Consider the following 44727-nt stretch of genomic DNA (forward strand, 5'->3'; position numbering starts at 1 on the left):
ATGTCTTCCGTTTCAAACTGTCAAAATCATGCCGGATTTTCTACTTTTCAGTGGTACTGTTTTCTGGGGTAGGGTCAATGACGGCTTGTCCCTTCGTCACGATGGTGCCCGACGCGTTGTTCAGCGCCTGCGGTCCGGCGGCGACCCCCAGGCCAAGCGAGGCGTCGTAGCCAAACGGACGCCGCGCGGCCAGCGACGCGTAGTACGGATATGGGTCGGGGTGCGTGACGGCATCGAGCGGTCCGGATGGGAATTCGAGAGTCGGATTTGAGAAAGCGATGGGCATCACGAAAACTCTGCTGTAGAAAAAATCGCGGTGACGATATGTCGCCATCTTCGCTCAATGCCACCGGTCATGATTCACCGTGACGTGAAATGTCATGGCACGGCGAAGTCCCCCGGCAGTTGCGAGTCGTCCGCGCCTATAATCACACTCGATCAGCCGTCGGCAAATGTGCCGGTATCCAAAATAAACGGACATCTCTGAGACGCCATCGTGTTGCACAAGAATCCCGCCTCCGTTGTCGAAAACGCCCTGAACGACCCGTCACGCATCTGCCCGGTGTTCGCTGCTCCGGCATTGATTTCCGGTCAGCGACTCAGCGTGCAATGGCGCGGCGAGTCGATTACCGTTCGGGCACCTCGTCCTATGCTGAAGAAGCTCTTCGAGTGGTGTCAGGGGCATAGAAGTCTCACCGAACTCGGAAACCTGTCCGTGCAGACATGGGGCGATGACCGCATGTCCCGCTTCGTCGCTGACCTGCTCGATGCTGGAGTCATGGTGGATGCCGCATTGCAACTCCCTGCGATAGCTGAAGCCACAGTGGATCCGCTGGCTCGTTTCGGACTGCCTGCACACGCAGGCGTGTGGTCTGCAGTGAGCGCGCTTGCTTCGTGTACTGCGGAACCTGAGACTCAGGTGCATGTGATGCCGCAAACGTCCTCAAGTCTGGACGGTCTTTGGCGAGATCGGCGGTCCGCCAGAGAATTCGGCGGGCAAGGAATATCCAAGGCGTCGTTGGCGGGCGTGTTGCGCGCGGCGTATGGCGCAGTCGTCGATAGCGACCATACACGGCGTACGGTGCCGTCAGCCGGGGCACTTCACACGCTTCGGCTCGGCGTGGTGCTGCTTGATCCGATTGATGACTTGCCCAGTGGCGCCTACCTTGTGAAGTTCGACAGTTCTCGTAGTTCTGAGATGCAATCGGACGTTGCGCTGTCGCGTATTGATTCGTCTCCCACAGATATCTTTCGCGCGTCCAACGCACCTCGCGATTTGACGAACGTGCGCGTTGTCCTGGTCGCTTGGGCCGATCTCTCACTCACGGCGTTGAAGTATCGCAATCGCGCATACCCATTTCTCATGTTGGAGGCGGGGGCAGCGTTGCAGAACGTGGCGCTGTATTGTGCTGACGCGAAGCTGGCGTGGAGCCCCTACGGGAACTACTCGCCCTCCCGCATGGCTGCGTTATTCGAGGTGCCAACGCGTGCAACGATACTTGCGACGGGGTTGTTAGGCAGTCTGAATCTCGCGGCATTGGAGACCAGACATCCAGACGCTTTGCCACTGACATTAACCTGGTCCGAAGAACTTCCGTCCCTGCCCTTTCATGCGGCGACGGCCAAGATCGATGTCGAGTCCAACACGGAGGGGCTGGCGTGGGGGCGCGCCGCAGATCCGGTACTCGCACTGGACAAAGCGATTGCGGAAGCCGTCGAGCGCTATGCATATCGCACTCCGAGGTGCTTGCGGTGGGGAACACTTCTGGAGTTGCCCAACGCCGTTCATCCAGAGAGAATTATTGCTTTCTCGCCAGCCCAGTATCGACGCAAAGATTTCCCGTTTACCCGCCTTCGCGACAATGAGCGCACGCTGTGGACAGAAGCGGTCAGCGCGCGGGACGGACATGATGTTTTGGTTCACGCTGACTGTGTTTTTCATGCCAAGGGCCTTGAAGCGTTAAGGGATGGGCCGATTCGATGCTGGGCGACATCCTCAGGATGCGCTTCGCATCTCGACATTGTGGCGGCGCAGAATGCTGCGTTATGGGAATTGGTGGAACGGGACGCATTTATGCGTCACTGGGCGGCTCAGACACCTGGCACTCGGATAGACGAAGTGTCGCTGCCCGCCGGATTTCGGTTTCGTATCGACTGGTTGAAGGCCAATGGGTGCACGGTAGCGCTTTTCGTATTGGACCGTGGTGTGCTCCCGGCGGTGATGGTGGCAATTAGAAACGATGAGAAGCATTTCACGTGTTTCGGCGCTGGGGCAGGCGCCGATCTCGCAGGCGCGCTGGAAACTGCATTGGGCGAAGCGGAGATTGGGGCGCATGCACGCCTCGCGGCACTGGCCGCGGTGGTCGTGACGCCTTCCCAGGTACGATTTCCGGCCCATCATGTCGATCTTTTTGCGACGCGCCGATATTACAAGAGAGCCGATGCCCTATTGGCCGGTGCCCGATCGCGGACTTTTCAAACGCTGGCGAACGCCCACCGCGCGGCTTGTGGCGACGTTCTCGCGTCCCTCCTAAGCAAAGGGCTTGACCCGATATTCGTCGATTTGACAGTTCCCGATGCTCCACGAACCACGCGCGGCGCGCGGCTGCATACGGTACGTGCACTCGTCCCCGGTTTGCTGCCGATGACGTTCGGTGCGGGCAGAATGCCGATGGGAATGTTGAAGACTTGCGCTAAAGCGGCGCTCTTCCCTCATCCTTTTGCCTGACGATTCTTGTTGCGCTAGTTGACACAGCGCTGACCCTTCTTCGCTTCTATTGAGGTTTATCGTGATTCATATGTTCGACCTGAACGCTCATCTCACGGCCGTGCGCCGATGGGTGAAAGCGGCTGGAGGAACACTCGCGCTCGACGTGAATACCTACCGGGCCACAGTGTCTATCGGCTCGAAGTCCACGACGTTGATTCCAAAATTCTCGTTTCGCGCGTCTCATGGGTTGGCTTACACGAACTCGCTGACTGAAGAGACTGCCATGGGCTTCGTCGGCTGGCTGCCTTACACGGTGAAGCGATGGCCTATTTCATCCGATAAGGTCGTATTCAAGAGGTATTGCGAGGACCAAGGCCTTCGTGTAACGCCTTCGTGGCGACCTCCTGAAATGCCGCAATCAAAAAATTTCATCGTCAAACGCAGAAACGGATCGTTCGGACAGAACTTGTTCGGGCCGTTTCGTCATGATCAAACGGAAGCCGTGCCGACGTTACTCGATACCGATTATTGTGAAGCTTTTGTATTAGGGAAGACGTGCAAGATATGGTTTTGGAATGATCGCCCCGTGGCCATGGAGGCACTCGAATTTCCTTGTCTGATCGGCGATGGGCATCGTTCGCTCAACGCATTGGCTAAAGAACGTCGGGGAAACTACGATAAGTCGCATTCGTTGGAGCAAAGCGAGGCGATGCTGGCATGGCAAGGCGTGAGCCAGGAAACCATCGTCCCGGAAGGCACGCGTGTCTATCTGGATTTCCGGTTTGTTACGCCGTTTGATCCACTCGTTTGGGGAGACCGGGATAGCCTTGCCAAGCAATCGGAGGCTTTGCAGGAACACTTGCGCAATATCGGCCGCGTCTTGTGGTTTGGCATTCCTGAGGACACAAGGCATAACACCGTGTTTACGCTGGATGCGATTCTGGACGAGGAAGACCGATTGTGGCTGTTGGAAATGAATAGCAATCCGATGGTGCACCAAAACACATATGGCGCAATGCTGGACTCCATATTTGAACGTCGCAATACCCCCCTGAGTCCGGGTTCCCGAAGTACTACAACATAACGTTTTTGCTCGTCAATGGGCCTATGAAACGTATTGGAGTACGCAACATTGAGACCACACGATAAGCGGGTCTTGTGACATTCATGAAAGTAAATGCAATAATGCGCGGCCAAATGTGAGAAGTAAATAAATACGAAATACGCGCACATCGATGGTGCGTTGGGGTGTATCCCGGGGGAGTAGCATGTATTCCGATTTTGCGTTACGCCTGATGGCGGAGTTGCTGTGGACGGGATTGCAGGTTTGTTTTCCCGTTCTTGCGCTTACGATGGCCGTCGGGCTGACAATCAGTGTGTTTCAGGTCGTCACGCAAATTCAGGAAATGTCGCTGACCTTCGTGCCGAAGCTCATCACAGCGGGCCTGAGTCTGATTTTCTTCGGCCCGTGGATGTTGCAGAAGATCACGGCATTTGCCACCAAGCTCTGGGTGGCAATTCCAGGCATGTTCTGAGGAGCACATATGACATTGCTCCATCAACTCGATCCACAGTGGCTATTAGCAGTGCTATTGGTCGCGGTGCGTATCTCGGCCCTTCTTCTTGTTACGCCTGTTCTGACGATGAGCGGCGTTCCGCCGATGGTCAGATTCCTGCTCGTCGCGGGGTTTGCCGTCGCGCTGGTCGGCGGCGCACCGGATTGGCGAAGCACGCTCCCGGGCGATTTCGGGTCGGTCGTCGGCGCCATGGTATCCGAAGCGATGCTCGGCGCTACGCTGGCGCTGGGAGTGCTCGCATCGTTTGCGTGCTTCTCTGTGGCAGGGCGTCTGCTGGATGTGCAGATCGGCTTCGGCATCGGGCAGGTGTTCGATCCGGTCAGTCTGCGTCAGGCGCCGGTGCTCACCGGGCTGTTCAATCAACTTGCCATTTTTCTTTTCTTTCTGGCAGGCGGTCATTACACGCTCTTGCGCGGGTTGGCTTACAGCTTTCGGATGGTCACGCCCGGTGCTGCCTGGCAAAACCCGGACTCCGTGACCATGGTGATCAAACACGCCGGCAGCATGTGGACGCTCGGGTTCGCGCTCATCTCGCCGGTCGTGCTTTGCCTGCTGCTCGTGGAGTTCTGTCTCGGCGCGCTCGCTCGCAACATGCCGCAAATGAACATGTTCGCGTTCGGCATTCCGCTCAAGATCGTGATCGGTGTGGCCGCACTCGCGTTGTGGTTGCCGCTTATGCATGGCCCGATGGATCGCGCCTACGCGCTGACGTTCTCGTTCTGGGAGGCCGTGTTACCCAATGGCTGATCAGGATCTTGACCGCAACGAACAGGCGACGCCGCACAAGCTCAGGAAGGCGCGTGAGAAGGGCAGTGTCGGCAAGAGCGCTGACGTGCCCGCCGCCGTCGTCTTCACCGTCGCGGTGGCGTACGCCCATGCCAACGCATGGGAGGTGATTAATCGTTTCCTTGCCATCGAACAGCGGCTGTTTGCCGCCATACGTATAGCGAGCGAGCAGGGCAGTATTTTCTCCGTGGCGCTGTGGAAATCGGTGATCGGCGAACTGAGCGGCTTGGTCTTTCCTCTGCTGTTCTTCGTTTGTATTGCCGGCGTGCTGGCGAATGTGGTTCAGACCGGCCCCGTCTTTGCACCGAAGGCATTGACCATCGACATGATGCGACTCAACCCGATGACCGGGTTGAAGAAGCTGTTTTCCATGCGCTCGCTCTTCGATACGGCACGCGCCCTCGTCAAGTTCAGCGCCCTGGCGATCGTCACCTATCTGGCGCTTGAGCATGTTGCACCGAGTCTGGTGAGCCTTGCCGCTTTGCCGCCGCAGGGCGCGTTGCGTCTATTTCTCGGTGACCTGACGTCCATCGGTCTGGCGACGGCGGCGGCGCTGGCATGCCTTGCCGTGCTGGATTTTGCGTACTCGCGTCGCGAGTTCGGCAAGCAAATGCGCATGAGCAAACGTGAAGTCAAGGACGAATCGAAGCAACGTGAAGGCGACGCCTCGATTCGCGCGCGGCTCAAGGCGATGCGCCGCGAAATGCTGGCAAAAATGAATAGCGTCGCGGACACGCGAGATGCCGACGTCGTCATCACGAACCCGACGCACTTTGCCGTTGCGTTGCGCTATGAACACGGCGTGATGACGTCTCCGCAGATTCTCTCGAAGGGAACGGGGCAAATGGCATGGATGATTCGCACGATTGCCATGCGCCGCGCCATCCCCATCGTGCAAAACCCGCCGCTGGCTCGCGAACTCTATTTCCGGGCGCACATCGGGCAACACGTGCCCACGCATACCTACGCCCAGGTGGCCCGCATCATGGTCTGGGTGTTGTCGATGCGTGACGCGCAGCGGCGTGCTGCTGTCGGCCGCGACATGGCAAGCGGAGGTGTGTGATGAACGCCTTGCGCAATGTGCTGGGCAAGCACACTGACATCGCGCTCGTTGCCCTGGTGCTGGGCGTGCTACTGGTGCTCTTCGCACCGATTCCCAGCGCGATGCTCGACTTTCTCATCATGGCGAACGTCAGCTTCGCCTGTCTGATTCTGTTGCTGACGTTCTACATGGCGCGACCCGTCGAGTTCTCGACGTTCCCTTCGCTGCTGCTGATCGCGACGCTGTTCCGGCTGTCGCTCAATGTGGCTGCGACGCGTCTGATCCTATCGGACGGGGATGCGGGCAAGGTGATCGGCGCCATCGGCAGCTACGTCGTGGGCGGGAACTACGTGATCGGCATCATCGTGTTTCTGATTCTGATCGTGGTGCAGTACGTCGTGGTGACCAACGGCGCGCAACGTGTCTCCGAAGTCGCGGCGCGGTTCACGCTCGACAGCATGCCGGGGCAGCAAATGAGCATCGACGCCGACCTGAACATGGGGTTCATCGATCAGGCAGAAGCGCAACGCCGACGTAAAAATCTCGAGAAGGAAGCGGCCTTCTACGGCGCGATGGACGGCGCGAGCAAGTTCGTCAAGGGTGACGCCATTGCCGGCATCATCATCCTGCTTGTCGACAGCATCGGTGGTCTGGTCATAGGTGTGATCCAGCACGGCATGCCGTGGAGCGAGGCGCTTCAGACTTACACCCTATTGACCATCGGAGATGGCATCGTCACGCAGGTGCCCGCGTTGGTGATCGCAGTGGGCACCGGGATCATCGTGACGCGCTCCGCGTCGGATACGAATCTGAGCGTGGAGGTCTTCCGGCAGATCACTTCATTTCCGAAAACGCTGCTGATCGCGGGGACTGCGCTTGCAGGTCTCGTCGCGCTGCCGGGAGTGCCGTTGTTGCCGGCCATTCCGTTGTTTGCCGTGCTTTTCGGTGCGGCGTGGTTTGCCTATCGCGCGCAGCGCGAAACGCCGGATTCGGCCGACGCGCAAGAGACCGGTGACGACGGCGCGATGTCGAGCGAGAATGCCGACGACCCCTATCGCCAGCTCGATATCGAGCCGATCGAAGTCTGGGTGGGGCAGCGCTGGGCGGGCGTGGTCACCGACGGCACATTGATGTCCGATCGCCTAGCGCTCTTCCGTAATCAGTTCGCGCAAGAGTTCGGCGTGGTGTTGCCCAAAGTTCGCTTCCGCACACAGGAGCGCTTCGGGCCACATCAGTATGAAATTCAGATCGACGGCGTGCCCGCGGCGCGCGGCGAATCCAGGCTCGATCAGGTGCTGGCGATTCACCCGTCGGGAGACACGAAGCATCTAAAGGGCGAGCCGACGAAGGAGCCGACTTACGGGCTGCCTGCCATCTGGATCGACGAATCGCAGCGCGCTTCGGCGGTGGCGGCGAAATTCACGTTGGTCGATGCGCAAACCGTGCTGATGACGCACTTGACCGAAGTGCTGCGACGCGAGGCGGCGACGCTACTTTCGCGGGCCGAGGTCGAGCGAATGCTGGCCCGCGTGCGACAGAGCCAGCCGACATTGGTCGAGGAGATCGTTCCGACGGTGCTGGCCGTCAGCGACATCCAGCGGGTGCTGCAGAACCTGCTCAGAGAAAAGGTAAGCGTTCGGAATCTGGCGGCGATTCTTGAGGCGGCGCTGGAGGCCGGTCGAGTCACCAAAGACATCGCCTATCTGACAGAGCGGGTGCGCCAGCGCCTCGGGCGAGCGATCTGTCAGGGACTGGCCGGAGACGCGGCAGGACTGCATGTGCTGACCATCGACGCGGGGTTGGAAAGCCAGTTCCTGCACAGCGTGCGCGGCGCGGATCCTGCACAGCCGTTCGTCGTGGATCCCGGATTGGCGGAACAGTTCATTTCTCGTCTTGCGCACCAAACGGAGCGCATGATGAAGAGCAACCTGTTGCCCGTGCTGCTGTGCTCGCCAGAGCTTCGCCGTCATGTCCGGGCATTGTCGGAGCGTGCCGTGCCGCACCTGCGCGTGTTGTCGATGGCGGAAATTCCCCAGTCGTTTGAATTGAAGTCGTTCGGCGTGGTGGCGACACAGCCCGCCGCCGCGTGATGGCATTGCCTTATTGCCCTGAGGAGCCGATTGCACCATGACAGACATTCTTGCCGTTGCGCTTTACGCCATGCAGGACGACATGGCTCGACTAAACGGGGTGGCGACTAACCTCGCAAATCTCTCGACGCCGGGCTACAAGCGTCAGGTGCCGGTCAGCGCTGGCTTCGGTGCCATGGTCGCGGGCCTGTCGGGCGCCGCATCCGGTATGTCGGGGGAGATAGCTGGCGGTATCGCGCAAGCCGGCACGGCAGCAAGCGTGCAACGCATCGATCCCCGTCCCGGCACGCTCAAACGCACAGGCGCGCCGCTCGATTTCGCGATCAATAGCGAGGGCTTCTTCGAAATCGCGACACAGAGCGGCCCGGCCTATACACGCAAGGGCAACTTTCACGTGGATGCGCGAGGGCGTCTGGTGACGGAGCAGGGCGATCCTGTCATGGGGAAGGGGGGGGAGATTGTGCTGACCGGAAGCCATCCGGTGGTCGATGCTGCGGGCAACGTGACCGAGAGCGGTCAGCCAGTCGCACAACTGCGCGTCGTCGGCTTCGAGCGCGCCGATAGACTCTCGCCGCTGGGATACGGCATGTACGCAGCGAACGGCCCAGGCAACGCCATGCAGGACGTCGATCTTCAGGTGAGGCAAGGCTATCTGGAGAACGCCAACGTCACGAACATGCAGGAGATGGTGCAGTTGATGCAAACGATGCGCCACTTCGAATCGATGCAGAAAGTCGCGCAGGGGTACGACGACATGCTGGGCAACGCCATCCGAAAGTTGTCGGATTGACCCTCGGAAAAATTCGATAGCAACGACGCTGCAAGCAAGACAGCGAAACGAAATAAGCAGTAATACACACGGCGAGGCCGGTCGGCGACAAGCGACCGCATCGCGAAATCGAAGCGAAGTATCGGGGAACGGGATGATCGACGCACTCTACATCGGCGCGACGGGGATGCAAGCACAGCAACTCAACGTCGACACGATTGCACAGAACTTGGCCAACGTCGGCACGACGGGCTACAAACGGAACTCGGTGAGCTTCACCGACCTGATCGCGCGCGAAGCGACGCCGCTCGCGCGTTCTTCGGACGCCGCGATTGCGGGGCCGCTGGCGGCACTGCCGCATCTGGGCAGCGGCGTCGCAGTGGGCCACATGGCCAAAGTGTTCGAGGGCGGTGACATGAAGAAGACCGGCTCGCCGCTCGACATCGCCATTCAGGGGGAAGGGTTTCTCAGCGTCACACTGCCTGACGGCAGCGAAGCCTTCGCGCGCGGCGGCACGCTCAAGGTCAACAGCGACGGTCAACTGGCGACGTCCAGCGGTTATGCCCTGCGCCCCGGCATCACGATTCCGGACAACGTCCAGGCGATCGCGATTGCCGCTGACGGCACCGTCAATCTCACCGTGCCCGGACAGTCGACCCCTATCGAAGCGGGACACCTCGAATTCGTGCGCTTCACGGATGCCGGATCGCTGACGGCGCTCGGCGAGAACACCTACCGTGCAAACGACGCTTCCGGCGCGGCGATTCAGGTCACACCCGGACAGAACGGCGTGGGCACGCTACAGCAGGGCTTTCTGGAGGGCTCGAACGTCAAGCTGGTCGACGAAACGGTGGGCCTGATGGTGGCGCAGCGTGCCTATGAGGCGAGCGTCAAGGTTGTCCAGGCGGCTGACGAAATGCTGGGAATGGTTAACAACCTTCGTCGCTGATGCGGGGTGCTTCGTCCATGGGGCGCGGCGGGGTCATGTCGAACGCACTTCCCCTGTTCGTAGTCACGCTTTCTATCGCTGCGACGGTAACGGCGCGTAGTGCGCATGCCGACGGCGTGTCGATCGAACTGCCGGTTAGGGTAAGTGTTGTCGGGGCCACCGTGAAGCTGGGTGACATCGCAAAGGTCGAGGGTGACGCAGACGAGGTAGCACGTGTTCAGACCATCGATCTCGGTCCGGCGCCGCCAGTGGGGGCGCCGATTCGACTGACGCGCGCGGCGCTCGCTCGCTGGGTGGCGTCGCGCACGGGTCAGAGTAGCGGAAGTGGTGAACGAGCGGCGCAGGTGCAGTGGCGCGGTGCCGAAGTGGTGCAGATCGAATTGAAGGCGCAGACGCTGACATGGTCGCGTATCGACGCTGCAGCCCGCGAGCGATTGACGAACTGGCTCGATGCGCGTGTCGACCAGCTGAAGCTGACGCCGCTCGATCGCGGGAGCGATCTGTTGGTCGCGCCGGGCGACGTGCGGCTCAGGCCCAGGGCAATGGCACCCGACGCGTTGGCCCAGCCCGTCATGACGCTGTGGGTCGATGTGCTGATCGACGGCGTTGTGAGCAAAACTGTGCCGGTGCGATTTCGTGTGGACGGCACGCAGCGCGTCTGGGTTTCTAGAAGCGATCAGCCGCCGGGCATTGCGCTGGTAGCTGAGGCATTCGAATTGCGCGATACCCCGTTGTCGTCGATTCGTCAGCGCGCATTGACGGTGACAGATTTGCGTGGGATGAGCGGTAGTGTGGTCGGTGCACGATTGCGCCGCTCGGTGCGCGCCGGACAGATGCTGGCTACTGATGACATCGAATCTGCGCCGGATGTGGCGCGTGGCAAGACGGCCACGCTCACAGTGAGTTGGGGCGCAGTGGTAGTGGAGAGCCCGGTCGAGGTGATGCAGGACGGGCGACAGGGGGAGTGGGTGCGCGTGCGTCCGAAAACATCGAGCGAAGCCGTACTCGCTCGCGTGGCAGGTCCGGGGAAATTGGAGATTTCGCGATGAAAGCAGTCGTGTGGCGCGCGCTAGCCGTGCTCGCACTCATGTCGTTGTGGCAAGTGGCCGGCGCAGAGAGCCTCTATCGCGAGGATACCTATCGCCCCATCACGGCGGACAACAAAGCGTTTCGCGTCGACGACGTGCTCACGGTACAGGTGTTCGAGAACGCCAGCGCGACGAGCAATTCGGATACGACCACGCGGCGCACCAACGACATTGCGGCCGACGTGAACCTCACGCGAAACCCGTCCATTGCCGCGAGTCTCGGCGTCAAGGGCGACTTCGACGGTGGCGGAAGAACGCAGCGCGCCGGCCGGTTGCTCGCGCAGATCACTGTGGCAGTCAGGGAAGTCATGCCCAACGGCGATCTGAAGATCTCCGGCGAGCAAATGCTCACGATCAACGACGAGCAACAGAAAATCCAGCTCGAAGGGCGGGTACGTCCGCAGGATATCTCGGATGGCAACGTCGTGCTCTCGACACGCATCAGCGACGCGCGCATCAACTATGTCGGCTATGGCGATCTCGCCGAGCGCGGACGTCGCGCGTGGTGGCGAAAAGCGCTGGACTTTATCGGATTCTGACGAACGCCATGACGCAAGTACATTTCACGACTTCTCATAGCGCCCGCGTCGGCCGGCTCCGACGCTTTGCGCGTATTGCGAGTCGCGCATTGCTGGGGCTGTGCATGACGCTGGTGCTGCCTGTGATGGCAGCGACTGACGACAGCGACCGGGTGCGCATCAAGGACCTTGGGCATCTGAAAGGCTGGCGTGAGAACTCTCTGGTCGGTTACGGCATCGTCACGGGTCTCGCGGGCACGGGAGATTCGCCGACCAACCGCACCACGCGCCAGGCGCTGGCCAATGCGTTCTCGCAGTTCAATCTGACGGTCGCGCCTGAACAGATTCAAAGCCGAAACGTGGCCGTGGTGATGGTGACGGCATCGTTGCCGACGTTTGCTCGCGAGGGTGACACGCTCGACGTCACCGTGACGTCGGCTGGCGACGCGCGCAGTCTCGTCGGCGGTTCGTTGCTGATCACGTCGCTCAAGGCGCCAAACGGCCGGGTCTATGCGCTGGCTCAGGGATCGGTCACCGTCGGCGGCTACCGGTACGACGCGAACGGCAACGTGGTGCAGAAAAACCACCCGACGGTCGGTGAGGTGCCGGGCGGTGCCACGGTGGAAGTCGGTACGAGCGCAGAGATGGTCAGCGCCCGTCAGACACTGACGTTCGTGCTGACCGATCCGGACTACACGACGGCATCGCGCATCGCCGCGGCGATCAATCGTCAGGTATCGCCGGGGCTGGCCAACGCACGCGACGCTGCCGGCATCGAAGTGCGTGTGCCCGGCTCGGACACACAGTTGGTGGATTTCATTGCCGCGCTTGAAAACGTGACGGTGGCACCGGATCGGCGTGCGCGGGTGGTGATTAACGAGCGTACCGGCGTGGTGGTTTCGGGAGGCGATGTCCGTATCGCGAAGGTCGCCATTTCGCATGGCGACCTCAAGATTTCCATCGTGACGGAGAACGTGGCTTCTCAACCGATGTTCGTCAGCCGGACCGGCCCCGGGGTGCGGACTGCCATTGTGACCAACTCGCGCATCGACGTGGACGAGCAGAACGGTCCGGGTTTCGTCGCCGCGCAACACAACACCGTAGCGGATCTGGTGCAGAGCCTGGCCCGCATGAAGACCAACACGCGCGACATCATCTCGATTCTGCGCGCCTGCAAGGCCGCGGGTGCACTGCGCGCCGAGCTTATCGTTCAGTAAGGAGACCGTGGATGTCGTCGATTTTTGATACCGCAACCGTGGCGCAAGTCGCTGCCGCCCTCGATCGTGCGGTGTTGCGTCAGCAAGTCGGCTCGGCAAATATTGCGAACGCCAACGTAGGTGGGTACGTCGCGCAGCAGGTCGACTTCGACGCACAGATGGCGGCGTTCGGCGGGCGCACGGAATCATCGCAGGCGTTGCCGGCAGGTGTGAGCGTTCGCGCGCGTCTGGACAACGACGGTTTGCCGCAACCGGTCCAGTTGGACCAGGAAGTGGCGGAGTTGTCGCAGAACACGCTGCGCTTTCAGGCGTTGACCAAGGCGCTCGGCAAGCAGTTCGCGATGCTGGCGGTCGCCGTGGCCGACGGCAAGCGCTAACGCTCGCGAAAACGGGGAGACACAAAGCATGGACTTCAGTCAGACATTCGCCATCAGCGCGGCAGGTATGCAGATCGAGCGCCTGCGCGTGGATGTGGCCGCCATGAACCTGGCCTACGCCAACACGATGCAAACGCCTGAGGGTGGCTATCAGCCGATGCGTGTCGTCGCACAGGTGACCGGCCGAGCGTCGTCGTCGTTCGGCGACACCGTGTCGCGCTGGCTCGGCAACACCGAGCTTGCCGTCGCATCTACGGGGGCGCAGCCGCGCAATGTCTACGAACCGGGCAACCCGTTTGCAGACACTCGGGGCTACGTGCACTACCCGAACGTGGATTCGGCCACGGAAATGATGAACATGATGAGCGCAACGCGTGCTTACGAAGCCAACATTGCTGCCATGAACATGGCGAAGACCATGGCCCTGAAGGCGCTCGATATTGGGGGCGCCGCATGAGTGCAGACGCAATTGCCGCTATTGAAGTGTTGCAGGCCGGTGGCGCTGCTGCGCCGGCTGCACTGGCAGAGGCCGGACAGGCGCAGGCCGGTAATGCTTTTGGTACCGCTGTCTCGCAAGGGCTGGCGCAAGTCAACGGGCAGTTGCTTGCGTCGAGCGAGCAGGTGCATGCGCTGGCGACGGGAAACGTCGAGAACTTGCATCAGGTCATGATGCGTCTCGAGGCGGCGGGCCTGACGTTCCAGTTGTTCATGCAAGTGCGCAATCGCGTACTCGAAGCGTATCAGGAAGTGATGCGCATGCAGGTGTAAGCCTGCGGAAGACGCAGTGAATCACAACATAAAGCACACAGTGAATCGGGGAGAGTGAGCGGTGAACGGATTTTGGCAAGGACTTGAGCGGCGCGCACGCGTCGGCCTTGTAGCTGGTGTGGTGGCGATCTGCGTGGGTCTGGGTATCGGCACGTGGTGGATGATGCGAAGCGAGTATCAGACGTTGTTCTCGAATTTGAGCAGCGAGGATATGGGCGTCATGGTCGCGGAACTCGACCGCATGAAGGTCCCGTATCGCATCGCAGACGACGGGCACACGTTGCTCGTCGACAAGGACGCGGTGCTCAGGACGCGCATCAAGCTGATGGCCAAGCCGTTGGCGCTTCATGGCGCAGTCGGCTTCGAGTTGTTCAACAACGCGGACTTCGGCATGACCGAGTTCGCTCAGAAGGTGAATTTCCAGCGCGCTTTGCAGGGAGAGATCACCCGCACGATCATGTCACTCGACGAAATCGAGAGTGCTCGCGTGCATCTGGCGACACCGGAAGAAGGGCTGTTCAAACGTCCCGATGCGCACGGCAAGGCGTCGGTGACGCTGAGCCTGCGTCAGGGCCGTGCGCTGAGTCCTGAGCAGGTCACCGGCATCCAGCGACTGGTTGCAGCGGCCGTACCGGGCGTGTCGGCGCAGGATGTGACGATCATTGACCAGCACGGCATTGCGCTCACTCGGGCGGGACGTGCTGGTGCGGCTTCGGCCGGTGGCAGCGATGCGCTCGATATGAAGCGCGATATGGAAACATACCTGACGCGCAAGGTCGATGGCGTCATCCGGCAAGCGCTGGGCGAGGGCGAAGCGCTTGCGAGCGTCGACGTCACGCTCGACATGCAGGACTCACAGGTCACGACCGAAGACGTGACGAGCGCACCGGGCAAACCTGGGGACGCACCGTCCGGTGTCCTCGTGCGCGAGCGCGAAGTCATTCAGGAAGGCAGCACGCCGCTGGCGAGCCGACTGAACGACAACGCCACTGGCGCGAGTTCGCAGCGCGAATCGGAATATCAGGTGGGCAAACGCGTCGAGCGCCGCAGTCAGTCGGCGGGCACGTTGCGCAAGGTCGATGTGGTGGTGGTGTCTCGCAAGCCGTTGGATGTCGATGCATCGGCGCGCCTGCGTGAGGCGGTCGCCGCGGCCGTCGGCGCGGTGCCGTCGCGTGGCGACACCATTGTCGTGCAAACGTTTGCCAGAACACCTGCGACGGCGTCGGACACGACCGTTGCACCCACGTCGACGGCAGTGCCACCGTCGCAGGTGGCCGCAGCTTCTGCCAGTCCATCGCGTGTTGCCGGATGGCTGGGCATGTTGCTCGCCGTGGTGGCGCTGGCGTTGCTGGTCTGGCTGGCCGCGTTCGCGAGCCGCCGCAAGGCGGTCGTGCAGCCCGCCCGTTTGACCAGTTCTCAACGTGACGCTGCATTGCTGAAGATTCGCGCCTGGATGCAGGAAACGCCTCCGGCACGCCAGGCCGGGGCGGGCGGGGACGGCGTATGAGCGAAGGCCTGCGTCAGGCGGCGCTTGCGCTGCATGCCATGCACCCCGAAGACCGGCGCTGGGCGATGCATTCGCTTGAGGCCGATCAGCGGGACGCCATATCGGCGCTGCTTGAAGAACTTGGCGAGTTGGGTATTCCGCGCGATGCATCGCTGTTGCAGTCATTGGGTGAGGGTGACAAAACGGCACGCGTGTTGCTGACGGACCAGGACGCCCAGGTACTCGACGCCATGCCGGATGCCGTCGCGATTGCCATGCTGCGGAACGAACCCGCGCGTTTTGTCGAGTTGCTGCTCAACCTTCACCCCTGGGTGTGGCGCGATGCCTGGTATGCGGCGCAGCCGTCGGCAGCGCTGTCGGGCACGACCATGGGCACCGGCGGTCGTTCGTCCGCGACATCTGTATCGCCGGAACTACGAGCATCGATGCTGAAGCACGCGCGCGAGGCGTGTGAGGTACTGCAGGCAGACGGAAGGGGCATGAGTGTCCGAGGGCATGGCGAGACGCGCACCGCTTCGCCATCGATCCTTCACGGTCTGTTCGGTCGATGGAAGCGCTGGCGCGGAGGTCTCGCATGACGTTGTCACGCCGTCCCGGCACCGGGCACCCGGATGTGTTGCGCGACGTGGCGCTGAATGCGGCACCGCGCGTGCTCACGCGTCGTCCTACGGGCTCGGCAGCGCCAGCGCAGACGGTCTCCGAAGCGCCACAGCAACAGGGGTACGTTGATGAGACGCCGAACGCCGAGTTTGCCGACGGCTACGAAGCAGGATTCACGCAAGGTCTGACGGCTGGCGCGGCGGAAGGGCGGCAGCAGGGCGTCGTGCAGGGTACGGCGCAGGGTTTCGAGGAAGGGTTTGCGAAAGGTCATGCAGACGGCCATGCTGCTGGCGAGAGAGAGGGCCGCGATGCGGGATTCGCAGCCGGCATGCAGGAAGCCAGGGCGCAGGTCGATGCACAGCAGGCGCAGTGGCAGGAACATGCTTCGGCGCTGGTGGCGCAATTGCAAGGTGAGCGCGCGGCCATGCGCGAGGCGGCCGAGAGCGACATCGTCGAACTGGTCATGACGGCGATTTGCCGGATTGCGGGAGAAGGCGCCATCAACCGCGACGGCGCGCGCGCCATGATCCGCAACGCCATGCAGCAGGCGTCGCCTGCGCGCGTCATGCGGGTGCGTGTGAACCCGGACGACTTTGGTTGGCTCAACGCGGGGGCAGTCCCAGGCGATCCGGTGTGGCTCGCCGACAGCGCTGTCGGGCTGGGCGGCTGTATTGTCGAAACCGATGCCGGCACGCTTGACGCGCGATTGGAGACGCAACTCGAAGCCGTGAAGAACGCATTACGAGACGTCCGTGCTGCACGGGCGGCAGGTGCGGCGGCGGGCGGGCGCGCAACGCAGGGGCCATCCCATGCTTGACGCGTACCTCGGCGGACTCTCTCGCGCGACCCTGATCCCGAAAACCGGGCGGGTCACGCGCGTGAACGGACTCGCCGTCGAAGCGAGCGGTACCGGCGCCGGTATTGGCGACGTCTGCGACGTGCTGGTTGAGGGCGGGGTGCGACGGCCGGCAGAGGTCGTGGGTGCGAGCGGGGCAAGCGTCACCTTGATGCCGTACGGGATCATGACCGGTCTTAAGGTTGGCGATAGCGTGCGTCCCGGCGGTGCACTGAGTCAGGTCGGCTTCGGTCCGGCATTGCTTGGTCGCGTCGTCGATGCGTTTTGCCGGCCGCTCGACGACAAGGGCGACATTCCGGGACTCACGCCACGCGCTTTGCTCGGCGCACCGATCAATCCGATGGCGCGCCCGCGCATTCAGACCGTGTTCGAGACCGGTGTGCGTGCCATCGATGCGTTGCTGACGCTCGGGCAAGGGCAACGAGTCGGTATCTTTGCCGGCAGCGGCGTGGGCAAGAGCAGTTTGCTGGGCATGATGGCGCGAAGCGTGAAGAGCGACGTCAACGTGGTGGCGCTCATAGGCGAGCGTGGACGTGAGGTGCGCGAGTTCGTCGAGAAGCATCTTGGCGACGAAGGCTTGTCGCGCACCGTTGTCGTGGTGGCGACCTCGGATCAGCCGGCGCTGATGCGCTTGCGCGCTGCGCGTGCGGCCATCGCCATCGCCGAGGGATTTCGGGAGCAGGGTTTGCAGGTATTTCTCACGATGGACTCGGTGACACGCTACGCCATGGCGCGTCGCGAAGTCGGTCTGGCAGCCGGAGAGCCGCCGACGGCACGTGGTTACACGCCGTCGGTCTTTACCGAGATCCCCGAATTGTGCGAGCGATGCGGCACTGCGCCGGGTGGTGGCGCTATTACTGCGGTTTTCACCGTGCTGGTCGATGGCGACGATTTCAACGAACCTGTGGCGGACTGTTTGCGCGCGACACTCGACGGTCACATTGTGCTCTCGCGTCTACTGGCGCATCAGGGGCATTTCCCGGCCATCGACGTGCTGCGCAGTGCGAGCCGTGTGATGCCCGACGTCGTGGACGACGTCGATAGCGCGCTCGCGAGACAGTGCGTCGAAATCATGGCGACGTTGGACCAGCATCGCACGATGATCGACATCGGTGCCTATGTGGCTGGCAACAATCCCACCATCGATGCCGCGATGGCGCGGGACATTCCAATCCGGGACTTCTTGCGTCAGGCCCACGGTGGCGTCGCTCGTACTGAAGCGATTGCCGCGTTGAAGGGGCTGATCGGAGGGGCTGCATGAGCGTCGATCGCCGCGGATATCGCTTTTCGCTGTCGCCACTGCTGGCACAGGCCCGCTGGCAACTGGATGCCGCGCGCGACGCATTGGGCGTGGCGACTCGTCAGATGAATGAAGCGCGCGACCGATTGGCGCAGGCGCAGGCGCATTTGCGAACGGAATCCGCGAGGGTGGACGGCGCGTCGCAGGTCGACATCGGACGTCGAATGGCATCGATGGCGTTTCTCGCCACTTTGCACGAAAGGCTTGAGACCGCGAAGGCGGAAGTGCAGACAAGCGAGGCGATGCACGTCGACGCTCGCGAAGCCTGTATTCAGGCGCAGCGGCACGTCGAGCGGTTCGAAAAGGTCGAGGCTCACCAATGGGAGGCGTTCGTGCAAGACAAGGAAGCAGCGCAGGCGCGCGAGTCGGATGCCGATTGGCTCGCGCGAACCGCGCATCTGCAAGGTGTTTCGCATCCATCGCACGCAGGAGACTCGCATGATTGACGCAACCGCAGGACGTGAAGACGTGATGTCTTCTACCACGTCCGGCCGCAAGCCCGGAGACGGCGCGGTCGATCCGGCATGGCGCGGCGTGTGGCAGTCGGCGATGGAGCGCACGCAGGCACAGTCCTGGTTTCATGCTGCGCCTGACGCGGGGCCTTCGCAGCAGGATGGCGGTGAAGTGTCGCCGAGGGGCGACGATGACGCACGTTCGCTGACACACGAAGCTACGTCCGCCATGTCGACGGAACACGTATCGCGCAGCCCGGCCGCCAAGCCGCAGGCCGTGTCGATGCTGCCCACGTCTGCCTATCTCGACGTTCGCAGTGCGATGGTGCCCGAGAAGGCGAGCTTCAGCGACACGGCATATGCCGTGCAGTCGTCGTCACAGACCTCGCTGCCGACGGCAGGCGGCGCACGCGAGGGCGTGACGTCATCGCCCGACGCGCAAGCCTATCCGGCCACCGCCGTGCAGGCCATCGTGCGCGAGGCGTTCGACTCGCGCGATGTACCGGTGAGATGGCACGTGTCGTTCTCCGACGGCGGGGTGAACGTCTGGCTCGGGGTGGCGGCGACGCACGCCGATGTCGCGCAGGCGCTCGTGCCGGCACTGCGAGACGCGATGCGACGCGAAGGTATTTCGGTACGCACGATGACCCTCAATGGCGTTGTCGTTCAGGCGCAGGACGACGTTTCGCAAGTTGCTGCGGCCTCGCGCAATGCGCCGAGCCGCTAATTTCAGCATTTCGACAGGGAGCACACCATGGCCGTAGGTTCGACGACACCGATCGACAGCACGACGCTACAGTCGTCGTCGCTCGGCATGCAGGACTTCCTCAAGATACTGCTAACACAACTGACATATCAAGACCCGCTCAAACCCATGGACAACCAACAGTTCATGGCGCAGATGGCGCAGTTCACTACGCTTGAGCAAACCCAGCAACTCAACGACAAGATCGGTCAGTTGATTTCCACACAGGCAACGCTTCAGTCGGTTGGCTTGATCGGCAAGACGGTCGATGCCACGACGGCGAGCGGCACGGTCACGGGCACCGTCACAGCGCTTACCCTGGATCAGAACACACCTCAGTTGAGTATCAAGACGACCAACGGTGCGGCGCTCACAGGCATCTCGCTGTCGCAACTGACGGCGGTCCGCTAAAGGAGACAAGGGAAATGCTCGATTCCATCTACATCGGCATGACAGGATTGTTGGGGTACTCGAACGCGCTGCGCGTGATCTCCAACAACACGGCCAACATGAATACGCCGGGCTTCAAGGGTTCTGCGTTGCAGTTCACCGACCTGTTCTACGACAACTCCGAGGCCGGACGCGGCAACGGTCCCAATTACGGGCAACTCGGCTACGGCATGACCAGCAACGGGGTCACCGTCAACTATTCGTCTGGCGAAATTCGTTCGACAGGCCGCCCGCTCGATGCCGGCATCGACGGTCTGGGCTGGTTTGTGCTGCGTCAACCGGATGGCAGCTACACCTATACGCGTGCCGGCCAGTTCGATCTGGACGCAGACGGATGGCTCATCAATCGCAACGATCAAAGCCGCGTAATGACGCTGAACAACGGCCAGCTCACCGACGTGAGCATCGCCGGTGCGCGCACGACGCCGGGCAAAGCGACTAGCACGGTCACGTTCAACGGCAACCTGTCGAGTACCGCCACCGACCAGACCGTCGGCAATATTACGGTCTACGACGCTACGGGGACAGCCCATACGTTGAGCATGTCCCTCACCAACGCGGGCAGTTCGCTCTCGGGAACCTGGCTGACGAGCATTTCCGAGGGCGGCAAGACACTCGCGACCGGTCAGCTTGTTTTCGTCAACGGCTCACCGACGCTCGCGACCTCGCGTTTCTCGTTTGCGTACGCGCCGACCGGCGGCACGCTCACATTCGATTTCTCGAAGGATGTTACGTCGTACTCGGGCGGCAACTTTTCGACGATTGCCGCTGGCGGTCAGGACGGCTTCGGGCCGGGCAGTCAGACATCGGCAACCTTCGACGACACGGGGAATCTGGTGCTCGGCTATTCCAACGGTCAGTCGCTGAAGCTGGCGCAGCTCGCGCTGGCCAACTTTCGCTCGACCGACGACCTCCTGGCACTCGGCGGCAATCAGTTCAAGAGCACGAATTCGCAGGGCGTGACTTACGGGAAGGCGGGGAGCGACGCCTTCGGCAAACTCAAGACGACCGCCGTCGAGAATTCGAACGTCGATCTGTCGCAGGAATTTAGCGATCTCGTCATCATGCAGCGCGGTTATCAGGCGTCGTCTCAGGTGATCACTACGGCTAACGACATGCTGCAACAGCTGTTCTCGCTCAAGGGCGGACGATGAATCAAATGGCTTCCAACGGTGTTGAGTGGCGAGCGCTACAGGCCTGGTCGGACGCACAGCGCGAACGCCTGGCTGGCCATTGGCGCACGCAACTCGCAGAGTTCGTCGCAACGTGGTCGACGCGGCCCGTGGGGGCGGTAGACGACTTCGGTGTGCAGGTTGTGCCGCTGACATCGGCTTTCGATAACGCCCCGCAAGACGTGCTCGCTTTGCATTCGGCGCAGTCCGTCGATGCCGGTGCGTGGCTGACGGGGCGGACCACAGCCGGTGCGCGCAGGCCGGTTCATGCTATGGCGGCGGCGCTGTTCGGTCAAAGTCCCGTCACCGCGGGCACAGCGTCGATCGGTGTCGCGTGCGATGCACTCGACGCGTTAGTTCGCCGCCTTGGTTTCGATCGTTTCGTTGCGCAAAGCGACTGGCCTGCAGGCACGCTGCGCGCGCCGTGGTCTGGCGCGCTGGGGTTGAGGTTCTCTCTCGGACCCAGCGAGTGGACCGTGATTGCACTCGCGTCTACCGTGCAACGCTGGATTGCCAGCGAGGCCAGTGCTTCAGCGCTGGATATTGCAGCCGAGGCTTTCGATAGCCGCGCGCGGGGTGGTCTGACGAAGTTGAGCGCCGCACTCGCACACACTCAGGTGAGTTTGCGCGTTCGGCTTGACGGCCCGCTGCTTGCGCTGGGAGTGCTGACAGACCTTCGCGAAGGCGACATCGTTGCCCTCCCGCATGCGCTGTCCATGCCGTTGCACGTGGAAACCCCGACAGGCGAACCCGTTTGTCGAGCCTATCTCGGGCGTCAGAAGGACAGGCTCGCCATTGAGCTTTCCGATGCCCACGAGTCGTCTTCATTGCAGGAGTCAGTATGAACACCCGTCCCTTGCGTGCGCACGATGTGCACGGCACCCCCGCCGCTGCCTCGGACACGGACCCTCTGCGCACCGCCAGCCCCTTGCAGTTCGAAGCGCTGACGCCACGCCCCCAGTCGCAGGATGCTGGCACTGTCACGTCGTTCAATCCGCTTCGCAATGTGAAGGCGCGAGTGCAAGTGATCGTGGGCGGCGCAGAAATCTCCGTGGGTGAATTGCTCGATGCGAAGGAATCCCACGTCGTCACGCTCGACCGCGTTCTGACGGAACCCGTCGATCTGGTGGTCGAGGGCCAGGTGATTGCCCGTGGGCAACTGGTGGCGGTCGACGACAAATTCGCGGTCCGCATTACCGAACTGCCTACGTCGCTGGCGCTGTAACCATGACCTGGCTGACAATCGACACCCGGCAAGGGCGGTGGATGCGTTATCCGACGCTGATCGTCGCGTCGGCATTGGTATTGTCTGCGAACGCCTTTGCGGCAGCTTCGTCGCCTTATGCTGCGATGCCGCTGCTGCGTGACGAACCGACTGCCGACATGCCGGTGGCCGCACGCGTCGTCATCGTGCTGTTGGCATTGCTTGCACCGTTGGCATGGTGGCTGCGCCGCCGCCGTGGCGGGTCGCCTGTGCGCTTGCGGCTCGGTGCGGCATTGAATCCGCGCGCCAGTGGGACGTCCGCGCCTGTGGTGCGCTGCGTGACCCGGTTGAACGGCGCAACCAGTCTCTATGTGGTCGAGTGGGAGTCGCAATCGCTGTTGATTGCATGCGCCGGGGAGCAGGTGAATGTGCTGGAGCGCTCGCCACTGAATGTCGACGAGTCTGCGCGATCCAACGACAAGGATTCGCAATGACACGATTTCGGAACGCGATTGCCGGCGTATGCCTGGCAATGGGTTTGGTGACGGGGATGGTGTCGCCGACCTGGGCGCAGGCCGACGACGGCGTGATCGCCGTGCAGGCGGGAGACGATACGTCCGGTCTGGCCGACATCGCGCGCGATGCCAGTGTCATGCAGGCTGCGCCGCTGAGCCAGGCGACCCGCGATGCCAAAGCGCAGGTCGCACCGAAGCCGCACGTGCCGCGTCTGACGAATCGCCCGGTCGCGAAGTCGGAGCGCGCGCCGATGTTCGCCGGCACCGATACCGAGCGCACCTCGCTGGCATTGCGCATCGCGCTGGGGCTGACGCTTCTTGCTGTCGTGCCGGGCTTACTGGTGTGCGTCACGGCGTTTCTGCGCATTATTATCGTGTTGTCGATGCTGCGGCACGCCATTGGCATGCAGGAGACACCGCCGAATACTGCGCTCATCGGTATCGCCATCTTTCTCACGATGTTTACGATGGCGCCGGTCCTGCAAACCGTCAACACGACTTCACTGCAACCGTTTCTCGCCGGCAAGACGACCCCCGAACAAGCCTATGAGCGCGGCATCGTCCCGTTGCGCGAATTCATGGTGCGCCAGACCCGCGAGCAGGATCTGGCGTTGATGATCGAGTTGTCGAAAGCGCCGCAACCACGCGATATCAACGACATTAGCAACGTTCAGTTGATCCCTGCGTACATGCTGTCCGAGCTTCGTGCGGCGTTTCAGATCGGCTTCATGGTGTTCCTGCCGTTTGTGCTCATCGACCTGATCGTTTCGAGTTTGCTCATGACGCTGGGCATGATGATGATGCCGCCCGCGACGATTGCGCTGCCGCTGAAGATCCTGATGTTCATTCTGGTGGACGGGTGGGGCTTGCTGTTGCGCGCGCTCGTCGGATCGTTCCACTGATCAGGGACGCCCATGACAGCGCCGCCGCTCGACGACCTGCCCGAAGATCTGCCAGATGCTCCCGCCTTGTTGGCGGAGCAGGACGATGCCGACCTCGCCGACACTTCGGACGCTGCCGGCGACGCCGAGGAAGCGGCGTTGTGGCTTGCGTTGCGCGTTCAGGCGGATCAGGGTGCTCGGGCGACGTTGATCGAACGTCACATGCCGCTGGCAAAGATCATCGCGGCCAAACTCTACGGTGGCCGGTATCACGACGACGTCGAATTCGACGACTATTACCAGATGGCGACGATTGGGCTGATCGAGGCGGTCGATCGGTATGATCCGGCGCTTGGCGCAAAATTTCGGACGTTTGCCTCTTTGCGGGTTCGCGGCGCAGTGCTCAACGGACTGGACCGCATGTCCGAGCGGCATCAGCAAATTTCCGCGCGTCAGCGGCTGCGTGCGGAGCGCGCCGCGTCGCTGGCCCCTGAGGAGACGCCGGGCGGCTCGGAGCAATTGCTGCACGTGCTGGCCGAGGCGGGCATCGGGCTGGCGCTCGGCATGTTGCTCGAAGGCTCTTCGCTGATGAGCGACGAAAGTGCCATTGCGCCAACGCCGGCACCGTACGCAGCCGTCGAACTCGATCAGTTGCGCAAGCGGGTGCGTGCGTTGGTCGATTTGTTGCCTGAGCGCGAGCAACGCATTATCAAATCACATTATTTGCAGCATATTCCGTTCGAACAGATTGCGACGATGCTCGGCGTCACGCGAGGCCGCGTGGCGCAACTGCACAAGCAAGCCCTCAATCGAATGCGCGATGCCGCCAGGCACGTGCCGTCGTGCGATGTCGCCTGGTAGCGCGACAAACGTACGTCAAACATGGAGAAACGACATGACTGAGACGCCGACGTCGCACACGGCCGGTGCGCACGACGAGGCAAGGCTTGAGCGCCTTCTGGGGTATCTCGCGAGCGATCCGGGCAACGACGCGCTACGTGCCGACGCCTTCGATACGGCGCTCGGCGCGGGCGACCGTGCGCAGGCGCAAGCCTTGTTCGACGGAGCACTTCCGGAGCAGCAACTTGCGCCGATGTGGCGTTTCCGGCTTGGCAACCTCGCGCTCGCGGCACACGACTGGGCACGTGCGAAGACCTTGTTCGACGACTTGCGTGCGGAGTTTGGTGACAACCCGGGGCTGGCGCATAACCTTGCCTACATTGCATTTCAGTCCGGCGACTTCGCACGTGTCGACGCGCTGCTCTCGCCATGGATCGATCTTGTCGACGTCGACGACACCACGCGCGCGCTATGGTTGCGCGCGGCGCATCACGCATCGATGTTCCGCGACGCGCTGGCGCGCGCGCGCCAGTGGCAAGCAAGCAACCTGCTGGGGCCGCAGGCGGCGGGTGTTGCATCGCTGATGGCGGTCGACGCTGCCGCCTTTGCCGACGTTGCGCCGTGGGCGCAATTCGCGCTCCAGCACCTGCCCGAGCAACACGAGGCGCTGGTCGCGCTGGGGTCGATGGCGCTGGGCAACCAGCAATCGGATCAGGCGAAGCAGTGCTTCACCGCTGCGCTTCGGACGCATCCGGAGGACGGTCGCGCATGGTCGGGAATGGGCTTCGCACTCCTTGCGCTGCTCGACAGCGAAGGGGCGCGCTCGGCATTTGCCCGTGCCGTCAAGCACATGCCGTCGCACATCGGCACTTGGCACGGAAAGGGCTGGGCGGCGTTGACGACGAACGACGTCGCGCAGGCGCGTGCTGACTTCGAGCACGCGCTGTCGCTCGATCGCAATTTCGCCGATTCGCATGGTGCGATGGCGGTCGTCAACTATTTCGAGCGTCGGGAAGATGAGGCCCGCGCCGCGGTCGCCCGAGCGTTCGGGCTTGATCGAGGTTGCCTGACCGCGAAGTTCGCGCAGGCGATGCTCGACGGAGAACTGAGCGATGTCGAGGCAGTGAAGCGTATGTCGGGCATGGTACTGGCGCGTCAGGCCAGAGTGTTGCGAGGCGAGTCAGACGCTTTGGGTACGACCGAGCAATAACGCGCCTGCCTGACCGACGAGCGGGCCCAGCTTCGGGTCCGCTTCCATCTGCTGGTGGACGTCTTCGATCAGTTGGTAGAAGCCGGGATCGTTGGCAAGGTGTTCGCCCAGCTCGGCGAGCACGACCGACTCCAGGAAGATATGAAATGCGCGCCGCTCGGGGTTGGGCGTCTCGTTGTCGATTTCCTGAATGCGGCGAGCAACGACCGAAGCCAGGTCCTCCGGGGCGCTTTGCGTAGCGTCGTGCTGGACTTCGCTGCGTTCATGACGCCCCGCTGGCGACTTCTTGCGCAGCGAGCCAACCTGTGTGCGAATCAGCCCGGCGATCTGCTGGGCGAGTTGAGCGGAAACGTTGTTGACCGGGGTTGTCATGGATAGGTGTCGGTGCCGTCATGCGTGCGACGCTGATGCAACGTCAGTGCAACGGCTGGTCAGGTGAGCGGTAAGCGCCGAGCAGGAAGTGCTCGTCGGTCTGCGCCTCGGAATCGGTTTCGTTGCCGGCACGTGTGGCGTCCTCGACAGGCATCAGCGGCCGTAATCCCTCGACGATCTTCCCCATATCCGCGTTCAACGGCGGATTCCCCGTATTGGCAGTCATGCCGTCTTCAAGTCGGCCGATGGCACCCGGAATGTCTCCGTCGGCAACGGCCAGCAATCCCTCGACGAACAGGCGTAGCGGCGCACCCTCGGGGAGCGACAGCAGCGGTCGCCAGATGGATGCAGCAGTCTCCATCGTCTGCTGACCATATTGCATCAGCCCCCATTGAAAGCGGGCGACGTCAAGCGCGGGATCCCGGATCAGGGCTTCGCGGAAGGCGTCGTTGGCGGCGTCGAATTGACCGGATTGCGCCCAGGTCGCGGCCGCGAGATGGAAGGGGCGGGGATCGGCCGGGGCAAGCTCCGCGGCCTTTGCAAAGCAGTCGAGCGCAACCGCAGCGTTTCCTCGTTCGTTTGCGGTCATCCCTGCGGAAAGGAGAGCTTCGAAGGAAGTGGACTCGGTTAGCTCGAAAGCGTCGGACATGGGGAACTCGCTAGGGATGTGGCTGAAAGCGTAGCCAGGAATCTGTCAAATCGTCACGACACGACTGTGGCGAATGTATCACACGAGACATTTGCCACAGCGGCCGACACGGCGCTTCCCGTAGCGGGCATCAATCGCGAACGATCGTAATGGGCGTCTTCACGCTGTCTTGATAACGAGTGATGGTCGCTACCGGGGAGCGAAGGTCTCCGTGCTCATCGAAGCTGATCTGGCCAGAGACACCGGCAAAGGAGATTCGATGCAGCGCGTCGACAATGCGCGCAGCGTCCACGGACTGGGCGTCAAGTACGGCACGATAGATGGCCATCGTCGTGTCGTATGCATACGGCGCATAGAGTTTCACCGGCTCGCCGAAGCGGGATTGGAACCGTTTCGCGAATGTCACTCCCCCTGGCATGGCGTTCAGCGACAAGCCTGCATCGGCGCACACGACGTTATCGATGAAGGACGAACCGGCCAATTGCGGAAGCGTTCCGGTACAAATGCCGTCGCCACCGGCGAACGGCGTGTCGATCGACAACTGCTTGAGCTGTTTGAGCACCATGCCCGCTTGTGCATCCATGCCACCAAAGAAAACGGCGTCCGGCTGTGATCGTTTGATTCGAGTGAGTTGCGGTTTGAAGTCGACCGCCTTGTCATTCGTGTATTCGCGAGACACGATGGTCGCCCCCGAGTTACGAACGCTATCGGCGAAGACGTCCGCGATTCCCTGCCCGTACGCCGACCGATCGTCAAGCACCGCGATGCGGCGAGCCTTCAACGTGGTGGTCGTGTACGTTGCGATGGCCTTGCCCAGGAAGTTGTCGTTCGGCACCATGCGGAACGCCGTGCGATAGCCTAGCCGCGTGAATTCGGGATTGGTCGCCGACGGCGTGATTTCGGCGATGCCTGCTGCCGCGTATAAGCGGGCAGTGGCAATGGACGCGCTGGAGCTTTCGTGGCCAATCACTGCAATCACGCCATTGTCGATGAAGCGTTGTGCAACGGTCGTAGCCAGCCGCGGGTCGGCGGCGTCGTCCTGAGCATCGAGCCGGAACTCGATGGTTTCACCTCGAATCTTCGGATGCTGTGCGTTGATTTCCTCTAGTGCGAGGCGGATACCCTGTTCGATTTCCTTCCCGAGATGCGCCTGACTGCCGGTGAGTGACCCGGCGAAGCCGATGGTGACGACCTTGGCAGCGTGCGCCGGGATGCTGGCGAGAAGGATGAGCGCGGAGGCGGCGAGTGTTTTCTGGAGCATGAGGAGGCACTGAGAGGTAGTCGATGACGGCTGGCCGCAAATTCTAAGTGGCTTTTTCCGCGCTCGCAGTGCTGATGTTGCGCTGCAAACACGAATTCGGACTCACGCAAAAAAATATCCATCAACCCCTAAACCAGACTGAAAACCCATGGATATATGGATTGCAGGAGCATCGAATCGCTGCGTCAGGGTCGTCGGCGCCGGTTCCCGCGTGTATCAAATCATGGAGAAATGAATGAAGACGCAAAATGGGGTAGTGGCGCAGCAAGCGCAGCAGGGCAACCACGACGAAGTCAGCATGGTTCAATACCGCAAGCCGGTAGATGGCGACGGTGGCTGGGGAATCCATAAGGCTCCGTTGCGCCGCAATGTCGCTGGCACGGTCATTGTCAACCTGGGTTGCAGCGGCGGCGGCGGCGTGTGCTGCGTGATGGCCGGTACCCAGGTTCTTCTGGCCGATGGCACCACCAAGGCCGTAGAGAGCTTCGTGGGTGGCGAGAGGGTGCGCACGCTGATGGGCGAGGCGACGGTCAAGGAACTCGAAATCACGAGCCTCGGCGCCAACCGCCGGATCATTGAGCTGGATGCCGGTGACGGCGATCCGCTGTACGTTAGCGATGAACACTCGCTGTGGTCGCGCAGCGGCGACGGCGTGCAATGGTGGGGAACGTATAACTTTCACCAATATTGGTACGAAACCCAAGTCGGTACCGGTTCGGTGCTGGAGAATCCCCCGACCATGATGCGTTGGGACATTCCGAACGAACACGCGCACGTCGACGGCTGGAAGCGCATTCGCCCGACGTTCTGCTACCTGGCGCCGGAAACCCCGCTGTATCACCTTGCCGTGGATCAGGGCGGCAGCTACATCGCCAATGGTTTCGTGGTGATCTCCCATTGCACTGACGAGCTCGTCGAGGGCGCGAACTGGGAAGGTATCGAACTGCCGGAGCAGCAATTGCCCGAGTTCAAGCTCCCTGTGGGTGTTTAAGGCGCTGGCTGACGAATCGCCGCTTCGCGAGAAATCGGTAGGTAGTCAATAAGCGACAAATCGAAAAAGGCAGGCGGCCCGTATCCCGGGTCGTCTGCCTTTTTGCGTATGTCGATTTCGAATCGATCATTGCTTCGATGTGATTGAGCGCACCATTGGGGAGATTTTTATTACGAAGAACACCTAAACATTTCAGAAAATTGCCTGATAACTTGCTATCAGGGCAAGTCGCGCGCCAATCGCATCCGGCGTGTGTCGCCCGTCCAACAAATATCGATAACAGGCGACGGACTATGGTAGCGATTGTCAGCGGCAACAATCTGGGATTGGCGCTCAGCTCGCTCGTAACGCTCGGCAAGTGGGGAAACTACGGGGCGGCTGCATCGGGGCAAAGCGGGGAGAAGGCTTACGTCAACGTTTCCAACGGCAATCTGGTCCTGAGCGACCTTGACGACCGTCTGGCTGGCGTCGGTCTGAACGTCGCGACCCTTCGCACCTATAACAGTCAGGGCACAGTGGCTGGCGGATGGCGTGTCGGTCCGGCGCAGCAGCTCTCGCTGACCGGCAGCTTGCTGATGTATGGCAGCAGCGTCACCCGAACCGGTGCAGACGGCTCGCGCTCGACGTACATGTACGACTCGACGCAGCGGCTTTACATCAGCACGGACGGCGACGGTGCTTACAACACGATTACGTACGACTACGTCAACGGTCAGTTTGTATGGACCGACGGCACGACCGGCTTGAAGGAGCGTTATGACGGCACTGGCAACGGTAATCTGCTGAGCACCTCCGACCCGTCGGGTAACCAGGTCTCGTATTTCTATAACGCCGACAACTCCATCGCGAGCGTGGTTTCGTCGAGTGGCGAAACGACCTACTTCGATTACACGAACGGCGATCTGACCGGCATTCGCTCTGTTACGACGGCAGCCAACGGTACCCGCAATACGACTGCGGTGCGTTATCAGTACGATGCAAGCCACCGGCTCATGACGGTAATCGTCGATCTGTCGCCGGACGACAACGACATTACCGATGGCAACGTCTATCGCACCGACTACACCTACGACGGCGACAGCACACGTGTTGCGAGCGTCAAGCAAAGCGACGGCACTTCGCTCACGCTGACCTACGTTCAGATCGGCAGCGATTTTCGCGTGGCGAGCGTGACGGACGGTCTTGGCAACAAGACGCAGTACGGCTACGACACCGCCAATCGCAAGACAACCGTGATCGACCCGATGGGGCAGGCGAGTGTCTTTGCGTACGACGCGCAGAGCCAATTGTTGTCCGTCACCGGACCGGCGGTGGGCGGTGTCACGGCTGTGCGCCGCTTCGAGTACGACAATGCGGGCGATGTCGTCCGTGTGACCGACGAGAACGGCAACGCGATCAAGTTTGACTATGACGCCTACGGCAACATCTGGCGTCAGACGGACGCGCTGGGCAACGTCATCACCCGGACGTACGACGCCAACAACAAACTGCTGACCGAGACGACGGCGCTGGGCTTCGATCCGGCGACGGGCTGGGCGACGTTCACGGCAACGGTGCGCTACGTCTACGACAGCACGGGCAAAAACCAGCAGCGCTTCGTCATCAGCCCGGAAGGGCGCGTGACCGAGTATGTCTACAACGCGCTGGGACAACGTGTCGGCGCGATTCAGTACCTCGGCGCGACATATCCGGTCGCCAGTCTCGCGACGGACCACGCGCCAAGCGAAGCCGAGATGGTGCAGTGGGCCGCCGGGCAGAACAAGCCGGCGATCCTGCGCACGGATATGACGTACGACATGCGTGGGCAACTGGCCACGCGAACGACTTTCCAGCGCACCGATGCGAATGGCGCGGGGATTGCGGACGGTTCGCAGTCGGTCGATACGTTCGTCTACGACCAGCACGGACAACTGCTCAAGACCGTCAACGCCAATAGCGGCGCGACGCTCTATGTGTTCGACGGACTCGGACGTCTGGTGGCGACCACGGACGCCGCCGGGAACACTATCACAACGCGCTACGACGACGCCAACCAGCGCACCATCGTAACGGCGGCGAACGGCGTTGCGACCCTCTCGACGTACGACCGTGCCGGTCATGTGACGAGCGTGACGCAGACGGCCGCGAGCGGCACGGTGCTGGGCCAGACGACTTACGCTTACGACGCTGACGGACGCCTGCTGATGACGCAGGATGCCACCGGTCAGCGCCACTGGTACACATACGACGCGTTGGGCCGAAAGTCCGCAGATATCGATGCGAACGGCAGCGTAACGGAGTACCGGTACGACGCGGCGGGTAATCTGGTCCGCACACTCGGTTATGCGACGGCGGTCAATGTCTCGGTGCTGTCCGATGCGTCGGGCAAGCCGACCGGGGCGTCGCTCGACAGCCTGCGTCCTGCAGTTACGGCGTCCGATACGTCGAGCTGGCGCGTCTACGACGCCGATGGCCGTCTGGTGAAGACGATCAGCGCGACGGGCGCAGTCATGGAGATGCGGTACGACGGCGCGTCGCGCCTCGTCGCCACCGTTCAGTATGCGAAGCGCGTCGATGTGACGACGCTGGGCGACAATCCGGTGGCGTCCGCCGTAGCGCCCGCCGCGTCGTCGGACGATCGCCTGACGCGCAACTTCTACACGAACGACGGCAAGCTCGAAGCGACGATCGACGCCGACGGCTACATGACGCAGTACACGTACGATGCGGCAGGGCGTCAGCGCGAACGCATTCGTTTCAGTACGGTGACAAACCCGTCGATCCGGGCGACTGGCACGATTTACCAACTGATCCCAGCGTCGAAGCCTGCCGACCTGTACTCGGCCACGGTGTACGACGCATCGGGCCGCATCGTCGGTGAGATCTCGGGTGGCTACCTGACCGAACGCGTGTATGACGCGCGGGGCAACGTCACGAAGGTGATCCGCTACGCCAATCCGGTCACGGTGTGGATGGAATTCGGGACGACGATCGACCAGTTGCGCCCGACGGCCAGTGCGAACGATCAGGTGATCACGACCACTTACGACACGCTCGACCGGATCGTCTCGCAGATCGACCCGGAAGGCACGGTCACGACTAACAAGTATGACGCGTTGGGCAACCTGATCGAGCGCACGCGCGCCGTAGGCACGCCTGATGCTTCGACATCGCTTGCCCGCTATGACGTGCTGGGCCGTCTTGTGGCGGCGCTTTCCGCGGAAGGCGCGGCACAGATCACGGCTGGCATGACGCAGGCGCAGATCGACACGGTGTGGTCGAAGTACTCGATTCAGTACACCTACGACGCCGCCGGCCGCCGTACGTCGATGACCGACGCGCTGGGCAACCGGACCCGCTACTTCTATGACGCCGACGGCAATCTGAACTTCACCGTCAATGCGCTCGGCGAGGTCTCGGCGCGCGAGTACAACGCGCTGGGGCAATTGGTGTCGACGACGCTCCTGGCGACGCGCGTACAAAACCTGACGGCGCCGGGTGGCGTGATTTCGGATGCCGACAGGGCGCTGCTGGTGTCGCTGCGCAATCCGGTGGCGGATACACGTGTCAGCTACACGTACAACACCGATGGCACGCTGGCGACGGAAACGAACGGCGTCGGCGGCGTTGTCACGCACGCCTACGATGCGTTCGGCCAGGAGGTCTCGCGCACGACCAACAACGGGGCGATGTCGCAGACCCAGGTGTTCACCTACGATCACCGGGGCAACCGCATCTCGTCGTCGCTCGACCCGGCGGCGCTCAACATCAAGACGCGTACCGAATACGATGCCTTTGGCCGTGCAGTGCGCACCATCGATGCGAACGGCAACGCCACGTCGTACACCTACGACGCGTTGGGCCGCCAGATTAAAGTGGTCGACGCACTCGACGCTTCGCATTCGACGACCTACGATGCGTTCGATCGCGTGCTGACGCAAAAGGACTCGCTGGGCAACGTCACGAAGTTCAGCTACGACTTGGCTGGGCGCACTACCACGGTAACAACGCCGGACAGCGTCAGCGTGGTCACCGCGCATGACAGTCTGGGTCGCACTACGACGATCACCGACGGACGCGGCTACCAGACGATCTATCAGTACGACCATGACGGCAACCTGCTGACGACCGCCGACGACATTCGTCAGACCGTCAACAAGTACGATGCCGCCGGGCACCTCATCGAAACCGAGGATCCGAACGGCAACAAGGTCGTGTACACGTACGACGCGGCCGGTCGTGCGCTCACGCGTACCGTCGATCCGAGCGGGCTGAACCTTGTCACGCGCTACTCGTACGACGCCAAGGGCCAGCAGATCACCGTCACCGACCCGAACGGCACGGTCACGCGCACCGACTTCGACAACAACGGTCACATCAGTGCCCGTGTGGTCGATCCGGGCGGCCTGAATCTGACGACGCACTACCTGTACGATCAGGTGGGCAATGTGCTCACGGTTGTGACGCCGGGCGGTGTCACGACGAAGTACGAATACGACGTCGCGGGACGCCGTACGTCGGAGACGATCGATCCCGCCGGGCTTGCGATCACGCGCCGTTACGCCTACGACGCGGCGGGCAACGTCGTCTCGTCGACGGATGCCAACGGCAACGTCACGCGCTACTTCTACGACGCCAAGGGACAAGTCGCCTATACGGTCGATCCGTTGGGTAACGTCGTGGGCAACACCTACGATGGCGAAGGACGCGTCACGCGTGTCGTTCACTACGCGATGCCGATGAGCGCGGCCAATCTGGCAACGGCCGGCACGAGCGCGGCGACGCTGGCAACGTTGATTCAGACGTCCGTTTCCGATATCTCCGAGCGACGCCTTTACGACACGGTAGGCCATCTCAAATACACCGTCGATGGCGCGGGCGCGGTCGTGCGCTTCACCTACGACAAGTCGGGCAACGTCACGGAGCGTCTGGCTTACGCAAACCGCATCAATCTGGCGACGTGGAACGGCGTGAGCAATCCGTCGGTGGTCGCCGATGCGGCCCATGATCAGGCGGTGCGCACGGTCTATGACGCCATCAACCGGCCGGTCTATTCGGTCAGCGCAGCCGGAACGCTGACGGCGTTCCAGTACGACGCCAACGGCAATATCGTCGACAAGATCGTCTACGCGAAGCCAGTGCCCACCGGCACGGCGATGACGGTCGGGGCGCTGTCGACGGTGGCGATCTCGCTGGCCGACGCCGCGCACGATCAGCACGACCGCAATGTCTATGACGCGGCGAGTCGCCTGACGTGGAGCGCCAACGGCGTAGGTAGTGTCGTCAAGTATGTCTACGACGCCGACGGTAATCTGATCAGCCAGACGCGGTTTGCCCAGGCAGTAGGCGCATCGACCGCACCGAGCAGCGTGGTTGCGTCTGACGGCGATCAGACCACACGCATGACCTACGACGCGGCAGGCCGCCTCGTCTACCAGATCGGTGCATCGGGCGCGGTGACGATGCAGCGTTACGACGCTGACGGGCATGTGATCGAGCGTCTCACGTACGCCACGCCGGTCACGGTGTCGGGCACGGCGACGTCGGCGTCCGTCAAGGCACTTGTCTCGGCGAACGCCGCCAACGACCGCTCTACCAAATACGTCTTCGACGCCGCAGGCCGGGCGATCTTCACCATCGACGCTTCGGGGGCCGTGCTCGAAGCCACGTACGACGCGGTCGGTCACGTGGTGGCCACGCGCGCTTATGCCAACCGCATCGATCTGACGAACTTCGATCCGGCAACTGGGGTGAGCGCAGTGCGCTCGCGTCTGAGCGCCGACGCTGCGAGCGATCGCGTGACGCACACGCTGTACAACGCTGACGGTCAGGCGATCTATCAGATCGACTCGCTCGGCTTCGTAACGGCGAACACTTACGATGCTTTCGGCCGAGTGGTGTCGACGACCCAGTACGGGCTGGCTATCTCTGCCACAACGACGTGGACGACTGCTGGCGTCTCCGGCGCGCTTGTGCCGTCTGCCACGCTCGATCGTGTCACCACGATGACGTACGACGCGACGGGGCACATGCTGAGCACCCGCGACGCGCTCGGCTTCACTGAGTCATATACGTACGACGGCCTCGGCAACAAGATCACGTTCACCAACAAGAAGGGCGACGTCTGGCGCTACGATTACGACGCGGCAGGCCGTCTGACGACGGAAACTGCGCCGCCGGTCAACCTCACGGTGCTCAAGACGGACGCGAGCGGCAACCTCGTCGTGGACACGGCGAACTCCGTAGTCGCGAGCGTGGTCACGCGTACCGTCTACGACGCGCTCGGCCGCGTGGTCTCGCGCACGGAAGCGTTCGGACGCCCCGAGGCGCGCACCACCCGCTACGACTACGACGCAGCCGGCCACCAGATCAAGACGACGTTCCCGCCGGTCGGTGTCTATGACGCTACGCGCGACAACCTTGTCGTCAATGGCGCAAACGGTCTGGCGAATCGTGTCGACAACCTCACGGAGCTGACGTCGCAGACGATCTACGACGCACTCGGTAACGCCGTCGCCAACCTCGACGTGTCGGGTAACTGGAGCTACAAGACTTACGACAAGCTGGGCAACGTCATTCACGACGTGGATGCAATGGGGTACGTCACCGAGTACACCCGCAACCAGTTCGGCGAAGTGACGCGGCTTACGCGCTACGCGGGCGCGGTCACCGTGGGCAACGGCGCACAGGCGCCGACGGCAGCACAGGTAAAGACGGCGCTCGCAGCGCTGCCGAACGCCGGCGTGGGCGACCGCGTCATCACGACAACCTACGACCAGTTGGGCCACACGCTGCGCGTGGTCGAGCCGCAGTCGTTTGTCTACGATTCGAGCGCGGGCGGCAGCGCGCAGTACTTCTCGGCAGGCCGCACGACGCAGAACACCTACAACGCGTTCGGCGAACTGGTGCAGATCGCCACGCTGCGCAACGCCGTCACGAACCAGTGGAATTCGACGTATCAGTACTACGACTTGCGCGGCCAGCAAGTCGCGACCGTCGATGCGATGGGGTATGTGACCACGCAGGCGTACGACGGAGCAGGCAACCTCACCTCGCACACCGAGTACGCGAACGCGCTGGCTGGCGGCGGCTGGTCGCTGGCGGCGTTCGGACGCCCCGTAACGTCGAGCGACGACCGCACCATGGTCACGACGTACGACGCGATGAGCCGCAAGTTGTCGGAGACGCGTGTTGATGTGCAGTACAGCACGGCCAGCGACGGCTCGTCGACGCGCGGCAACCTCGTCACGCAGTATCGCTACGACGCTGTCGGTAACCTCACGACGACCATTTCGGCTGATAGCGGCACCACGCACAGCTACTTCGACGCGTTGGGCCGCCTGACGGCAACGACCGGGCCGGTGCGAAACAGCGGCGTGAGCGGTGCGGCCTTCACGCCGCTCAATGTCTTTTATCGCGATGCTTACGGCAACGCCGTCATGACGGTGGTGCGCGGCAACGGTGCGGCGTCGGCCAACGACGCGACCTACGTCGACGCAGGCGCGAGCGCGGCAGATCGTACGACGATGGCGGTCTTCGATGCGCACGGCAAGGTGCTGCAGATGAGCGATGCAGCGGGTGTCGGGCATTACTCGTCTTACGACGCCGCCGGACGTCTGGTCAAGGAGTGGCAGATTGTCACCGGCAACGACGGGGCGTCGCACACGATCTTCAAGGCGTATCAGTACGACAAGCTTGGCCGCCAGACGCATGTGATCGAACCGGCGTCGACTTCGGTGATATCGAACGGGGCGATCACGACGGTTTCGCAGGCAGCGGCCGGGGTCATCGACACGGCGATGGAATACAACGGCTTCGGCGAGATGATTCGCCGGGGTATAGGCGGTGGCCGTCAGGAGTATTTCGACTATGACGGTGCAGGCCATCTGTGGCGCACCAATAGCGGCGACGGCATCGACAAGGTTTCGCTGTACGACCTCGATGGTCACGTCACAGCCGAAGTGCGTAGCGCGGGCGCAGGCGGCGCGAATTACGATATGAAGGCGTTCGCCAGCCCGGATCAGGTGGCGGGCCTCAGCGAGGGACGTCGCACGGATCTCGTGTACGACGCGCTCGGGCACGTCGTGTCACGCACCGGCGCTGCACGTGCCGAGTCCGCTGGCGGCGTGACGGTGCGCGGTGTGCAGGCGACCTACACGACAACGCCAGCGACGTATGGCTACGCGGAAGACGGTTCGGTCGTGTGGAACACGGCATCGAGCGTCAACTTCTCGTGGAGCCTCGCGCAGTTGGGGAGCGGCGATATTCGCGTCGAGTTCGATTACACGACAGCTAATGTGCCCGTTAATCCGAATGATTCGAATGAGTCCGGCAATGAGAGCGGAGGGCCGACCGGTATCCTGCTGACGGGCGTACCCCGTACCCGCAGTCAGATTTTCACGAACGAGCAGGCGGGTAACGGCGTATCCATTGCGTGGTCCGACGCGAACGGCACCAACGGCGGCATCAGTAAAGTCGACGCCGTGCGCGTTTACAAGAAGGATGTCAACGGCAACTGGCAACTGGTGATCAACCAGAACCCGTCGTTGCAGACAGTCAGCCAGATCGAAGTCGGTCTCCCGTCGAATACAACGACGAACGTCCTGCTGCAAGTCCGCGCCGTCGGTACGGCGGGCGATGGCGGCTGGACGTCGTTGTCGGGCGTCAACTTCGGCGACGCGTACCGCTTCGACACGACGGGGCTGGCCGCAGGCAACTACGAGTACCGTGTGCTCTCGACCAATACGGCGGGCACCACACAGGTGACGGCCTCCGGCACGATGGCGGTGAACCTGTCGCAACTTGCGAGCCTGTCGTTCCCGATCGGACCGGGCGTCGCGACAAACGGCAACTTTCATTCGCAAGCCAAGGATTTCACCTGGCAGAGCGCGCCGGACAACGTGACGCAGACGTTCCGCTACCGGGTGGCCGGCAGCAATGGGGCGTGGTCGACGATGCCGATCGTGCATCCGTACAACTCGTTCCTACCGGGATACGACGGTTTCGACATGAACGCTCTCGGAGCGGGCACGTACGAATACGAGCTCCTCTGGCAGCGACAAGGCGAGTCGACGCCGTATGCACACTCGACCGGTTCCATGACGGTGGTGGCGGCGACCGCCGACCAGTGGGTCCCGCCGGTCAATATGCCGGTCATTAACAATGTGTGGGTGGCCTACGACTATGTGGGTGGTTCGTCCACAGTCGTGACGAACGAAGACGGCACAGGTGAGCACGGCGAGATCGTCGGCAGCCACAACGCGAACACTATTCGTTGGACCGTGGAAGCCCATGGCGAGACGGCTGTCTTCCGCTATCGCGTGCCGGGTGGTGCGTGGCAGACATTGCCGGTCAGCAGCTATACCAATACTGTCAGCGAAAACAGTGTGACGACGCTGCTTGAAGCGGTCGACATCAGCGGCCTTGGCGTTGGTACGTACGAGTTCGAGATTCTGCGGGGGCCGGTCGTGGGCTCGGAAGGCTCGCACTATACGGGCACGTTGACCGTATCTCCGACACCGGCCGGGCATTACGAGACGCAGACCGTGCCGGTCATCGTCAAGCGCACGGTGACCCCGCCCGACCCGAACAATTACATCACGAAGGTTCTGTATCGCCCGCCCGTCGCGAGCTACGACGAGAATGGCGTAGAGACGCTGGGTGATCATTACCAGCGTCAGGGCGCCATCGTGGTCGGGATGTCATACCCCGCTTACCGCGACCGTGTGGTCACGGAAACCGTCACACCGCCGAACCCCGCGAATTACATCAGCCGCTATTTGCCGGCGGTATACAGCAGTCAGGTTGCGACTTACGACGAAGACGGCACGGTCCACCTGGCGGCCCACTATGCCTGGTCAGGTTCGTACGTCGTCGGTCTACCGTACACCGCCTATCGGACGGAGTACTGGGAAGAGTCGATACCCCACCAGGTGCCGCGCCAGGTGCCGGTCATGACGACGGACGAGAACAGCGGTGCGCCCGTTCAGGCGCAAGACGAAGCGGGCAATCTGCTGTGGCAGACGGTGTACGACACCGTCTACTGGAACGAGATGCGCCCGCACGACGTGGCCTATACGGCGTACCCGCCCGACCCGGCGGCGTACATGACGCGTGCACCGCGCCCGGTGTATAACCCGCCGGTGGCGACCGGTTTGAACGAGAACGGTACGCAGATCCTCGCGAAGGGCTATGCCTGGAACGGTGATGTCGCTGTGGCCGAGCCGTACCAGATCAGCTACACGGTTCAGGACCCGTACACCGCTTATCCGGCCGATCCGGCGAACTTCATTGCAGGCTATCTGTATAGCGAGCCGGTGGTGACGGGGAACGACGAGAACGGCGCGCAGATTCTTGCGCCGCACTACCAGTGGTCCAACGGCAAGGTCGTCGCCATGCCGTACGAAGTCGAAGAGACGCAGTACGTGCAGCAACAGGTGTGGGTGCCGGGCGTGACGCCGATGCCGTCGATCGCCAACACCACGCCGACGTACGTTCCGGGCTATTGGATTCCGGGCACGCCGACACAGTACGGCAACACCATCACTACCGGCAGCATCACGACGGCGGCGAGCCAACCCGGTCAGTTGGGCGGAGTGACGGTCACGCAGTCGATTGGCGCCAATGGCGGCACGAGCAATGTGCGTCCGACGATCAACCAGACGTTCGACCGTTGGGGGAACGTGCTGTCGATCTCCGATCCGCGCTCGCCGTACTGGGTCACGACGTACAAGTACAACGCCAGCAATCAGATCATCGAGCAACGTCAGCCCGACGCGAACGGCAATCAGTCGTCTGCATCGGTCGTGACGCGCTACACCTACGATGCGATGGGCCGCGCCGTGGCGGTGGTCGACGCAAACGGTCACGTCAATGGGCAGACGTACGACGCCGCAGGCAATGTGACGCAAGACCTGCACGCCGACGGTGGCGTGATGCGCCACTACTACGACGCGTTCGGTCAGCAGGTCCGCTTGGTCGATGCCAATGGCAACGCCACCGACTATGCGTACGACAAGCTGGGCCATCTGGTGCAGATGACGATGGGCGCCGTTGGTGTGTACGCCATCAGCGGCAGCACGCTGGTGAATCAGGGTTCGCAGGCGCTGACGCAGACATACGGCTACGACCAGGCGGGGCGCAAGCTGTGGCAGACGGATGGCTCGGGCGCGAAGATCAAGTACGACTACGATCTGCACGGCAATGTGGTGGCGACGACGCAGCCGCTGGGTCAGGTGGTGCGTGCCGCGTTCGACGCCACGAACCGCAAGACCGGCGAGACGGACGGCAACGGGGCAATGTCGACGTGGACGTACGACTACTTCGGTCTGTTGCTCGGCCGTACGGACATCGGTGCGGCGTCGTACAGCTATTCGTACGACAACGCGCGTCAGCTGCTGCAAGTGACGAACACGCGCGGACAGAACATTCAGTACCGCTACGATGCCGCCGGTCAGAACACGTCCATCCTCGACTTCGCGCTTGCACAGGCGTCGACGTATGCCTACGACCTCGCGGGTAATAAGGTGCGTGAGCGTACCGTCACGAACGGCACGACGTTCCAGGACAACCATCTGGCGTACGACGCGCTGGGTCGTCTGCGCGATGTGGCCGATGGCCGCGTGCACATCAGCATCGACTACGACGCCGTGGGCAACCGCACGCACGTCACGTCGCATGTGATCAACGCGATGGACCAGAGCCAGGACGAGGATCGCTGGTTCAAGTACGACGCGATGAATCGTCAGACGGTGGTGGACGGCATTAACGCCAATGGTGATATCGGTGTCGGACAGGGCCATAAGATCACCTACGACAAGAACGGCAATCGTACGAGCGACACGTACTACGGCACGCGCGTGCAATCCGACCGCGTATTCGATCACACGGAGTGGACGAGCGTTTGGGGAGTGGTCGGTTCGGACGAGGCGGGGAATCCGGAGTATGGGTACATTGTCCAGCCGTCTGCTGCGTACCGCACGCAGTACACGGCGGTTAACGGTCTCACGACGGAAGCATACGACTACGACAGCAATAACCGGTTGTCACACGTTTCGCGCGATGGCGTGCTGCTTGACACGCGTTTCTACGACGGTGCGAACCGCGTGGTCCAGACCGGACCGGCGGGTGCATTGCCGCAGGAGTACGTAAGCGCACTTAACGGTGCAGGGGGCGGTAACGGCAGCGAGACACGTCAGAGCACATACGACCAGAACGGGCGTTTGCTGCATCAGAAGGTGACGAAGTCGGACGGAGCGTCGAAGTACGAGGTCAACTACTCGCAATACGATGGTGCGGGCAATGTGGTGAGTTATTCGATGGCCAATCAGGATGGCGATTGGTACACGAACAACTATACGTACACGATGGCGCGCTTCGACGGCTACAAGGAAGCGCGTGTCGACGGATCGAGCGACAAGTTCAATCCGGGCTCGACGACGAGCAGTTATGACGTCAACGGCAATCTGACGTCTGTGACGGATAGTACGAAGCCGGAGAACAACCGTACGTTCGTAAACGACGCGCAGGGTCACGTGTTGTATGTGAATCAGGGCGGGCACACGCAGCGCCAACTTGTGGTGGACGGTGAGGTTCTGGGCCGTTATGGGGACATGATCAACCCGAACGCGCCGCAGGATCCGAACACGGGTAACCCGAACTTCATCAACAAGGCGGACTTCAGCTTCGGGTTCCAGCCGATCAACGGGAAGTATCCGACGGGCGCACCGGGTGCGGTGGCGGTGCAATCGGGCGATACGCTCGAGAGCATCGCGCACTCGGCGTATGGCGATTCAAAGCTGTGGTACCTGATCGCGGAAGCGAACGGGCTGTCGGGCAATTCGGATCTTCGCGTGGGCCAGTCGCTGACGATCCCTAACCGCGTCAGCACGATCCACAACGACAGCAAGACCTTCAAGCCGTACGACCCGAGCGCGATCATAGGGGATACGACGCCGAATCTGCCGGTACCGCAGGCCGATAGTGGTGGTGGATGTGGTGGGTTTGCGTCGATCATCATGATCGCAGTGACGGTTGTGGTCGCGGTCTATACGGCAGGGTCGGCGGCATTTGCGATGGGGGCAGTGCAGGCGGCTGAAGGGGCCGCAGCAGCCACGGCTTCGTTCGGAGGTGTCATGTCGGCGGGTGCCTCCGCGATGCTGGGCGGGACGGCCGTCGGCGGACTTACCGTTACCGGTGCGACGATTGGCGGGATCTCGGCAGCAGTCGGTGCGGCAGCAATCGGGGGAGTCGCCGGTTCGCTAGCCGGGCAACTGGCAGGCATGGCGATGGGGGCGCAGAACGGGATCAGTTGCAATCAGCTCGCGCTTAGCGGGTTGAGTGCTGGTATCGGAGCGGGCGTTGGCGGCCAAATCACTGGCGCAACCATCGGCGCGAGCGCGTTGCGCGCGGCGGTAACTAACGTCGCCCTTCAGGGAGTGGGCGTTGTCACCGGTCTGCAATCAAGCTTCAGTTGGACATCGGTAGCAGCAAGTGCTGCGGGTGGTGCGGTTGGAGGTGCTTTGAATGCGGGCGGGGCCAACTCGATCTCGCAGTCGATCAATAACGAAATAGGTGGTTTGCTTGGGCGCACGGTTTCGGGCGTGCTGGTTGGGACGGCCGCTGCGGCAACCACGTCAATCCTTCGAGGTGGACGAATTGCGATACAGCAGGTCGCCACGGATGCGTTTGGCAATGCGCTCGGCCAAGTTCTCATGGAGTCAGATCGGTACTCGACAGAAGCTATGACGACGCGTGCTACGGTGGCAGTGACGAATCAGCTTGGGTTCAAAGGGAACGGTTCGGTGATGTATGGGCCATCGGGGAACATTGGGGCGTTTGGTAGTGAGCCTTCGCTAAGCGATTACGCGACCTCTGGGACATCGAACGGATTCGACGTCGACGCGGCATATGGGCAGATAGTTGACGCTTTCAATCAGTACTCAGGTGGAAGCAATAGCTATAAGCCGTCCATTCTGCTTGCGTCTAATGGTACATCAGACGTCGTGCCTGACTATCAGGGGCGAATTGATGAAATGAAAGGATGGGCCGCGAACACTCCGAATCTTAGGGATCGAGGAACGTACGACGGGCCGCGTATCGACATAATCTGGCACCAAACCCCGACAACGGAAATCGACATTGGGCAGGCTAGCAATGGGCCGTTGACATTTGTGGACCCGGAAACCGGAGTTGAAGGGTATGCCGTACCGACGCCGGGGCAGGTCGGGGGGCTGAACGCAGACGCGATCTTCCAAGCAGAGAATGACGCCAAGGTTATTGCCGGGACATACAATAGACTCCGCGAAGTCGGTGATGCATTTTCTGCCGGTCAGTATAGGGATGCATGGCGGCATGCGACGTACGAAGCGTCGCCGGATGCAAGGGCGGTCAACAATGCGCGGCTGTTCCCAGCGCCGAATCCAGGTGCGGTGCGTCTTGAGAAGATGCTGGGGTCTTCGGTGGGGGCTGGGGCATCGCTGGTTGCAAACATGCTTGGTGCAAGCCAACGCACGCAGGATGCTCTATTGGATGCTGGCGGAGCGGTCGAAGGGATCGCAGGCGGGTTAGCGGGGTACAATTTGCCTAAGGCTCCGCAGCCAGGACAAGCGGCGGCAGCGAGTAGAATTAGAACGCGTGGCAATCAGAGTCCTGTCAATGCATTAGATGTCGGCAAGTATGGGGATCTTGCTCCTCGGAGTGTGGGGGATGGCCTCAGCCCAGACCATATGCCGTCCTTTGCTGCAGTTAGGACGAAGGTTGAAGGGGAGCTTGGCCGCCCGTTGACGCCCACAGAGGCGACTCAGTTGCGAAACCGTACGAACACACTTGTTATCGGAACAGATGCTCACCAGGAGGTATCTCGCACCTATGGCGGTCGGAATACGCCAGCCCAGATCGCTAAAGATGCATCCGATCTAGGTGCTGCAGTTCGCCGAGATCAGGCAGTTATGGAGCCGCGTCTCATCAAGGAGGGATACACGCAGCAACAAATTGATGAAGCCTTTGAAAGGCTGCATCGCATGAATCGGGCAGACGGACTCTACTGAAATGGAAAACATTGAATCACTACTGGGCGTTCGATATAAAGATCTAGGACAGTTGCCCGTTCTTGCTGGAGTGGATGTTCCTCTACGAGAAACAATTGTTGATCAGAGTTACGTCAGCTTCCCCGCTCTCGGCATCTCCCTTGTTCTTCCGGATAATGAAACAGTGGGAGCTGTCCAGTTGCATTCCAATGATCATGAGGGCTTTGCCGGTTACACCAGCCGGCTTCCTGGTCAACTGATGTTTGAAATGAATCGTGAGGATGCTCGGGTATGCTTAGGTGTTCCAGCGGCATCGGGTGAAGAGAGGGAAATCCTTCTACTTGGTAAGAAGCCCGCGTGGGACAGCTTCCGGCTCGGGAAAATTAAGATTCACGTCGAGTATTCGATTGGAGACGGTCCGATTCAGTTGGTAACGATTACAAGGGGCTAGGAGACCTGACCTTGCTCAATCTAACGCCCGCCTCGCGCGGGCGTTGTCGTTTCTGGGCTATGGGTCGGGCTGCATGATATCGCTGACGGCAGTTTGATGCTCACCACATAATTGAGAGCAGTTACGGTGGCCCGAACAATTGGTGGAACATCCATCCCGCACGCTTCCCGGATCAACATCAGGGAGGCATTCACCGAGCCGGAAGTCCGTCACGAAGAATTTTTGAGTAAAGGTGGAGTTTATGGGGATTTATGACGACTTGATAGCAGCTAAAGGCTCCGGGACTGTTTATGATAGATGACCCTACCCCAGAAAACAGTACCACTGAAAAGTAGAAAATCCGGCATGATTTTGACAGTTTGAAACGGAAGACAT

35 protein-coding genes are annotated in these 44727 nt (G+C 61.8%); 31 read left to right on the forward strand and 4 right to left on the reverse strand.

The window, feature by feature from the left end; translation table 11 throughout:
- Positions 1-40: 40 nt before the first annotated feature.
- Positions 41-286, reverse strand: a complete 246-nt coding sequence (locus PBR20603_RS23190; protein WP_150561813.1) for a hypothetical protein — start codon at positions 284-286, stop codon at positions 41-43.
- 210 nt (positions 287-496) lie between these two features.
- Between PBR20603_RS23190 and PBR20603_RS23195 the strand changes: the two genes are divergently transcribed.
- The 28 genes from PBR20603_RS23195 to PBR20603_RS23330 all read left to right on the forward strand — a co-directional run bounded on the left by PBR20603_RS23195 (position 497) and on the right by PBR20603_RS23330 (position 25623).
- On the forward strand, positions 497-2728 hold the full coding sequence (locus PBR20603_RS23195; RefSeq protein ID WP_174978037.1) for a YcaO-like family protein: 2232 nt from the start codon (positions 497-499) through the stop codon (positions 2726-2728).
- Between the two features lie 70 nt (positions 2729-2798).
- A complete protein-coding gene (locus PBR20603_RS23200) occupies positions 2799-3794 on the forward strand; it encodes a hypothetical protein (RefSeq protein ID WP_150561815.1) in 996 nt (331 codons plus the stop codon).
- Positions 3795-3978: 184 nt separating this feature from the next.
- Complete coding sequence (locus PBR20603_RS23205) at positions 3979-4245, forward strand: flagellar biosynthetic protein FliQ (protein WP_150561816.1); 267 nt, start codon at positions 3979-3981, stop codon at positions 4243-4245.
- A 9-nt stretch (positions 4246-4254) separates the two neighbouring features.
- On the forward strand, positions 4255-5034 hold the full coding sequence (locus PBR20603_RS23210) for a flagellar biosynthetic protein FliR (RefSeq protein WP_150561817.1): 780 nt from the start codon (positions 4255-4257) through the stop codon (positions 5032-5034).
- Positions 5027-6136, forward strand: coding sequence for an EscU/YscU/HrcU family type III secretion system export apparatus switch protein (locus PBR20603_RS23215; RefSeq protein ID WP_150561818.1), 1110 nt, complete (start codon positions 5027-5029; stop codon positions 6134-6136). Before PBR20603_RS23210 ends, PBR20603_RS23215 begins: the two co-directional genes overlap by 8 nt.
- Positions 6136-8205: a flagellar biosynthesis protein FlhA gene (locus tag PBR20603_RS23220; RefSeq protein WP_150561819.1), complete on the forward strand. Its 2070-nt coding sequence runs from the start codon at positions 6136-6138 to the stop codon at positions 8203-8205. The genes PBR20603_RS23215 and PBR20603_RS23220 overlap by 1 nt, the downstream gene beginning before the upstream one ends.
- A 37-nt stretch (positions 8206-8242) precedes the next feature.
- Entirely contained in the window at positions 8243-8995 is a 753-nt protein-coding gene (locus PBR20603_RS23225; protein ID WP_150561820.1) for a flagellar hook-basal body protein, read from the forward strand.
- Between the two features lie 133 nt (positions 8996-9128).
- Entirely contained in the window at positions 9129-9923 is a 795-nt protein-coding gene (gene flgG / locus PBR20603_RS23230) for a flagellar basal-body rod protein FlgG (protein ID WP_150561821.1), read from the forward strand.
- Positions 9924-9958: 35 nt separating this feature from the next.
- Positions 9959-10972: a flagellar basal body P-ring formation chaperone FlgA gene (flgA, locus tag PBR20603_RS23235; RefSeq protein ID WP_174978038.1), complete on the forward strand. Its 1014-nt coding sequence runs from the start codon at positions 9959-9961 to the stop codon at positions 10970-10972.
- Positions 10969-11550 carry a flagellar basal body L-ring protein FlgH gene (locus PBR20603_RS23240; protein WP_150561823.1) on the forward strand — a complete coding sequence of 194 codons (582 nt, stop codon included), beginning with the start codon at positions 10969-10971 and terminating at the stop codon, positions 11548-11550. The genes flgA and PBR20603_RS23240 overlap by 4 nt, the downstream gene beginning before the upstream one ends.
- 8 nt (positions 11551-11558) lie before the next feature.
- The gene (locus PBR20603_RS23245; protein WP_246174954.1) at positions 11559-12746 is read left to right on the forward strand and encodes a flagellar basal body P-ring protein FlgI; all 1188 of its coding nucleotides are present in this window, start codon (positions 11559-11561) and stop codon (positions 12744-12746) included.
- Positions 12747-12757: 11 nt separating this feature from the next.
- Positions 12758-13123 carry a flagellar basal body rod protein FlgB gene (locus PBR20603_RS23250; RefSeq protein ID WP_150561824.1) on the forward strand — a complete coding sequence of 122 codons (366 nt, stop codon included), beginning with the start codon at positions 12758-12760 and terminating at the stop codon, positions 13121-13123.
- Positions 13124-13151: 28 nt separating this feature from the next.
- A complete protein-coding gene (flgC, locus tag PBR20603_RS23255; RefSeq protein WP_150561825.1) occupies positions 13152-13580 on the forward strand; it encodes a flagellar basal body rod protein FlgC in 429 nt (142 codons plus the stop codon).
- Complete coding sequence (fliE, locus tag PBR20603_RS23260; RefSeq protein WP_150561826.1) at positions 13577-13891, forward strand: flagellar hook-basal body complex protein FliE; 315 nt, start codon at positions 13577-13579, stop codon at positions 13889-13891. The genes flgC and fliE overlap by 4 nt, the downstream gene beginning before the upstream one ends.
- Positions 13892-13952: 61 nt before the next feature.
- Positions 13953-15398 (forward strand): flagellar basal-body MS-ring/collar protein FliF, encoded by a 1446-nt coding sequence (fliF, locus tag PBR20603_RS23265; protein WP_150561827.1) that lies wholly within the window; start codon positions 13953-13955, stop codon positions 15396-15398.
- Positions 15395-15976: a hypothetical protein gene (locus PBR20603_RS23270; protein ID WP_150561828.1), complete on the forward strand. Its 582-nt coding sequence runs from the start codon at positions 15395-15397 to the stop codon at positions 15974-15976. The genes fliF and PBR20603_RS23270 overlap by 4 nt, the downstream gene beginning before the upstream one ends.
- Entirely contained in the window at positions 15973-16815 is an 843-nt protein-coding gene (locus PBR20603_RS23275) for a FliH/SctL family protein (RefSeq protein WP_174978039.1), read from the forward strand. The genes PBR20603_RS23270 and PBR20603_RS23275 overlap by 4 nt, the downstream gene beginning before the upstream one ends.
- The gene (locus PBR20603_RS23280) at positions 16808-18115 is read left to right on the forward strand and encodes a FliI/YscN family ATPase (protein WP_150561830.1); all 1308 of its coding nucleotides are present in this window, start codon (positions 16808-16810) and stop codon (positions 18113-18115) included. The genes PBR20603_RS23275 and PBR20603_RS23280 overlap by 8 nt, the downstream gene beginning before the upstream one ends.
- Positions 18112-18600 (forward strand): flagellar export protein FliJ, encoded by a 489-nt coding sequence (locus tag PBR20603_RS23285; RefSeq protein ID WP_150561831.1) that lies wholly within the window; start codon positions 18112-18114, stop codon positions 18598-18600. Before PBR20603_RS23280 ends, PBR20603_RS23285 begins: the two co-directional genes overlap by 4 nt.
- On the forward strand, positions 18593-19333 hold the full coding sequence (locus tag PBR20603_RS23290; protein ID WP_150561832.1) for a hypothetical protein: 741 nt from the start codon (positions 18593-18595) through the stop codon (positions 19331-19333). Before PBR20603_RS23285 ends, PBR20603_RS23290 begins: the two co-directional genes overlap by 8 nt.
- Before the next feature lie 27 nt (positions 19334-19360).
- Complete coding sequence (locus PBR20603_RS23295) at positions 19361-19762, forward strand: flagellar hook capping FlgD N-terminal domain-containing protein (RefSeq protein WP_150561833.1); 402 nt, start codon at positions 19361-19363, stop codon at positions 19760-19762.
- A 14-nt stretch (positions 19763-19776) separates the two neighbouring features.
- Positions 19777-20955: a flagellar hook protein FlgE gene (locus PBR20603_RS23300; RefSeq protein WP_150561834.1), complete on the forward strand. Its 1179-nt coding sequence runs from the start codon at positions 19777-19779 to the stop codon at positions 20953-20955.
- A 5-nt stretch (positions 20956-20960) separates the two neighbouring features.
- A complete protein-coding gene (locus PBR20603_RS23305; protein WP_174978040.1) occupies positions 20961-21818 on the forward strand; it encodes a FliM/FliN family flagellar motor switch protein in 858 nt (285 codons plus the stop codon).
- Positions 21815-22198: a FliM/FliN family flagellar motor switch protein gene (locus tag PBR20603_RS23310; RefSeq protein WP_150561836.1), complete on the forward strand. Its 384-nt coding sequence runs from the start codon at positions 21815-21817 to the stop codon at positions 22196-22198. Before PBR20603_RS23305 ends, PBR20603_RS23310 begins: the two co-directional genes overlap by 4 nt.
- A 2-nt stretch (positions 22199-22200) precedes the next feature.
- The gene (locus PBR20603_RS23315) at positions 22201-22671 is read left to right on the forward strand and encodes a hypothetical protein (RefSeq protein ID WP_150561837.1); all 471 of its coding nucleotides are present in this window, start codon (positions 22201-22203) and stop codon (positions 22669-22671) included.
- Positions 22668-23594 (forward strand): flagellar type III secretion system pore protein FliP, encoded by a 927-nt coding sequence (fliP, locus tag PBR20603_RS23320; RefSeq protein WP_246174955.1) that lies wholly within the window; start codon positions 22668-22670, stop codon positions 23592-23594. Before PBR20603_RS23315 ends, fliP begins: the two co-directional genes overlap by 4 nt.
- Positions 23595-23606: 12 nt before the next feature.
- Positions 23607-24434 (forward strand): sigma-70 family RNA polymerase sigma factor, encoded by an 828-nt coding sequence (locus PBR20603_RS23325; protein WP_150561838.1) that lies wholly within the window; start codon positions 23607-23609, stop codon positions 24432-24434.
- Between the two features lie 34 nt (positions 24435-24468).
- A complete protein-coding gene (locus PBR20603_RS23330; protein WP_174978041.1) occupies positions 24469-25623 on the forward strand; it encodes a tetratricopeptide repeat protein in 1155 nt (384 codons plus the stop codon).
- Here the strand turns inward: PBR20603_RS23330 and PBR20603_RS23335 are convergent.
- The 3 genes from PBR20603_RS23335 to PBR20603_RS23345 form a co-directional block, all read right to left on the reverse strand.
- Positions 25594-25995: a hypothetical protein gene (locus PBR20603_RS23335; protein WP_150561840.1), complete on the reverse strand. Its 402-nt coding sequence runs from the start codon at positions 25993-25995 to the stop codon at positions 25594-25596. The two genes, PBR20603_RS23330 and PBR20603_RS23335, sit on opposite strands and share 30 nt — an antisense overlap.
- A 43-nt stretch (positions 25996-26038) precedes the next feature.
- Positions 26039-26644, reverse strand: a complete 606-nt coding sequence (locus tag PBR20603_RS23340) for a tetratricopeptide repeat protein (RefSeq protein ID WP_150561841.1) — start codon at positions 26642-26644, stop codon at positions 26039-26041.
- A gap of 130 nt (positions 26645-26774) precedes the next feature.
- Positions 26775-27905, reverse strand: coding sequence for a branched-chain amino acid ABC transporter substrate-binding protein (locus PBR20603_RS23345; protein ID WP_150561842.1), 1131 nt, complete (start codon positions 27903-27905; stop codon positions 26775-26777).
- Positions 27906-28140: 235 nt separating this feature from the next.
- Between PBR20603_RS23345 and PBR20603_RS23350 the strand changes: the two genes are divergently transcribed.
- The 3 genes from PBR20603_RS23350 (at position 28141) to PBR20603_RS23360 (ending at position 44352) form a co-directional block, all read left to right on the forward strand.
- On the forward strand, positions 28141-28896 hold the full coding sequence (locus PBR20603_RS23350) for a hypothetical protein (protein ID WP_150561843.1): 756 nt from the start codon (positions 28141-28143) through the stop codon (positions 28894-28896).
- 293 nt (positions 28897-29189) lie between these two features.
- Positions 29190-43922, forward strand: coding sequence for a LysM peptidoglycan-binding domain-containing protein (locus PBR20603_RS23355; RefSeq protein WP_150561844.1), 14733 nt, complete (start codon positions 29190-29192; stop codon positions 43920-43922).
- A 1-nt stretch (position 43923) separates the two neighbouring features.
- Positions 43924-44352: a hypothetical protein gene (locus PBR20603_RS23360; RefSeq protein WP_150561845.1), complete on the forward strand. Its 429-nt coding sequence runs from the start codon at positions 43924-43926 to the stop codon at positions 44350-44352.
- Positions 44353-44727: the final 375 nt, after the last annotated feature.

It is taken from the genome of Pandoraea bronchicola (genome assembly GCF_902459805.1).
Classification (GTDB): Bacteria; Pseudomonadota; Gammaproteobacteria; order Burkholderiales; family Burkholderiaceae; genus Pandoraea; species Pandoraea bronchicola.

Bases quoted from the DNA above. Each gene is read 5' to 3' on its own strand.
- PBR20603_RS23190 (WP_150561813.1), bottom strand. From the start codon at position 286: ATGCCCATCGCTTTCTCAAATCCGACTCTCGAATTCCCATCCGGACCG.
- PBR20603_RS23200 (WP_150561815.1), top strand. From the start codon at position 2,799: ATGTTCGACCTGAACGCTCATCTCACGGCCGTGCGCCGATGGGTGAAA.
- PBR20603_RS23205 (WP_150561816.1), top strand. From the start codon at position 3,979: ATGTATTCCGATTTTGCGTTACGCCTGATGGCGGAGTTGCTGTGGACG.
- PBR20603_RS23210 (WP_150561817.1), top strand. From the start codon at position 4,255: ATGACATTGCTCCATCAACTCGATCCACAGTGGCTATTAGCAGTGCTA.
- PBR20603_RS23215 (WP_150561818.1), top strand. From the start codon at position 5,027: ATGGCTGATCAGGATCTTGACCGCAACGAACAGGCGACGCCGCACAAG.
- PBR20603_RS23220 (WP_150561819.1), top strand. From the start codon at position 6,136: ATGAACGCCTTGCGCAATGTGCTGGGCAAGCACACTGACATCGCGCTC.
- PBR20603_RS23225 (WP_150561820.1), top strand. From the start codon at position 8,243: ATGACAGACATTCTTGCCGTTGCGCTTTACGCCATGCAGGACGACATG.
- flgG (WP_150561821.1), top strand. From the start codon at position 9,129: ATGATCGACGCACTCTACATCGGCGCGACGGGGATGCAAGCACAGCAA.
- flgA (WP_174978038.1), top strand. From the start codon at position 9,959: ATGTCGAACGCACTTCCCCTGTTCGTAGTCACGCTTTCTATCGCTGCG.
- PBR20603_RS23240 (WP_150561823.1), top strand. From the start codon at position 10,969: ATGAAAGCAGTCGTGTGGCGCGCGCTAGCCGTGCTCGCACTCATGTCG.
- PBR20603_RS23245 (WP_246174954.1), top strand. From the start codon at position 11,559: ATGACGCAAGTACATTTCACGACTTCTCATAGCGCCCGCGTCGGCCGG.
- PBR20603_RS23250 (WP_150561824.1), top strand. From the start codon at position 12,758: ATGTCGTCGATTTTTGATACCGCAACCGTGGCGCAAGTCGCTGCCGCC.
- flgC (WP_150561825.1), top strand. From the start codon at position 13,152: ATGGACTTCAGTCAGACATTCGCCATCAGCGCGGCAGGTATGCAGATC.
- fliE (WP_150561826.1), top strand. From the start codon at position 13,577: ATGAGTGCAGACGCAATTGCCGCTATTGAAGTGTTGCAGGCCGGTGGC.
- PBR20603_RS23270 (WP_150561828.1), top strand. From the start codon at position 15,395: ATGAGCGAAGGCCTGCGTCAGGCGGCGCTTGCGCTGCATGCCATGCAC.
- PBR20603_RS23275 (WP_174978039.1), top strand. From the start codon at position 15,973: ATGACGTTGTCACGCCGTCCCGGCACCGGGCACCCGGATGTGTTGCGC.
- PBR20603_RS23280 (WP_150561830.1), top strand. From the start codon at position 16,808: ATGCTTGACGCGTACCTCGGCGGACTCTCTCGCGCGACCCTGATCCCG.
- PBR20603_RS23285 (WP_150561831.1), top strand. From the start codon at position 18,112: ATGAGCGTCGATCGCCGCGGATATCGCTTTTCGCTGTCGCCACTGCTG.
- PBR20603_RS23290 (WP_150561832.1), top strand. From the start codon at position 18,593: ATGATTGACGCAACCGCAGGACGTGAAGACGTGATGTCTTCTACCACG.
- PBR20603_RS23295 (WP_150561833.1), top strand. From the start codon at position 19,361: ATGGCCGTAGGTTCGACGACACCGATCGACAGCACGACGCTACAGTCG.
- PBR20603_RS23300 (WP_150561834.1), top strand. From the start codon at position 19,777: ATGCTCGATTCCATCTACATCGGCATGACAGGATTGTTGGGGTACTCG.
- PBR20603_RS23305 (WP_174978040.1), top strand. From the start codon at position 20,961: ATGGCTTCCAACGGTGTTGAGTGGCGAGCGCTACAGGCCTGGTCGGAC.
- PBR20603_RS23310 (WP_150561836.1), top strand. From the start codon at position 21,815: ATGAACACCCGTCCCTTGCGTGCGCACGATGTGCACGGCACCCCCGCC.
- PBR20603_RS23315 (WP_150561837.1), top strand. From the start codon at position 22,201: ATGACCTGGCTGACAATCGACACCCGGCAAGGGCGGTGGATGCGTTAT.
- fliP (WP_246174955.1), top strand. From the start codon at position 22,668: ATGACACGATTTCGGAACGCGATTGCCGGCGTATGCCTGGCAATGGGT.
- PBR20603_RS23325 (WP_150561838.1), top strand. From the start codon at position 23,607: ATGACAGCGCCGCCGCTCGACGACCTGCCCGAAGATCTGCCAGATGCT.
- PBR20603_RS23330 (WP_174978041.1), top strand. From the start codon at position 24,469: ATGACTGAGACGCCGACGTCGCACACGGCCGGTGCGCACGACGAGGCA.
- PBR20603_RS23335 (WP_150561840.1), bottom strand. From the start codon at position 25,995: ATGACAACCCCGGTCAACAACGTTTCCGCTCAACTCGCCCAGCAGATC.
- PBR20603_RS23340 (WP_150561841.1), bottom strand. From the start codon at position 26,644: ATGTCCGACGCTTTCGAGCTAACCGAGTCCACTTCCTTCGAAGCTCTC.
- PBR20603_RS23345 (WP_150561842.1), bottom strand. From the start codon at position 27,905: ATGCTCCAGAAAACACTCGCCGCCTCCGCGCTCATCCTTCTCGCCAGC.
- PBR20603_RS23350 (WP_150561843.1), top strand. From the start codon at position 28,141: ATGAAGACGCAAAATGGGGTAGTGGCGCAGCAAGCGCAGCAGGGCAAC.
- PBR20603_RS23355 (WP_150561844.1), top strand. From the start codon at position 29,190: ATGGTAGCGATTGTCAGCGGCAACAATCTGGGATTGGCGCTCAGCTCG.
- PBR20603_RS23360 (WP_150561845.1), top strand. From the start codon at position 43,924: ATGGAAAACATTGAATCACTACTGGGCGTTCGATATAAAGATCTAGGA.